General features: G+C 27.6%; 50 protein-coding genes and 2 pseudogenes (2 of these 52 cut by a window edge). 41 read left to right on the top strand and 11 right to left on the bottom strand.

Annotated features, from left to right (window positions below; all coding sequences use genetic code 4):
• From MHO_RS02585 to MHO_RS05805, 9 genes are all read left to right on the top strand, one after another.
• On the top strand, window positions 1-1,317 hold the final stretch of the coding sequence (locus MHO_RS02585; protein WP_012855737.1) for a PolC-type DNA polymerase III. It extends 2,997 nt beyond the left edge of the window; only the last 1,317 of its 4,314 coding nucleotides appear in the window; its start codon lies off the left edge, out of view; its stop codon occupies window positions 1,315-1,317.
• Window positions 1,318-1,932: 615 nt separating this feature from the next.
• On the top strand, window positions 1,933-2,457 hold the full coding sequence (locus MHO_RS05800) for a hypothetical protein (protein WP_026365124.1): 525 nt from the start codon (window positions 1,933-1,935) through the stop codon (window positions 2,455-2,457).
• Window positions 2,458-2,497: 40 nt separating this feature from the next.
• Window positions 2,498-3,754 (top strand): serine hydroxymethyltransferase, encoded by a 1,257-nt coding sequence (glyA, locus tag MHO_RS02600; protein WP_012855739.1) that lies wholly within the window; start codon window positions 2,498-2,500, stop codon window positions 3,752-3,754.
• 10 nt (window positions 3,755-3,764) lie between these two features.
• A complete protein-coding gene (locus MHO_RS02605) occupies window positions 3,765-4,061 on the top strand; it encodes a hypothetical protein (protein ID WP_012855740.1) in 297 nt (98 codons plus the stop codon).
• Window positions 4,061-5,689 (top strand): DAK2 domain-containing protein, encoded by a 1,629-nt coding sequence (locus tag MHO_RS02610; protein WP_012855741.1) that lies wholly within the window; start codon window positions 4,061-4,063, stop codon window positions 5,687-5,689. Before MHO_RS02605 ends, MHO_RS02610 begins: the two co-directional genes overlap by 1 nt.
• A 9-nt stretch (window positions 5,690-5,698) precedes the next feature.
• Window positions 5,699-6,706 (top strand): phosphate acyltransferase PlsX, encoded by a 1,008-nt coding sequence (gene plsX, locus MHO_RS02615; protein WP_012855742.1) that lies wholly within the window; start codon window positions 5,699-5,701, stop codon window positions 6,704-6,706.
• The gene (rnc, locus tag MHO_RS02620) at window positions 6,696-7,391 is read left to right on the top strand and encodes a ribonuclease III (RefSeq protein ID WP_012855743.1); all 696 of its coding nucleotides are present in this window, start codon (window positions 6,696-6,698) and stop codon (window positions 7,389-7,391) included. Before plsX ends, rnc begins: the two co-directional genes overlap by 11 nt.
• Before the next feature lie 21 nt (window positions 7,392-7,412).
• Window positions 7,413-10,349, top strand: a complete 2,937-nt coding sequence (locus MHO_RS02625; protein ID WP_012855744.1) for an AAA family ATPase — start codon at window positions 7,413-7,415, stop codon at window positions 10,347-10,349.
• A 258-nt stretch (window positions 10,350-10,607) separates the two neighbouring features.
• The gene (locus MHO_RS05805) at window positions 10,608-10,913 is read left to right on the top strand and encodes a Virulence-associated protein D (protein WP_012855745.1); all 306 of its coding nucleotides are present in this window, start codon (window positions 10,608-10,610) and stop codon (window positions 10,911-10,913) included.
• Window positions 10,914-11,098: 185 nt separating this feature from the next.
• Here the strand turns inward: MHO_RS05805 and MHO_RS02635 are convergent, their stop codons facing one another.
• Window positions 11,099-11,962 carry a leucine-rich repeat domain-containing protein gene (locus tag MHO_RS02635; RefSeq protein ID WP_012855746.1) on the bottom strand — a complete coding sequence of 288 codons (864 nt, stop codon included), beginning with the start codon at window positions 11,960-11,962 and terminating at the stop codon, window positions 11,099-11,101.
• 93 nt (window positions 11,963-12,055) lie between these two features.
• On the opposite strand from MHO_RS02635, the gene uvrB reads away from it, so the two are divergent.
• The 12 genes from uvrB to MHO_RS05830 all read left to right on the top strand — a co-directional run bounded on the left by uvrB (window position 12,056) and on the right by MHO_RS05830 (window position 24,948).
• On the top strand, window positions 12,056-14,026 hold the full coding sequence (gene uvrB, locus MHO_RS02640; protein WP_012855747.1) for an excinuclease ABC subunit UvrB: 1,971 nt from the start codon (window positions 12,056-12,058) through the stop codon (window positions 14,024-14,026).
• 87 nt (window positions 14,027-14,113) lie between these two features.
• On the top strand, window positions 14,114-14,284 hold the full coding sequence (locus tag MHO_RS05810) for a hypothetical protein (protein ID WP_158307334.1): 171 nt from the start codon (window positions 14,114-14,116) through the stop codon (window positions 14,282-14,284).
• Between the two features lie 272 nt (window positions 14,285-14,556).
• The gene (locus MHO_RS05815) at window positions 14,557-14,739 is read left to right on the top strand and encodes a hypothetical protein (RefSeq protein WP_041359654.1); all 183 of its coding nucleotides are present in this window, start codon (window positions 14,557-14,559) and stop codon (window positions 14,737-14,739) included.
• A 192-nt stretch (window positions 14,740-14,931) separates the two neighbouring features.
• Window positions 14,932-16,407, top strand: a complete 1,476-nt coding sequence (locus tag MHO_RS02650; RefSeq protein ID WP_143763824.1) for a hypothetical protein — start codon at window positions 14,932-14,934, stop codon at window positions 16,405-16,407.
• A gap of 111 nt (window positions 16,408-16,518) precedes the next feature.
• The gene (locus MHO_RS02655; protein ID WP_041359657.1) at window positions 16,519-16,746 is read left to right on the top strand and encodes a hypothetical protein; all 228 of its coding nucleotides are present in this window, start codon (window positions 16,519-16,521) and stop codon (window positions 16,744-16,746) included.
• A 12-nt stretch (window positions 16,747-16,758) separates the two neighbouring features.
• Complete coding sequence (locus MHO_RS02660; protein WP_012855749.1) at window positions 16,759-18,714, top strand: hypothetical protein; 1,956 nt, start codon at window positions 16,759-16,761, stop codon at window positions 18,712-18,714.
• Window positions 18,705-19,619, top strand: coding sequence for a hypothetical protein (locus tag MHO_RS02665; RefSeq protein ID WP_012855750.1), 915 nt, complete (start codon window positions 18,705-18,707; stop codon window positions 19,617-19,619). Before MHO_RS02660 ends, MHO_RS02665 begins: the two co-directional genes overlap by 10 nt.
• Entirely contained in the window at window positions 19,612-20,376 is a 765-nt protein-coding gene (locus MHO_RS02670) for a DUF6339 family protein (protein WP_143763825.1), read from the top strand. The genes MHO_RS02665 and MHO_RS02670 overlap by 8 nt, the downstream gene beginning before the upstream one ends.
• Window positions 20,377-21,705, top strand: a complete 1,329-nt coding sequence (locus MHO_RS02960; protein WP_012855752.1) for a DNA adenine methylase — start codon at window positions 20,377-20,379, stop codon at window positions 21,703-21,705. It abuts the gene before it with no gap.
• Window positions 21,706-22,335: 630 nt separating this feature from the next.
• Window positions 22,336-24,144, top strand: coding sequence for an ATP-binding protein (locus MHO_RS05820; protein ID WP_049780790.1), 1,809 nt, complete (start codon window positions 22,336-22,338; stop codon window positions 24,142-24,144).
• A gap of 36 nt (window positions 24,145-24,180) precedes the next feature.
• Complete coding sequence (locus MHO_RS05825; RefSeq protein ID WP_012855754.1) at window positions 24,181-24,621, top strand: hypothetical protein; 441 nt, start codon at window positions 24,181-24,183, stop codon at window positions 24,619-24,621.
• A complete protein-coding gene (locus tag MHO_RS05830) occupies window positions 24,622-24,948 on the top strand; it encodes a hypothetical protein (protein WP_012855755.1) in 327 nt (108 codons plus the stop codon). It abuts the gene before it with no gap.
• Window positions 24,949-24,988: 40 nt separating this feature from the next.
• Here MHO_RS05830 and MHO_RS05950 read toward each other — a convergent pair.
• The 3 genes and pseudogenes from MHO_RS05950 to MHO_RS05835 all read right to left on the bottom strand — a co-directional run bounded on the left by MHO_RS05950 (window position 24,989) and on the right by MHO_RS05835 (window position 28,057).
• Window positions 24,989-25,743, bottom strand: a pseudogene (locus tag MHO_RS05950) (DNA adenine methylase).
• On the bottom strand, window positions 25,706-25,834 hold the full coding sequence (locus MHO_RS05955) for a DNA adenine methylase (protein ID WP_198407581.1): 129 nt from the start codon (window positions 25,832-25,834) through the stop codon (window positions 25,706-25,708). The pseudogene MHO_RS05950 and the gene MHO_RS05955 overlap by 38 nt, the downstream one beginning before the upstream one ends.
• Before the next feature lie 18 nt (window positions 25,835-25,852).
• Window positions 25,853-28,057, bottom strand: a complete 2,205-nt coding sequence (locus tag MHO_RS05835; RefSeq protein ID WP_012855756.1) for an MYPU_1760 family metalloprotease — start codon at window positions 28,055-28,057, stop codon at window positions 25,853-25,855.
• 69 nt (window positions 28,058-28,126) lie between these two features.
• Between MHO_RS05835 and rsmD the strand changes: the two genes are divergently transcribed.
• The 17 genes from rsmD to tsf all read left to right on the top strand — a co-directional run bounded on the left by rsmD (window position 28,127) and on the right by tsf (window position 46,128).
• Window positions 28,127-28,681, top strand: coding sequence for a 16S rRNA (guanine(966)-N(2))-methyltransferase RsmD (gene rsmD / locus MHO_RS02705; protein WP_012855757.1), 555 nt, complete (start codon window positions 28,127-28,129; stop codon window positions 28,679-28,681).
• A 51-nt stretch (window positions 28,682-28,732) separates the two neighbouring features.
• Window positions 28,733-29,356 (top strand): guanylate kinase, encoded by a 624-nt coding sequence (gene gmk / locus MHO_RS02710; RefSeq protein ID WP_012855758.1) that lies wholly within the window; start codon window positions 28,733-28,735, stop codon window positions 29,354-29,356.
• A 3-nt stretch (window positions 29,357-29,359) separates the two neighbouring features.
• On the top strand, window positions 29,360-30,115 hold the full coding sequence (locus tag MHO_RS05840) for a PP2C family protein-serine/threonine phosphatase (protein WP_012855759.1): 756 nt from the start codon (window positions 29,360-29,362) through the stop codon (window positions 30,113-30,115).
• On the top strand, window positions 30,108-31,124 hold the full coding sequence (locus tag MHO_RS02720) for a serine/threonine-protein kinase (protein ID WP_012855760.1): 1,017 nt from the start codon (window positions 30,108-30,110) through the stop codon (window positions 31,122-31,124). The genes MHO_RS05840 and MHO_RS02720 overlap by 8 nt, the downstream gene beginning before the upstream one ends.
• Complete coding sequence (gene rsgA, locus MHO_RS02725) at window positions 31,125-31,976, top strand: ribosome small subunit-dependent GTPase A (RefSeq protein ID WP_012855761.1); 852 nt, start codon at window positions 31,125-31,127, stop codon at window positions 31,974-31,976.
• Window positions 31,977-31,984: 8 nt separating this feature from the next.
• Window positions 31,985-32,632, top strand: coding sequence for a ribulose-phosphate 3-epimerase (locus MHO_RS02730; protein WP_012855762.1), 648 nt, complete (start codon window positions 31,985-31,987; stop codon window positions 32,630-32,632).
• Window positions 32,633-32,637: 5 nt separating this feature from the next.
• Complete coding sequence (locus MHO_RS02735; protein WP_012855763.1) at window positions 32,638-33,759, top strand: hypothetical protein; 1,122 nt, start codon at window positions 32,638-32,640, stop codon at window positions 33,757-33,759.
• Window positions 33,760-34,168: 409 nt separating this feature from the next.
• Entirely contained in the window at window positions 34,169-35,146 is a 978-nt protein-coding gene (locus tag MHO_RS05845; RefSeq protein WP_041359663.1) for a coiled-coil domain-containing protein, read from the top strand.
• Between the two features lie 45 nt (window positions 35,147-35,191).
• Window positions 35,192-36,094, top strand: coding sequence for a hypothetical protein (locus tag MHO_RS05850; protein ID WP_012855765.1), 903 nt, complete (start codon window positions 35,192-35,194; stop codon window positions 36,092-36,094).
• A 272-nt stretch (window positions 36,095-36,366) separates the two neighbouring features.
• Window positions 36,367-38,154, top strand: coding sequence for a molecular chaperone DnaK (dnaK, locus tag MHO_RS02750; protein WP_012855766.1), 1,788 nt, complete (start codon window positions 36,367-36,369; stop codon window positions 38,152-38,154).
• Between the two features lie 220 nt (window positions 38,155-38,374).
• Complete coding sequence (locus MHO_RS05855; RefSeq protein WP_041359666.1) at window positions 38,375-40,207, top strand: ABC transporter permease; 1,833 nt, start codon at window positions 38,375-38,377, stop codon at window positions 40,205-40,207.
• Window positions 40,207-40,911, top strand: a complete 705-nt coding sequence (locus MHO_RS02760; protein WP_012855768.1) for an ABC transporter ATP-binding protein — start codon at window positions 40,207-40,209, stop codon at window positions 40,909-40,911. The genes MHO_RS05855 and MHO_RS02760 overlap by 1 nt, the downstream gene beginning before the upstream one ends.
• Window positions 40,889-42,169 carry an aromatic motif membrane protein gene (locus MHO_RS05860; protein ID WP_012855769.1) on the top strand — a complete coding sequence of 427 codons (1,281 nt, stop codon included), beginning with the start codon at window positions 40,889-40,891 and terminating at the stop codon, window positions 42,167-42,169. Before MHO_RS02760 ends, MHO_RS05860 begins: the two co-directional genes overlap by 23 nt.
• Complete coding sequence (locus MHO_RS02770; RefSeq protein ID WP_012855770.1) at window positions 42,162-43,055, top strand: aromatic motif membrane protein; 894 nt, start codon at window positions 42,162-42,164, stop codon at window positions 43,053-43,055. Before MHO_RS05860 ends, MHO_RS02770 begins: the two co-directional genes overlap by 8 nt.
• The gene (locus tag MHO_RS02775) at window positions 43,048-43,968 is read left to right on the top strand and encodes an aromatic motif membrane protein (RefSeq protein ID WP_121120427.1); all 921 of its coding nucleotides are present in this window, start codon (window positions 43,048-43,050) and stop codon (window positions 43,966-43,968) included. The genes MHO_RS02770 and MHO_RS02775 overlap by 8 nt, the downstream gene beginning before the upstream one ends.
• A gap of 358 nt (window positions 43,969-44,326) precedes the next feature.
• Window positions 44,327-45,226 (top strand): 30S ribosomal protein S2, encoded by a 900-nt coding sequence (rpsB, locus tag MHO_RS02780; RefSeq protein WP_012855772.1) that lies wholly within the window; start codon window positions 44,327-44,329, stop codon window positions 45,224-45,226.
• Window positions 45,227-45,246: 20 nt separating this feature from the next.
• Window positions 45,247-46,128 (top strand): translation elongation factor Ts, encoded by an 882-nt coding sequence (tsf, locus tag MHO_RS02785; RefSeq protein ID WP_012855773.1) that lies wholly within the window; start codon window positions 45,247-45,249, stop codon window positions 46,126-46,128.
• A 30-nt stretch (window positions 46,129-46,158) separates the two neighbouring features.
• Here the strand turns inward: tsf and whiA are convergent, their stop codons facing one another.
• Window positions 46,159-46,986, bottom strand: a complete 828-nt coding sequence (whiA, locus tag MHO_RS02790; RefSeq protein ID WP_012855774.1) for a DNA-binding protein WhiA — start codon at window positions 46,984-46,986, stop codon at window positions 46,159-46,161.
• 48 nt (window positions 46,987-47,034) lie between these two features.
• Entirely contained in the window at window positions 47,035-47,562 is a 528-nt protein-coding gene (locus MHO_RS02795; protein WP_012855775.1) for a cysteine hydrolase family protein, read from the bottom strand.
• Window positions 47,563-47,733: 171 nt separating this feature from the next.
• Here MHO_RS02795 and MHO_RS02800 point away from each other — a divergent pair, with 171 nt between their 5' ends.
• The 3 genes from MHO_RS02800 to MHO_RS03145 all read left to right on the top strand — a co-directional run bounded on the left by MHO_RS02800 (window position 47,734) and on the right by MHO_RS03145 (window position 52,485).
• On the top strand, window positions 47,734-49,470 hold the full coding sequence (locus MHO_RS02800) for an amino acid permease (protein WP_012855776.1): 1,737 nt from the start codon (window positions 47,734-47,736) through the stop codon (window positions 49,468-49,470).
• 119 nt (window positions 49,471-49,589) lie between these two features.
• Window positions 49,590-51,050: an HAD-IC family P-type ATPase gene (locus tag MHO_RS03140; RefSeq protein WP_232500345.1), complete on the top strand. Its 1,461-nt coding sequence runs from the start codon at window positions 49,590-49,592 to the stop codon at window positions 51,048-51,050.
• On the top strand, window positions 51,037-52,485 hold the full coding sequence (locus tag MHO_RS03145; RefSeq protein WP_232500346.1) for an HAD-IC family P-type ATPase: 1,449 nt from the start codon (window positions 51,037-51,039) through the stop codon (window positions 52,483-52,485). The genes MHO_RS03140 and MHO_RS03145 overlap by 14 nt, the downstream gene beginning before the upstream one ends.
• An 80-nt stretch (window positions 52,486-52,565) precedes the next feature.
• On the opposite strand, the gene MHO_RS02810 is transcribed toward MHO_RS03145, so the two are convergent.
• From MHO_RS02810 to MHO_RS05865, 5 genes and pseudogenes are all read right to left on the bottom strand, one after another.
• A complete protein-coding gene (locus MHO_RS02810; RefSeq protein ID WP_012855777.1) occupies window positions 52,566-52,931 on the bottom strand; it encodes a DUF4190 domain-containing protein in 366 nt (121 codons plus the stop codon).
• Window positions 52,932-53,051: 120 nt separating this feature from the next.
• Window positions 53,052-53,933 (bottom strand): diacylglycerol kinase family protein, encoded by an 882-nt coding sequence (locus tag MHO_RS02815; protein ID WP_012855778.1) that lies wholly within the window; start codon window positions 53,931-53,933, stop codon window positions 53,052-53,054.
• Window positions 53,934-53,936: 3 nt separating this feature from the next.
• A complete protein-coding gene (locus MHO_RS02820) occupies window positions 53,937-55,253 on the bottom strand; it encodes a M20/M25/M40 family metallo-hydrolase (protein WP_012855779.1) in 1,317 nt (438 codons plus the stop codon).
• 75 nt (window positions 55,254-55,328) lie between these two features.
• A pseudogene (locus tag MHO_RS02825) lies at window positions 55,329-56,414 on the bottom strand (endonuclease).
• Window positions 56,415-56,720: 306 nt separating this feature from the next.
• Window positions 56,721-57,671, bottom strand: the final stretch of a protein-coding gene (locus MHO_RS05865; protein ID WP_012855780.1) for a DNA topoisomerase (ATP-hydrolyzing). Its footprint extends 1,851 nt past the window's final position; the window shows 951 of its 2,802 coding nt (coding positions 1,852-2,802); its start codon lies off the right edge, out of view — the gene reads right to left on this strand; its stop codon occupies window positions 56,721-56,723.

A 57,671-nucleotide genomic window follows, 5' to 3' on the forward strand; every position in this document is an offset into this window, starting at 1 on the left:
TTTTGCAAAAAATATGAAGAAGAAAAGAGAGGAAATTATCAACCTTGAAGTCATTTGTTCTTGGACTTTTTAGCATCTAAAACACAAGGAGTAAAGAGAACAACTGGACAACATCCTGGGGGAATTATTATTATTCCTAAAGAATTCGATGTTGAGGATTTTACGCCTGTTAACTATCCTGCTAACGACACAGAAAGTTCTTGAAAAACAACACACTTCGACTTCACCTCTATTCATGATAATGTCTTAAAATTAGATTTGTTGGGCCATGATGATCCTACCGTTATTAGAATGCTTGAAACATTGACAAATACAAACGCAAAGGAAATACCAAAATTTGATGCAGAAGTTATGAAACTTTTTTATACAACTGAATCATTGAAAATTAGTCCTTCAGACATTGGGGGCGAAACAACCGGGGCATATGGGTTGCCTGAATTTGGAACAAACTTTGTAAGAAAAATGTTAAAAAAAGCTCAACCGAGATCATTTAATGATTTAATTCTTCTTTCGGGGTTGAGTCATGGTACGGATGTTTGAACAGACAATGCCGAAGAACTAGTGGCAAGAGGCAAAAAATTAATAGAATGTGTATGCTGTCGTGATGATATAATGCGTGGGTTGATTGAATGAAATATTGAACCCTTAACAGCTTTTCAAATTATGGAAAAAGTTAGAAAAGGAAAAGGCTTGACACCTGAGTGAGAAGAACTCTTAAAAAGTCATAACGTTCCTGAATGATATATAGAGTCGTTGCAAAAAATTAAATACATGTTCCCTAAGGCCCATGCTACTGCGTATGTAATTATGGCTTGAAGAATTGCTTGATATAAGTTGTATTATCCATTACCTTTTTATGCATCATTTTATACAAACAGGCCAGATGCTATTGATATTCAAATAATGAGTAGTGGCGCAGCAAGCGTTCACCAAAAACTTATTGAATTAAAAAATCGCCAAAATTCAACTGGCGAAAAATTATCTGTAAAGGAAGAAGCGCTAATTCCTGTTTTAGAAATTACTCAAGAATTATATGCAAGGGGATTTAAAATTAAAAATGTTGATTTAAAACTTTCTTTGGCTGATAAATGAATAATAGATGAAAAAGATAAGGCGCTAATTCCTCCATTTAATGTTGTGGATGGTTTAGGAATTACTGTTGCTCAAACAATAGTATCTGCAAGAAAAGAAGGCTTTTTCCTTTCAATTGAAGACCTTGCTTCGAGAACAAAAGTCAATTCAAGAATTATTTCGGAATTAAAAAAAATAGGCGTTTTAGATTGCTTAGATGATACCAATCAAGTAAGTTTGTTTTAAAAATATCTTAAAATAAAAAGAAAATGAAAATTTTAATAAATTAAAAGTGATATAATAAAAGAGCTCCAATTGGAGCATAAAGATCATTGTTTATTTAAATATATAGTTCGTTTATGTCAAATTAACTAAGATTTATTTGTTAATCTTTATATAAAAGTATAAGTTCAATAATTAAAAGTTTTATATGTTTTTCAACCTCCTTCATATTTTTTATTTATATACTTAAAACATAAAAAATGTGCGTATTTTAATTCAAAGAAATCTTATACAAAAAAATTTTTGTGTAGTTGCTTTAATTTGTTTTTGTTGTCTTATTGAATATATTTTAGGTTTTTGTAAATCCTTTCTTAAAAATGTTATTTCGTATTTGTGTGTTTGCAAAACCAAAGGGGTAAATTTATATTTAATAATATTTTTCTTCAAAAGCATCTATACAAAAATAAAGCTGTTTAAAAGTTTATATTTTTTATTAAAAAAATGTGTAGTTATTTCTTAAACAACGCCAGATGATAAGGCGTTGTTTTCATTTGCCTATTTTTTGTTTTTTAAAAAATGCTATATTTGGTAAAATTTTAATTAAATTAAATAATAATTTATATAAGAATGGAGCGTATTATGTCAAATAATGACAAGTGAAAAAATAAGAAAGTTAATTTAAAGAATTATGTTGTAGAATCAGGAAAGCCAAAAAGAGAATTGTCACGTTCATGAAAAATAGCTCTAACGGGTTTATTTTTAATTGTCATTCCTTCTTTTATAATGTTTTTAATTTTAGGCATAGATGGTTGAATTATAAAATCAACAAAAAATTTATCAAGATGAGGTGTTGAGTTTCCAATAGCATTGGCAATTGCTGCAATACAAATTATTATTGTTTTATTGTTAGTTTTTAAATTTAAGGTATTTAACACTGAAGCATTAACCTTTCTAATTCCAATTTCTTTAGCCATTAATTCATTTTTGGTATCTAGTGGTCAAAGACCAGAAGATTGATATATTAGGGTTTTACCCGCTGTAGGTTTGGTATTTCTTGCAATTCCGATAATATTAATAAACAAGGCAGTTGCTAAAAGCCAAGAAAAACAAAGAAAAATTAAATTACTTGAAGAAGAACAAAAAAATAAATCATTGCTTGACTAAACTAAACTTCGAGTTTAGTTTTTATATTTAAGGAGTTTAGATGTATAAAAAAATAAGTTTAGATGATAAAGAAATCGAAGAATTAATTAACCTAGAAAATCAACGTTTAGAAGACCATGTAGAACTAATAGCATCTGAAAATTATGTTTCAGAAGATGTTATGAAGGCAAATGGTTCTTGTTTAACTAATAAATATGCAGAAGGCTATCCTAATAAAAGATATTATGGTGGTTGCGAATATGTTGATAAAATAGAAGAAATTGCACAAGAAAGAGCAAAAAAATTATTCAATGTAAAATATGCTAATGTTCAACCATATTCAGGAAGTGTTGCAAATGCCGCTGTATACATGGCAATGGTTGATCCTGGAGATAAAGTCTTAGGATTAGATTTAAATTCAGGAGGACACTTATCACACGGATATAAAATTTCATTTAGTGGTAAATTTTACGAAGCTCATACTTATTCTGTTAATGATGAAGGTGTATTGGATTACGACAAGATATTGGAAATTGCAAAAGAAGTAAAACCAAAAATGATAATTTGTGGATATTCTGCATATTCTCAAATTGTTGACTTTGCTAAATTTAGAAAAATTTGTGATGAAGTAGGTGCAAAATTATTTGCTGATATTTCTCATATATCAGGATTAATAATAGCAGGATTACACCCATCACCTTCGGGTTATGCTGATGTTATAATGACTACAACACATAAGACATTGCGCGGCACTCGTGGAGCAATAATTTTAACTAATGACGAAGAAATTTTTAAAAGAGTTAACAGTGCGGTTTTTCCTGGCGTTCAAGGAGGACCTTTGTTCCATCAAATAGCAGCAAAGGCAGTAAGCTTTAGAGAAGCATTACAACCAGAGTTTATTGATTATCAAAAGCAACTATTGTTGAACTCAAAAATTATGTGTCAAACATTTTTGAACAAGGGAGTAAAAATTATCTCTGGCCTTACTCAAAATCATTTATTTATGATTGATGTAAAAACTAGTTATGGAATAACAGGAAAATATGCAACAGAAGTTTTGGGTAGAGTTAATATAACCGTGAATAAAAACACTATTCCAAACGATAGTGAAAAACCAACTGTTGCTAGTGGAATAAGAATAGGATCTGCGGCAATGACATCAAGAGGATTAAAGGAAGATGAGTTCATCATTTTAGCCAATTTAATTGATAAAGTTCTAAGAGATCCAGAAAACGAAAACTTATTATATGTAGTAAAGAAAGAAATTGCAAAATTAACCAATTCATTTCCAATTAAACGTTCTCATTTAGTTCGTTAGAAGTAGGCATATGATATTAGCGGAAATAAAAAATTTAATTAAATCTTCAATAAGTATTATTCCAGGAATAGTTGATTTTGTTGAATTAACTTCAACAAATAATATAAATATTGAAAATGATGGTTTAATCATTGAGGAAGATCCACAAAATAAAAACATTATAAATATAACAATTGGTTTGAGAATAATGAGCAATTTAAGTGCTAAAAATATCGTTGAAGGAATATATGAAATCATTCCATATAACTTAACTTCTTACGATATAAAATTAGGAACATTAACAATATATATTAAAGGAACTAAATAATGAAAATTATTACAGGAAAAGAGTGAAATAAAGCCGTATATAATGGTTCGATAAACATAAATAACAAGAAAAACGAAATTAACGCTTTAAATGTTTTCCCTGTACCTGATGGTGATACAGGAAGCAATATGTCATCCACAATTTCTTCTGCATGTAATTCTGAATGCTTAGAAGACGATTGCAGTATTGAATCAGCTTCGAGAATTGTTGCTCAAAATATGTTAATGTCCGCCAGAGGAAATTCTGGCGTAATTTTAAGTCAAATTTTTAAAGGTTTTTCTAACGGGTTTGCATCTAAAAAGTCTGCGAATGCTTTTGATTTAGTTAATGCTTTCGAAATGGCTGCTAAATCAGCTTATGGTGCAGTTTTAAAACCTGTTGAAGGAACTATTTTAACTGTTATTAGAGAAGTTTCTGAAGGTTTAAAAAACCAAGTTGTGGTTGATACTACTATTGAAGAAGTTTTTGAAATTGCTGTTAAATTAGCAAGAAAAAGTTGTGATGGTACTCCTAAATTATTAAAAATATTAAAAGAAGTAGGAGTTACTGATTCGGGTGGTGAAGGTTTATATGCAATATTGCAAGGAATGAGCGCATACTTTAGTGGTAATAAAGTAGAACCTATTGTTGCAGAAGAGTCGGTTGAAAAATTTATTTCTGATGAAGAAGTATATGAAGGCGAATTTGGATATTGCACCGAATTTATTTTGGAATTATATAAACCAAAAAAATTCGACAAAGATTATTTAGTTCGTAAACTAGAAAAAATTGGTAATTCAATGGTTGTGGTAAATGATGACAAAATTTTAAAAGTTCATATTCATACCCCTAAGCCCGGTGATGTTTTAAATAGCGTAAATTCTTTGGGACAATTTGTAAAAATTAAAATAGATAACATGACTTTACAAGCAAACAATAGCAAGAAAACTGCAAAGAAAAAACAAGCCGAAGCGCCAAACAATGTTGAATTAAAAAATAGCGCCATTGTTTCGTGCAATACAGGCCAAGGAATCGTAACCTTAATGAAAGAAAACGGTGTTTCATATGTTGTTGATGGCGGTCAAACAAATAATCCTTCAATTCAAGATATTGTTAATGCAATAAATGCGGTCAATGCAAAAACGGTATTTGTATTGCCAAATAACTCAAATATAATTTTATCTGCTCAACAAGCCGGCACAATTATTAGAGATAAGAATGTAATTATCATTCCAACTAGAAGTCAAGTCCAAGGATTAAATGTTGCATTGAATTATAGTTCTGAAAATAGTGATGAAGAAAATCACGAATTAATGAGCAATAGTTTAAAACATATAAGATATGGAGAAATTGCTGCCGCTATAAAAGATGCTAAATTAAACGGAATAAAGGTTAAAGCATCCGATTATATGGTTATTGTAGAAGGAAAATTACAAAAAACATCAAAGAGTCTATTCAACGCAGCACAATTATTAGTATCAGAATTAGTTTCGGATGATAGTCAAGTAGTAACAATAATATATGGCCAAGATGTTTCGGAAAATGATGCGCTAGAATTACAAAATTATATTGAAACAACATACGACCTTGTTGTAGAAATTTATCAAGGTGACCAAGGAATTTATCCATATTTAATCTCAGTCGAATAGGAAAAAACAATGAAAAAAATAGTATTTGATTTATTGAATAATGATAATGGCGAAGAACAAGCGATTTTGGGTGCAAAAAGATTTTTGCAAGAAAATTCAGATTATTTTTTAATTTTGGTTGGTCATGAACAACTTATCAAGAAACATTTATCAGATTACATTGATAGGATTGCCATAATTAATAATGAAACAATTGTACACATTGAATCTAGTCCAAGAGACGTATTAAGAACTCAAAATTCAATGCTGGAAGCTTTTAAACAACTCAACGAATCAAATGCAGATGGAATATTGAGTAGTGGAGATAGTGGCTCGTTAATAACATTATCATCATTGAAAGTTAAAAGGCTTCTTGGGATTGAAAGACCGGCATTCATGCCAATTCTACCAACAACAACGGATAAAAAAATGTTATTAATAGATGCGGGAGCAAACATTGAAATCAAACCAGAATATTTAAGCCAATGGGCTATGATAGCAAGTGAATGATATTCGATATTGTTTGGAAGCAAAAAGCCAATAGTAGGACAATTAAACGTAGGCGTCGAAGAATACAAAGGTTCTGAAATAACAAAGAATGCTAAAAATATATTAAAAGAAGTTTCTAAATCTGCTAATTTTGTTTTTAATGGTTATGTTGAAGCAACGAATGCCATTAATGGAGATATAGATATATTAGTGGTTGATGGATATGGTGGAAATGTGTTTCTAAAAACATTAGAAGGAACCTTTATTGCTTTTTCAAAATTATTGAAAAATATTTTATTAAAAAATTGAAAAACAAAATTAGCGGCATTAATTTTAAAAAGGCATCTAAGGGAATTTAAACAAAAATTTGATTATAGAAATACAGGTGGAGCATTTATTATTGGGCTTGAAAAAATTGTTGTAAAGGCTCATGGGGGAAGCGACGAATTAGCATTTTATAATGCCCTTAACCAAATAAAAATAGGTATAGAAAACAATATTTCAACAATTTTAAATAAGAAATTCAAAGAGGCTGATAATGAAGATTAATTTTGAAGAAAATTTACAAAATGCATTGCTAAAATTTGGTATAAATTTTCAAAAATTAGATGAACAAAAAAGACGTTATTTTTGTAATGCCTTTACTCATAGTTCATACAGCAACGAACATAAAAATTTAGAAAGTTATCAATATTTAGAATTTTTAGGTGACTCAGTTTTAGGTTTTGTGGTTTCTGATTTCATTTTTGATAATTATAAAAATTTCGGTGAAGGAAAGGCAACAAAATTAAAAAGTGAAATTGTTGACAAAAATGCGCTTGGATTCTTATCGAAATATTATGGTTTTCCAAATTGTTTGAGAACAGGTAAAAGTGCATTTGCAAACGGAAAAGGAATTAAATCAGATTCTGATCTAATTGAATCATTCATTGGCGCTTGTTATAAAGCCTGCGGTTTGAAATTTACTAAAGAAATTATTTATCATTTTATTGACAAAATATTAAAAAAATTTCACAATTCAATCAATGAACACCCTAAAACAAAATTGCAAGAACTTGTACAAAGCAATTGAGGTTGTAGGCCTAGATATGAAGATCAAGCCTTAAATAACGGCAAATTTGAAAGTAAGGTCTTTATTAACAATAACTTATATGGTGAAGGTATAGGTCAAAGTAAAAAAGAATCCCAAACAAAAGCAGCAAGTGATGCTTTAAAAAAAATGGCAAAAATTTAATTTGGAAGGAAAGAAGTATTTATGAAGTTAATTCAAGTTGAAGCACACGGTTTTAAATCATTTGCAGATAAAGTAACCCTAAAATTTGACGGTGGAATAGTTGCAATAATAGGACCAAATGGGTCAGGAAAATCAAACATAAATGATGCAATCAGATGGGTGTTAGGTGAAACTAGTTCCAAAGTGTTGCGTGGAGATACAATGGAAGACGTTATCTTTTCAGGTTCTAAAACTGAAAAAGAAATGGATCGAGCAGAAGTAATTTTAACATTTGACAATAAGGATAGATCTTGTGATATTCCATATGATGTTTTTACTATCTCTAGAGTATTAACTAGGGGAAATGGTTCAAATGAATATTACATTAATGGTGAATTAGCAAGGCAAAGAGACATTAAAGAAATTGCAATGCAAAGTGGTATTTCAAAATCAAGTTTAGCAATCATAGGTCAAGGAACTATTTCTAACATTGCCGAATCTACTCCTGAAAAACGTAGAGAAATATTTGAAGATGCTGCTGGAACTTCAATGTACAAAAGCAAGAAGATTGAAGCACAAAGAAAATTAGAAAAAACCCAAGAAGCATTGGAACAAATTTCAATATTAATTCAAGAACAAGAAAGACAATTAAAGCCATTGCAACGTCAAGCTGAAAAAGCAAAAATTTATAAAACGAAAGCAGAACAATTAAAAGAAGTCGAAGTAGCATTATTGGTTCATGATTTCATGGATTATTCAGATAAATTAGAAAAATTAAATGTTGAGGGGCAAGATTACAATCTAATTAAAGAAGAATTAGAAACTAAAATAAGGGTATACAACGAAGCAAGTGAACAAAAAAGCAAGTTTGTTTTGGAATTAGAAAATAACATAAAAAAGATAAGCGAAAGATTAAGCGAAATTAGCGAAGAAATTACGACCCTAGAAATAAGAAACGCAAAAGAAGCAAAACACCGCGAAATGCTTTTAAGTGGCGAACTAACTATATCCCCAAAAGAAAAATTAGCAGCAATGAAAGAAGAATTGAATGCATTAAATACTAATATTTTAGGGTATAAGACATTCTTAGAAACTAAAAAGAAGGAATCTGAACAATTATCTCAATCAGCTTCAATTAGATCAACAAAAATAAATGATATAAAACGAGAATTATCCTTTAAAAAAGAAGAACTTAATAAGATAAAATCAAAATTAGATGTTATTGAAGAAATAAAATCTAAAAAGACAAATTTGGCTAAAGGAACACATAATATTGTTGAAAACTCTCATTTATTTAGGGGATATAAAGCATTGGTTAGTGAATTAATTGAAGTTAATGAAAAATACGCCTTAGCTATTGAAACAATTCTAAGCTCCGCTATGCAACATATAGTTGTTGACAAACCAGAAACAGCAGTTGAAGCAATCAATTTCTTAAAATCAAATAATGGAGGTAGAGCAACTTTTATTCCTTTATCATCAATTAAACCAAAATTCGTTCCTGAACAACATATTGTTGTTGCTCAAACCCAAAAAGGTTTTCTAGGAATTGCTTCGGAACTTGTTTCTACAGAGGAACAATATAATGTTTTAAAGAAATTCTTACTAGGCAATGTTTTAGTTGCAGATAACATTGAAAATGCAAATAAATTATCTAAATTGCTAGAAACTCGTTACATGGTCGTAACGCTAGATGGCGACATCATAAGAGTTGGTGGAGTTCTTTCAGGAGGACAAGCAAGTCAAAACGTTTCCACATTAGCAGCTGATGAACAAGTTAAAAAATTACAAGACCTTATTCCAGTAATTAATGCAAAAATTTCACAATTATCAAACGAGTTGTTTGAATTAGAAAAAGATCAAAATAAAGAAACATCATTATTGACAAATATTTCTCTTGAAAGAGCAAAGATTGACAACTTATATAGAACAACATTGGATAAGTTTGATTCATTGCGTGAACAATATCGTAGTGCTTCGCAAGAAGAATATGAAGCAGAAAACAATAAAAAAATTGATATAGTAGCAGCAATTCAACAGTTGATGCTTGAAAGAAGTGATTTATCAGCTAAAAAATCATCTCAAGAAGATATTTATCATAATCTAAAACAAGAATTACAAAATCTTACCAATCAACGCTTTCAAGTTAGTGAAGAATTAAATAATTTGATTAAAGATAACGCTAACAAAATAGCAGAAAAAGCAAAAGCAGAAACAATTATTCAAAATGCAAAACAAAGATTGTCAGAACAATATGGAATGCTATTTGAAGTGGCAAAACAATTTTATAATCCAGATATAGATTTTGAAGTAGCAAGAAAAACAGTTGCTGATTTGAAATTAGATATAAGAGAGTTAGGGCACGTAAACCTTGATTCAATTAACCAATTAGAAGAACTTGAAACAAGATATAAAGAAGTAAAATCTCAAGAACAAGAAATAATTTCAGCAAAAACCACCATTGAAGATGCAATATCAGAAATGGATAAAATTATTATTGAAAGAATGACGCAAACAGTTACATTAGTCAATGCCGAATTCAAGCATGTGTTTGCAAAAATGTTTGGCGGAGGTATGGCTGAAATAAGATATACTGACCCTGAAAACATTCTTGAAACAGGAATTGACGTCATTGCTCAACCTCCAGGAAAATCTATTAAGAATTTAAAATTATTTAGTGGGGGTGAAAAGGCACTTATAGCTATTTCATTACTATTTTCAATATTAAAAGCTAAGCCATTGCCATTGTGTATCTTAGATGAAGTTGAAGCAGCACTAGATGAAGCAAACGTAATAAGATTTGCTGAATATTTGCATACTCTAAAAAAAGATACCCAATTTATAGTGATTACTCACCGCCAAGGAACAATGGAAAGAGTAAACAAACTTTATGGTGCAACGATGCAAAAAAGAGGGGTTACAACATTTTTTGCAGTAAATCTTTCAGACGCAAAAAAGGCAATTGAAAACAACAATTAATTTTTTAAAAAAACGTTAGCTTAAAAAAGAGCTAGCGTTTTTTTAAAATTTATTGCCAACTAACGTTTTTTATTAATTAATTTTTAGTAAGTTTAAATATAAAAAGAATTTTATTAATATTTTTGATATTAAAACCTAAAAACGCAATATTTTCAATATTTTTTAGTTAAAAGTTAGATAATTTTTATAGTGTATTGTTAAACAAATACCATTTATGTCAATGACTAATGTTATATTACAATAAACAAGGAGAGCCTTATGTACGGGTTAGTTTTTTATTTAGATAAAGAAATATTAAAAAAAGAATACTCAGATAGTAATCATAAAGAAGCTTATGAAAAAGTAAGAGATATATTGAGGCACTACGGATTTCATTGATTATCAAATAGCTTTTATTTCTCGAGGTCAATTAATAATTTATTACAAGTCTATAAAGCAATAGAAGAATTAAAGACAATTTCGTGATTTATTAAATCATTAGTTAGCCTACACATTTTTAAAATGGAAGATTTATCAGATTTTACTGAATATTTAACAGGCGAAAGTGAAAAAATAGAAGAATAATTAAAAAAACTTGTAATGTATTAAATTGCAAGTTTTTTAATTAATTGTAGTGAATCTTTTGGATTAAAATTAAATAAAAGGCAGCAAAAGATCTCGAATGAACAATATTTTTTATAATTAGTTTATTGGAATATTTTAATATTTAAAAAGTAGCAATTGTGCTACTTTTTAAAATTGATAAATTATTAGTTTAATTTATATAGATGATTTGGGTTTTCCTTCAAAGCTTTTTCTAAAAACGATTGAATATCATTGTTTTCAATTTTAGAAATAAGAGTTTTAGCAGCTGATTCCCCCGCACCAATAAAGTCAAATGATTCAGGACTAAATGATTTCATTGTTGAAGGAATTTCTATTGTTTTTATTTGATTATTTGCCAAGGCTCCGCTTTCAACTAATTCAATGTTTTTTAAGTTTATGCTTGTAAGCTTATTTGAAGCAAAAACACCTTGTGTAAGAGTTTTTAAATAAGGTAAATCTTCTAAATTTACAGATGTAATGCCACTGTTTGCAAAGGCTTTTTGTCCTAACTTATTTAAAGATGCAGGCAATTGTAATTTTTTAATATTTGTATTTGAAAAAGCTTCAGCATCTATTTGAGATAAGTCGTTGCATTGAGAAAAATCTACTTCTTCTAGGTTACTTAATCCATAAAAAGCACCTGCGCCAATTGATTTTAAGGTTTTTGGCAAAATAATTTTTCTAATATTTATTTTTTTGTTGTTATTTGAAGAATTAGTTGTAACTAATGTTGATAATTCAGTTGGTAAGCCAGCACCATGGTCTGCCAAATTTTGCATAACTAGATAAGAAAATGATCCTGCGGGTATTGAAGTTATATTGGTTTTTGATAAATCTAGCAACCCTGATTCAGCAAATCAAGTTTGATTGTGATTGGATGAGTTCTTAGGGTCTTTTAGTGGGCCTTGCACATGATTTAGAGCAAAAGCATTGAACTTTTCTCCTCCACAAGATATTGCTGTTAATCCAGCAATAAATGGAGCAACTAAACCAAAGCCTAAAAATAAAAATTTTTTGTTCTTTTTCATAGTCAAAATTTTACCATAATTTTGTTATTTTAGTTTTTTATATTAAATGTCAAAAATAAATTACTTAATTTATATAATTAAATTAACAAAATCATGGAAAAGTTTAAATTAGTTTCAAATTATAAGCCAGCCGGCGACCAACCTCAGGCAATAAATGAATTGGTTCATGGTGTTTTAGAAGGAAAAGAGCATCAAGTTTTATTAGGCGTAACTGGTTCAGGAAAAACATTTACTATGGCAAATGTCATTAATCAGTTAAATAGGCCTACATTGGTTATAAGCCATAACAAAACATTAGCAAGTCAACTTTATAGTGAATTAAGGGAATTATTTCCCGAAAATAGAGTTGAATATTTTGTTTCGTATTTTGATTTTTATAAGCCAGAAGCATACATTCCTAAGTCTGATTTATATATTGAAAAAACAAGTAGAAACAATAAAGATTTAGAAGCAATGAGGATGTCTGCTCTTAATGCGCTAAGTATTCGAAGAGATACTATTGTTGTTGCATCTGTTGCTGCAATATATGCTGAATTTAATCCTAAAGAATATATTCAAAGTTTTATGCCTATTGAAAGCCATATGAAAATTAAGTTACGCGATCTTTTAACCAAGTTGGTTAATTTAGGTTACGAAAAACACAATGGCGATTTATCTTCTGGACAATTTTTTAATAAAGGGGAAGTTATTGAAATTTGCCCGGGATATACTTCGGAAAACAATATTCGTATTGAGATGTTTGATGATTATATTGAAAGAATTTCATTAATTAATCCTTTAACAAAGTCAATAGTTGAAGTGTGTAAGTCATTGACTATTTTTCCCGCAACTACCTATAACGTAGAAAAAGGTTATATTGAAAATATTTGTAATAGCATTGAAAGTGAATTAAAAGAAAGGGTTGCCTATTTTAAATCACAAAATCAACTTTTGGAAGCCCAAAGGATTCACGATAAAACTTTAAATGATATTGATTCATTAAAGGAATTTGGTTATGTTAAGGGTATTGAAAATTACGCTCGATATGTTGATAAACGCGAACCCGGACAAAAACCATACACAATATTCGATTATTTACCAAAGGATGCAGTAATTTTTGTTGATGAAAGTCACCTTATGATTCCTCAAATAATAGGAATGTACGAAGGAGATCGTTCTAGAAAAGAAACATTGATTAAATATGGTTTTAGATTACCTTCAGCCTTGGATAATAGACCCTTAAAATTTAATGAATATGAAGAATATAAATTTCCAAGAATTTATATGTCAGCAACCCCAGGTGACTATGAAATAAATAAAGCCAATGGTGAACTAGTTACACAATATATTAGACCAACAGGTCTTTTAGATCCCATTATTGAAATACATTCAAAAGAAAATCAAATTCAGGACATTCATGATTTATTAAAATTACAAATAGAAAAAAAAGAAAGAACTTTAATTTTGACTACAACTAAAAAGAATGCTGAAGAGCTTTCTTTGTATCTTTCTGAATTTAAAATCAAAAGCGCATATATTCATGATGGGTTTAAAACCTTTGAGAGAAATGAAATCTTAAAAGGTTTAAGAATGGGAAAATATGATGTTGTAATTGGAATTAATTTATTGCGTGAAGGTATTGATTTGCCAGAAGTCAGTTTAATTTGCGTATTGAATGCAGATTCTATGGGGCTAATGCGTGATGCTAGAAGTTTGATTCAAATAGTTGGCAGGGCATCTAGAAACGACCATGGAAAAGTAATATTTTATGCCGATAATATTACAACCAGTATGCAAAAAGCAATTGTTGACAATGAACATAAAAGAACATTACAAATTAAATATAATAAAGAACACAACATTACTCCTAAAAGTATTATTAAACCAATACCAGCGCCTATTCAAGGCAGTATTTTATTAGAAGATAATAAAGCAATAAAAGAAGCCAATAGAACTATTCATAATAAAAAATATATTGATAATATGATTAAACATATGAAAGAATTAGCGAGAGCAAAAAAATACGAAGAAGCTATTGAAATAAGAGATTATTTGATTGAATTAGGTGTCGAATTTGATGATTAACAAAAGGACTTTGTCGTCCTTTTTTAACCATTTTTTCGTTGCTTAAAAACATAAAAAAATAAAAAAAGAGTTATTTTTTCTTCAATATTGAAAACTGTTTCTAATAAAAGAAAGATTTGGAATAATGGATATATTGCTAATAAAGTATTGCCAAATTTCAAATATACTGGTGACACTCTTAAAGTTTTTGAATCTAGATATAAAGCAGTTAGAAAATCTTTTGCCGAATTGGAAGAGGAACTAAAGAATAATCAATAAAAGTCAGAGGTTTTCTTAGAAAACATTTTAAATTATCTACCAGAATCTGAGTTTGATTTAGTTATGTTTTCTCCGCCGTATCCATTTGCTGCTTATTTTGTTAAATACAATAGGTTGACTTATTATTAGTTTGGCTGGGTGTTGATACTAAGGCTGTAGAAGAGCAGAATCGCGTACTAAAAGAAGCAGAGAAATGCTAGTGAGCAATTTTTGAAGAAATGGAGATTATATAAGCATATTTTCTCGCTGATTAAGAAAAAGGATATTTTTGTATGGCTGTTGTGGATACATACAGACAAAAGGAAAAAGTCTCTTTTGTTGAATGGCTATATGATATATTTCAAAGCAATGGTTCGGTTTTGTTTTCTGATGAAATCAGAGACATTCAAACTCAAACAATGACCCAAAAAAGAATTCAAAAAGAGCATAAATTGGTTTTTAAGAAGGCGGTTTAAATGGATAAAAAATTCATTTTTCAAAATATGATAATTTAAATGCTTTAGACATTGAAGATAAAACTTGTGGCTGTAGATGATATAATTTCAATATATGCAAGTATTATGAGATAAGTCTTGTGCATTTGGTAACAATGAAAAAATATGTTTAACTCTACCAAGAGGATGGGAAAAACTTTTTAAAGTTGAAGAGTGAGAGCAAAGAAAACAAGTAATTTTGTAAAATATTGAGGTAATTTTATGGATGAAAGAGTGATTGATAAATACAAGATACATTTTATTAATGATAAAAGATACTATGAGTTTGATATGACTAATTTATTACCATCTCTTGATGAAACTATCCCTTATTATTTTAAGTATGATGATATTGAGATATATTCTAATTCTTGGAATAGAATGACGCTTAGTATATTATCTGCTTTGGATAATAAAAATCATAAATCGAATGATGAATTATTGATGATACATTATTTTTGGACCAAGACAGATATATTCTCTTCTGAGAAAAGAACTAATTATACACCATTTAGAGATTTGTACTTGAATACAAATCATACATCTGCACATGCAATGATGAATATTCAAGGATTACTTAAAGCCTATAATATTCCATTAGAAAAATGTTACTTTTTAATAAGACGACATATTTCTGCTGAGCCAGAAGAAGTAAAAAAAAGCATAAGAGCTGATACTATTTTTGCATTTTCACGTTCTTTACAATTAAAAGGATATTCGAGTGATAGGATAGGAATAATAGTTTCTAATTTTCGAACAATTAATGAGATATTATCTAAGGTAAGTCCAGGTTATAATGATTTTTTCTTATTTGATGATTACTATTATTTTACGAATTATAAAGCTAAACTAGTTGAGTGGTTAGAAAAAAGACATTATTCCGAACAAGATAAAACTTATAGGGCAGTTAAAAGATGTTTAGATTTATTAGATGATTTTTATAAAAACAAAAATTTTTATAATGATCTTTCGAATACAATTATTACCAATGAGACAATCAAGTTTTTGGGTGATGAAATTGAAAACTTATTTTTATCATTAAACACCGATGTAATTGTATCTAATAAGTTATATGCAAGAATGAGAATGGTGCATTATGAACTACTTAAAAGCATTAACCAATTGAATAATCCCAAAAGCATTTATAAGTTAGCAAGTATCTATTTTGGGAAAAAATATTATTTTAAAGAACCTTTTATTAGCAGAGATAAAAGTGCAAACTTATCAAATGATGAAATAATTTATTCATACGCTTATACAATGGATGAGATTTCAATCTTAAAACTAAATCAATATGCTGATAAAATGCAGCTAAAAAAACTTGATAATTATCTTTTGCTTTTTGAAGATGCTTCAGATGAGTATATTCAAATTGATGAATCAAAACTAATAAAAAAAGATAAAATCGACATAGCTCCAGCTGTTTTAGATAAAATTGAAAAAGAATTATTATATTATCTTGATAGCTTTGGCAGTATAGATAGCGAAACATATGCTGGCTACAATTCAATGCCTTCATTAAATGTAAGTTGGAATAAATACTTATTATTAGGATTGTGTAGAACATATTTTAATGAATTAATTTCTATAAAATATAATCGAAAACAATATAAAAAAATTACCTTTAAATTAGAATTAAAACAAAAATAAAACGTCAAATTTACACAATAGTTGAAAAATATTACGAAAATATTGCAAAATTATTGTGTTTTTTCTTTTTATTGACTATAATATAAGAGAAATCAATGAGAGGTATAGGATATGAAAAATAAAAATGATAATTTTAAACGTATATCTGAAAACAGAGTATCAAAGATTTTGGCTTTACTCTCTCAGTTAACGAATCTTAGTAATTCATCTTTTTATGAATATACTGATGAGGATATAGAGAAAATGTTTAATGCCATTTATGAAGAAGCAAAAAAATCAAAGGAAATATTGCTAAAGTCAAATGATAAAAAAAGAAAGAACAAAAGGTTTGAGTTATAGGAGGTAACAAATATGTCAGACAATAAGTGGAGATTCCCTGCAAGTAATCATGGTGAAAAAAAAGGTATTAGTAGTGGCGATACAGAAACATTTAAAAAGGCGCCTTTCCAAGCGTTCGCGAGAGAAATCTTGCAAAACTCTATTGATGCTAGGTCGAGTGATGAAGAACCAACTAGAGTTGAATTTTATCTTTTCAAAATAAAAACAGATGATATTCCGGGCAAACAAGAATTATATGATGCTATAAGACGTTGTAAAGAATTTTGATCTTATAAAAAGAATTATGTTGATGAGTATGATTCTATGATGAAGTTACTTGAATCAGAAAACATATGGTGTCTTCGAGTAAGCGATTTCAATACTACTGGCTTAATAGGTGTAGAAACCACTAAGCAAGAGAATAATAAGTTTTTAGCATTAGCAAAAGGAACTGGTGTTTCAGAAAAAAGTGGTGTAATGGCTGGCGGTTCAAAAGGTGTAGGTAAAAATGCAGCGTTTTTAATGTCTTCTTTGAGAACAGTTGTTTATTCTACTAGAAGTAATCAAGATATTGATGGTAATCCTGGAGTCTTTAAAGGCTCTATAGGTGTTGCTGAGCTTGTGTCTGGATATATTGATGATATTGCTATTGAGAATAGAGATTATACGCAAGGTACAGGATATTTTAGCTGCGATGATTTAAACGGCGCGATAGATAAAGTATATAATTTGGATTGTGATTTTACTTCAAGAAATAGTGAATATGGAACTGATATTTATATTATAGGGTTTAATAACGAAGATAATTGGCAAAAAGAAGTTGTTAATAGTTTGTTGGATTCATTTATGGCAACCATAGTCAGAGGTAAATTAGAAGTTAACATTGATGGAAAAGAAATAAATAGGGATACTATAAAGGAAATCGTATATGACAATTCTATTATCAAAAAAAGTAATCGTAGTAATGTGATTTCCCAATATCGATTATTAACTAATGAAGATGACAAAGTATTGCCATATGATATCGATACTGAATATGGAAATTGTGAATTATATATTTTACCATATGATAAATCTGAGGAAGATTTGGCTACTAATATGTGTGCGATGATTAGGTCCCCATTAATGAAGATTAAAGATGAAAAATTGGGACCCTGTTTTAGAGTTTCAGCTATGTGTATTATCAACGAAGGTACATTGGGTATTAAACTTAGAGATATAGAAAATGCACAACATACAAATTGGGAAGTAAACAGAATAAAAGATGTTTATGAAAGAAAAGAAATACAAAGTGTTATTGATAGTATAAAACAACAAATAAATGATAGTGTTATAGGTTGCTTAAAATTAGGTGATAATGAACCCTTAGATCCTAATGGTGCAGGAGATTATTTACCTGATGTTGATAATGGTGGTGATTCAAGTTCTGGTGCTAATGGAAAGCAAAAACCAATTGAAAATGTATCTATCTCAAAACCAAAAACCAATAAGGTAGTAGAAAAAAATACTAACCAAGAAAATGACAACGGTGATGGTTTAGAACCTGATATTGGAGAAGTTAATGATAATATTGATGGTGATGTTCAACATCCTATTGGTACAAATGATAAATCAAATGAAGGAAGACACCCAGGAAGTGAATCTAGTGGTGAGCAAGAAGGCGAAAATATTGTATTTAAACGTGCTAAATTATCTGGTGTTAAATATAAAGTAATCTCTACTAATAAAAACGAAGGCAGATTAAGAATTATTTTTACGGCTCCAATTGATTTTGAAACTTGTTATTTGAATATTGCTTTATTAGATGATGCTAATAATTCTGTTGCAGTAGATATTGAAGAATTGAATTGTAATGGAGTTAATGTTTATAGTGAAGATAAAAAAGAATATGGCCCATTCAAAATAAGCCGTAATGATAAGATTATTTTAAATGTAAAGACTAATTTAAACGGCTATTTCGCTAGTGAGGTGAAAGTAATATGCAAGTAAAGAATAAAATATTTCCTTATCCTGTTTTAAATAATAATAAACTATATTCAAATTTTGGAGATTATTCATTTGAAATCATGTATGAATCTTCTGAGGATGAATATGCATATATTTTAAAAGATATTAAATTTTCAACTGAAAGTAAATTTATAAATGATTTGTACGATAAAAAATTGATTAAAGTTTTTTTAGTTGTAGAATGCTCTGATACTGTTTTTAGAAAAAAAATAGAAGTGGATAAGATATCTTCAACGATACGTCTTTATAAAAATGATTTTACAGAAAAGGTAGATATCTCGATGTTTGCAGTTGCAACAAAGAATTTTACAGTTTTTTCTAGTGAAGTTGACGAAGAGTATCAAGATATTGAATTTGAAATTGAAAAGTACGATATCTTATGTGCAAATGATGGATTTAATGTTAGATTTAAGCATGATGAATCAGAGAATAATTTAGTTAAATCGATTTTTTCAATTATTCCAAGCGATAGTATTAACGATGGTACATTTGAAGTTAATTGTGAGTTAGGAAAAAAGATTACTATTTCTATGTCTGACACTGATTTTAAAAATATGAATATAGTTAATACTGTTCCAACATATAAAGAAGTAGTATTTAATATGCTATTAGTTCCCGCATTAATTGAAGGTTTGACTTTGTGTTTGAAAACTGTTCAAGAAGGAACAGATGATTTAGATGATATTGGAAATAAATATATCTGGTTTAGAAGTATATTAAAGTCATATAAACGTTTACATGGAAATGATATTACAATTGATGAATTTAAAAGTTTATCGCCTGTTCTTTTAGCCCAACAATTACTAGGGAAACCACTGGGCGCAGCTTTACATAAGCTTGTTGTTGAAACAAATAAAATAGATGAAGGAGGAAATGATAATGAGTAAAATCAACATTAAAATGCTTTCAGAAGATGCTTTAGTATATTTAAAAGAAAACGCTGAAAGTATTGCAAAGAGAATTGCAGAAAATGAAGATAATTCTTGGATTAAAGATACCATTCCTCAATCTACATCACTATTTGTTGAAAAGAAATTACAAATTGAAGATTTTGATTTATTAGACAATCCTGAATCTGCAGATAAAAATATTGATTTTCAAAATTCTGTTAAAATATACGAATCGTTAAATGAACTTCCTAGATATATTTTATGCGACCAAAGATTCTGGCTTTGGCTTCACTTGGATAAGTTCTACAAAACAGTTAGAAATATGATGAAGATCAGAGGAAAGTCTACATTTACAGACCATTGGCTTCAATCTGGAGGAACTAGAAGAGGATTGATGTTTGGTGTACTATCAAGATGTTATTTCAGAGTTGCTTTAACAGTTGATGAAGGTAAAGCTAATAAATATGAATTAACAAAATGGGTAATTGAAAATCCAGAGAGATATAGAAACCTTACATGGCGTTCTTTTTCATCAGAAGAACATTTAGTTAGAGGCGTTTTGAAAGGTGAAAAGAAGGCGATTGATGAAAATCCAAAAAAGGAAGCAAATAATCTTTATCCAGAAATTGCTAAATATGTATCTATTATTGGAAGCGTTAGGTTGTTAGATTGCATATCTGAAGAAGATATAGAAAAGATGATTTATGATAAGATGATAGAATATATTAATAGCAGTGACGGAGATGAAAAGTAGATGAAACCTTTTGTAAAATGGGCAGGCGGAAAACGTCAAATTTTGAAAAGAATAAATGAGTTCATTAATGATTCTGTTGAACCTGGTTCAAGTTTTACATATTTAGAACCCTTTATTGGTGGAGGAGCAGTATTCTTTGATAAAAGACCAAAGAAAGCTATTATTAATGATCTAAATGAAGATTTAATTAATGCCTATAGAATTATTCAGTCTAATCAATATGAGGAGTTGATTAGACTTTTGGATGTGCACGCAGAAAACTATAGAAAAGAACCGGACGACTATTACTACGAGGTCAGAGCATGGGATAGAAATCCAACTAGATGGCCAAACGGTTATACAAATGTTCAAAGAGCTGCTCGTATGATTTTTTTGAATCGAACATGCTATAATGGATTATATAGGGTAAATAATAGGGGCGAATTTAATACACCTATTGGTAGATATCATAATCCTTTAATATGTGACAGAGAAAATTTAAAAGAAATTCATGATTATTTATCTTCAAAAGAAAATGAAATAACAATAATGAATGGCTCTTATGAAGAGTGTGTAAGATTAGCTAAAGATGGTGATGTTATTTATTTAGATCCTCCATATGATTATGAAGATGATGATGGCTTCACTAAATATCAAATGGCCGGTTTTTCATTTGAAAATTTCCGTGAATTAAAGAAGGAATGTGATAAAGCACTGAGTAAAGGTGCGTTTGTAATTATCAGTAATAATGCAACTCAAAAAGTTACAGAACTATTTGAGCAAGACCCTAAATATAAGATTTTTTATGATGTAAATAAGTTTTCAACATTAAGAACTATTAATTGTAATGGCACTGAAAGAAGAACTGGAAGAGAAGCTATATTCTGGGGAATGGATAATAATATTCCTTTTCCACAGGCAAATGATATGACTAAAATTATAAAACTTGTTATGGCTGATGAATCTGTGATTAATGATAAGGCAAAAGCCATGGAATTAATCCATGTTAGTACGACTAGACAAGTAGCATATTATTTCTCTGCACTTCAATTTTTAAAGTATTTAAAGCATGATAAGACATTTACTGATAGAGCAAATAGTTTGATGAAAAATAAAAGCAAAATCATTATCGACATTTATGATCAATTATTAAATAATGATATGTTCGGTAATGCTTATAAACAATTTAAAGATTCAAAAAAGGTAAATGTTGAAGTTATTAAAAATGAAATAAGAAAAAATAAGACTAATTTGGCGGACTCAACTGTAAATAGAAGAGCATCAACTATTAAGGCATGGGTTGAATGGATGTATACAATTGATGGTCGTATGCGGACGATTAAATCTTAATTGTTTTCTAAATCTAAAGACTAATTTCTTTATAATATATGATTTTTTCACGAAGATTTTAGCAGGTGATAAATATATGCGTTTAATAATAAAACAGAAGAGTTTATACATAAATTATTTAGCAAATATGAGCATGTAATTAAAAAATCTCATTTTGTTAAACAAAAATATATAAAAAATTGGTCCCATGATAAAAATAGGATTCTAGCATGTACGGATGGTGTGCCTTATTTTTTTACTACAACAGAAAATATATGCCGTAAACGTTATATGTATAAACTTGAACTTTTAGCAGACAATGAAAACAAATTAGGAAATTTTATTTTAAACCGTCTAAAGTAGTTAGAGATATTAATAATAACTTTCTTATTGAATGGCAACTTTAATTCGTGTTAATGAAAAATATTGAAGAAGCTATTGAAATAAGGGATTATTTGATTGAATTAGGTGTAGAATTTGACGATTAAAAAAAGGACTTTGTCGTCCTTTTTTTAACCATTTTTTTGTTGCTTAAAAACAGAAAAAAATAAAAAAGAGTTATTTTTTTTATCAAATTTTTAGTTTTTTTAACCAAAGCGTTTTTTTTTTTTTTTTAAGAGCAAAATTCTTTTTAAGGCAAGTAAGGGAAAAATGAAAAAAACCAATATAAAATGGAGTTTTTTTATACTGTTAGCAATTATTTTTATAATTGCTTTTTCCTTAATATTAACTAGCTGTGCCTCAACTGATCCTAGAGATGCCCATTTATATATTAGGGATGATAACTTTTATTACAATAGTAGTGCAAACATAACAAAAGTTAATTTTCAAGTAAGTTTTGAGAATAATTCAATATATAAAATTGTTAAGAATTCAATAACATTTGATTTGTATGATAATGGAAAATTTGTATTTCAAAACTCTTTTAATTGAGATATAAACATAAAGCCCTATAGTACATTAACAAAAGAATTATCGTTTTCTGTTAATGGAAAAGTAGATAGGCTTGAAGTATTAAATTGAGAGATAGTTAACGCTAGCATATGGCAAAGTTATAAAGCTTATTTCATAACCATTATTGTTATAATTTCAATATTACTAGTTGTTTATGCAATAGCACAATTGGGTTATAACATTAACGAAGGATGTGACCCTGAAGATTCATTTGCGGTAATTATTTGAATTCTTACTAGTGGTTGATGAAGTTTTTTAATTGCAATAGGTGTTGCAATATTACCTTATTTAATTTATTCAGGTGTTTGAAAAACTTGAAGTTGAGTACCTCCAATAATCATAGTAGGAGGAGTAGTTGTATTAATAGCGGCTTGTTTTTTAGTAAGTTTTATATATTTTATTATATTTGCAATTCATAACAGAAGAGTCGAAAATCAAGCGATTAGTTATAATTGCGATGAAGTAATGAACAAATACACTAAAAATCAATTAAATCAAGTTTATAAACATGTGCTCTTAGATATATGCAAAGCTTCTGAATTTAAAGTTGATGAAAAGATAAAAAAAGAAGAATTAATAAATTTAATTTTGTCAAGAAGACCAGATTTTAAAGAAAGCGACAACACAAAAAATCTTTCTAAACCAAACAACAATGAAATTAAACCATTATTAAAAAGCCCTCCTTCTAAAAAGCCGATGTTTGAAGACATTGTGGGTTTAAACAAAGCAAAAGAAGCGTTTATTGAAAAGATTATTCTTCCTTTCAAACACAAAGAAATATTTGAAAAGTTTAATAAAAAAATAGGTGGTGGCATATTATTATACGGTTTGCCCGGCACTGGGAAAACAATGTTTGCAGAGGCTACTTCTAATGAATTAAATGCTTTATTTATTCCAATAAAGTGTTCAGATATTAAAACTAAGTGATATGGTGAATCAGAACAAAAAATACATAAAATTTTTGAACGAGCAAGAAAGCAAGAAAAAGCAATAATTTTCTTTGATGAATTTGAAGCGATTGGAACTAAGAGAATGGACAATGCAATTAGTGAAGGCAACGACATAGTCCCACAATTGCTATCCGAAATGCAAGGAATTGATAATTTAAAAAATGAATCAAATATTATTGTTATAGCAGCAACAAATAAACCATGAATGATAGATTCGGCATTTTTAAGGCCAGGAAGATTTGATGAAAAAATTTATATTCCACTTCCTGACTACGAATCAAGAAAAAAGATGTTTGAAATTCAATTATCTTCGTTGCCAATTGCTGATAATTTCGATTTTGATTATTTAGCAAGCATAACAGAAAATTTTAATGGTGCCGATATTAAAGAAGTTTGTGAAAAAATAAAAATGAGTGCTATTAAAAAGAATATAAACAATAATCAAGAACATAAAATAGAAATGGAAGATGTAAAACAAATAGAAAAAGACATTAAATCTTCTGTTAATGTTCAAGATATTCAAAAATTAAAAGAATTCGAAAAAAATTTTTATTAAAAAATAATCTATATAAATTTTAAAAAGGAGAATATTATGCAGGTAAAAAATGCAAAAAAATTTGCGTTAGCTACTATAATATTATATTTTATTTGTGTAGTACTTTTAATACCAATGATTATATTAAATTTGATGCAAGATACAATAAAGGAAAATCTTTCTTTGTATTCGGCGATAGCTTTACTTTCGTTTGCATTAGAATATTTAGGAGCTGCTATAACGTTCATAACATTTTATATAATTACAATTGTAAATGGTTTTTATTATAAAGAAACGCTTGGATCAATATTAATGTGCGTAGGAATTATTGTGCCTATAGTAGGTATTATTGGAACATTTTTTGTTTATTTTAATCTTAAAAAAATACCGGTTGTTAAATTAACCACACCAAACGTTCAACCAACAGTTGGTAATCCAAATCCATCATGAAATGTCTCGGATAATAATGAAGACGAAGATATAGAAGAGGATGAATAAATGAAAAGAAATAAAATAAAAGAATCTCTAGCGATTGTTATATTGCTCCCTATTATTACTGCCTTGAACTTACTTTTTGTATTTACTAGAGGATGAATAATTGATTATAATGCATATCATAATACCATTCCTCTTTGATTAACTTTATTTTTAGCTTTAAATGTAGCTGTTTTAGTTCAATACATAGTTGTTATTGTTTATGGATTTAAATTGCCCAACAAAACAGGTGCAATATTAATGTGTACAGGAATTTTTTCATTTGTAATAGCATATGTTGGATGCATAATGGTTTATATTGAACTTAGGAACAATGAAGAATTAATTTAAAAATAAAAAATAGACTCGTAATTAAAAAGGAATTACGAGTCTATTTTAGAACCTCTTTATTAAAATTAGTAATGATTACCTCTTCGACATCACCTCGATTTTTACCATTTCTGTTAATGTTTCTTCTTGCTTTAATTATGTTAATATTAAAATCACTATATAAATTGCAAACAAAATCAGTTTTGTGATTACTTAATATTACATAAACGCCCTTTTTTGACAACTTTTTAAAAACATTAGCAAGTTTAATTTGTTCATTTTTTCCAAAGGTTTCATTTGAATAAGAAGTAAATGAATGTTTATTTTCTAAGGTATCATAAGGAGGATCAAAATAAACCAAGTCGCCAGCTTTTGCATCTTTTATTGCATCTTCAAAATTTAAATTTGTTATTTTGTAATCTACATTAGAAAAATATTCAAAAATAGAATCATAGTTTTCTTTATTATAGCAATTGACTTTTTCTTTCTTTCCTGATGGAACATTAAAAAACCATTTTTATTTACACGATATAAACCATTAAAACATGCTTTATTCAAATAAATAATTCTGGCAGCCTTTTCTTCATCAGATAAATTTTTATATTCGGGTTGTCTATCTAAATTTCTTATTTGATAATAGTATTCATTGGAATGCTTACTGGTATGAAGGTCTAAAAGTGATTTTAATCTATAAAATGATTCCTTCTTTGTAAAACACTTGTATGCTAGAACTAGTTCGTTGTTAATATCATTGATGCAAAAATTTCTAGGCAAGAGACTAAAAAGTAATGAACCCCCCGCCAATAAACGGTTCATAGTAGTTATTAAATTTTTTAGGTATAAAATTTAATAATTTTTCTAAAATTTGTGTCCTGCCACCTGCTCATTTTACAAAAGGTTTTATCACTTTTTTCCTTCCTTAAAATTAATTATATCTTTTAAATTCAAAATTAACTTCATCATTGTTATTTACTAAATTTAATGAATAGATTAGATTTTTTGTAGTTTGTTTTTCTGTGTCGTATCATTCCATTGTTTTTCTAAAATTTGTTACATTACGTTTGTTGTTTTGTTGGTGGGTTCAATATCCGTTGTTTCCAAAGGTTAAAAAATAAGAATTGTATAAATCAATAATTTCGTTAATTAATAATTTTGCTTTGGGCGAATTAGTATTTTTTATTCCTTCTATCAATTGCACAACTTGTTCATACAATGATTTATCTTTGTCATATTCAACGTTTGCAAATAATGATAATTCCTTCATTTTTTTATCTAAAATATTTTTGCTTGAAACAATGCTTGATATTTCATCTGATTCAATTTTATTATTATTATTTTTATCAACTCAAAGTTTTAGATTTAAATAGTTATTTTGATTTGTATAATCTTTTATTTCATTAATTCCAATTGAATCAGAAAAATATGAAACATATTCATAATTTTTAACATTATTTGAATATATGCTTTCTTCATTTAGTAGATTTTTTGAATAAATTTCATTTCATTTGCTTTTGGCAATAAAGTTGTATTTTGAAGTATGAATTCTAAGTTTTAAAGGATTTTTATTTTCTTTTTGAAATAGTAAATAGGTTGGATATTTTGCTTCCTTGCTATTTGAATCTATTAATGAATTTTCTAAGTTTAGAAATCCTCCAATATTTATGTTTGAATATTGAGAGTTAATATTGCCATTATGATCAATATATCAACTACTAATATCAGAACCCATATAACTAATAGGTTGACCAAAACCCATTAAATCAATATATGCCTTTAACAATGCCTTTACTTGTTGATTTGGTTTATAAATGTATTTTCCTTGCTTATTTCTAAACAAGAATCTATTATTAATATTTTTATAATTTTTTAATTCATCATCAAATACTCAATTGGCTGAATATATTACATATTTATTATAATAGTTGGCAATCATTTTCAGTGTGTCATCACCAATTGACGATAGAAAAATATCATCATTTTTTAATTTATAATATAAGAAATTTAAAGAATCATCCAAAGTTAAATGACCGTCAAACATTTGAAAATTTTCATGTGCTGAATACGAAAGTTTTACTAGTTCTCTTGCAAAAAGTTCTTCAAATGAAAACAAGTATTTTATTTGATCAATATTAGTAGAATTTGCATAATAAACTGTGTTGTTTGTTGAATTATTAAAATAAAAGTTCTTATTGTTTAAAATGTTGTATTTTTCAACTTCTTTGTTTGTTAAGGCGAGGTTAGCTAACTTGAATAAGTCATATTGACTGAATTTTGAATAAACTGGTATTTCTTTGTTTTTGGGATTAAATAATTCTTTATTGACTAAATATTCATCGTTTTGCATTGAACCATCGTAGTTTAGCGTTTTTCTAAATTCGGTTAAAAATTTGTTGTTGTTTCCGTTAAATTTATTGATTATTTTGTTTAGTTCAGGAGTTGCTAATTTATAGCTTAAATCATTATTGGCAAACTCATCATTTTCTCTTATACTTCGGTTGTATGTATTATCAATGTGGTGTGCGTATTCATGAAATAAAGTATTAAAAACTAGCTCAACTCTCTTTTGCAAACTTCATGATAGGACTTGTTTTGTTCCCCCAGAGATAAAATGATTTATTTGAATAAAAATGTCAAAAGCTTGTGGCAAATAAACACCATTAACATCTTTAATATTCGAAACATTAGGTATTTTTTTATTTATATAAACATGATTTAAACCATTAATTTCAGGACCATAAAAGCCTCTTTTTAAAAACTCTAAATTCAATAATTTTCTTCCTTCTTCACCCAAAAAATAAATAGGTTCATTATTTTTTGTTAAAGCAAAAGGATATTCAAAAATACTTAAATTTCCATATTGATAATTCTTGTTCTTTAATTGAACATTGTTTTTGGCAATTGTTTTTGCATTGAAACTTTGTAGATATCTTTCTTCATTTGGCATTGAATAATTTTTATTTTTTTGGCCATCAAATAAACCTCCGCCATTGCCATTTGAATAATTAACATAATTAAAAATGTAATATATTACGACGCCAATAATACCTGCCGTTAATATAAAAGCCAAGATTATAATAAATATTGCCCATTTTGGTAGAAATGCTTTTCTACCTTGTTTTTGCTTGCTCATTACTAAACTACACTCCTAACTAATTTTAATAACTAATATTTTATAATTTTAATATTATAATTAAATAATATGTTGAGAATAATAGCGGGAAAATATAGATCCAGAATTCTAAAGCAACCTTCCAAGACAATAACAAGACCAACAATCGATAGAGCGAGGGAGGCAATATTTTCTTCAATTCAGTTTAACATTGAAAATAAGAAAGTTTTAGATTTATTTTCAGGATCGGGAGCATTTTGTTTAGAAGCTCTATCAAGGGGTGCAAAATTCGCGGTATGTGTTGATAAAAATGCTGAGGCTATTAAAATAATTAAAGAAAATCAAAATAGTTTAAAAGAACCAAATTTAAAAATTTTTAATATTGATGCATTGAATTTTTTAAATAATAATGTTGAAGTATTTGATTATATTTATTTAGATCCCCCATTTGTTGAAAAAAAATTACTAGTTGAATGTTTAAACAAAATTATTGATAAAAAATGTATTGATAAAAGTGGGACAATGATAATTGAAACAGATTGAGAAGACTTCAATTATAGCTATTGCGGTTTTGAAATAACTAAAAGCAAAAAATATGGTAAAATTTATTTCTACTATATTAGCAATATAGATGATATGGATTAATGAATATTAAACATTTTAAAATCTTATCAACTTAAGATTAGGAGTTTATATATGAGTAAAAAATTAATAATATTTACAGGACCAAGTGGCGTTGGAAAAGGAACAATTGAAAAGCCCTTATTTGAAGATAAAAGTCTAAAGCTAAAATTGTCAGTATCAATGACAACGAGATCACCACGAGAAGGAGAAATTGATGGTGTACACTATTACTTTGTGTCAAAAGATACTTTTAACTCTTGCTTAGCAGAAAATAAGCTAATAGAATATTCAATGCACTTTGATAATTATTATGGAACATTATATTCAGAAATTGAACGTATTAGTGAACAAGGAAAAATTCCATTTCTTGAAATTGAAACTAATGGTGCTAAACAAATTTTAGAATATTATAAAAAACGTAACAGATTGGATGAAATTTGTTCAATATTTTTAATGCCTCCTTCATATGGAGAATTAAGAAAAAGAATTGAAGGTCGCAATACCGAAACTGAAGATCTAATTATTAAAAGAATGAAGAAAGCAAAAGAAGAAATAGGCTATTCTACAATATTTCATCATGTGATAGTTAATGATGATCTAAATGTAGCACTTGAAGAAATCAAAGAAATAATCAGATCAGAATTTTCAGATATTATAAACAAAAAAGAAGTTGCAAGTGAAGGTAGAAAGGCATAATTAATGGTAGACTTTTGCATAGCGTCAGATCAAGGAAAGTTTAGAAAAGAAAACCAAGATAGAGCCATTGTTGTTAATGGAGAGTATTGAACATTGGCTGCTTTGTGTGATGGTATGGGTGGACATGTTGGCGGTAGCCAATGTTCAACATTATCAACTAATAGTATTAAACAATATTTCCTAGACACATTTCCTCAAAAGTTGGAATGTAGTGATAAAAAAAACGTTAGCAAATGATTTAACAATGCAATAAGCTTTATAAAAGAAGCTTTAGTTAATTATGCAAAAGAGTATACTGAATTTGAAGATATGGGGACTACAATGGTTGTTGCCCTCATTTTTAATGCAAATGGTTTAGCTTATGTCTTTAATATTGGTGATTCACGCTTGTATGCATACAATGGATTACTTTATCAAATCACAGAAGATCAAAATTATTTATATCAGTTAATGAGAGAATTTAATTTAACATACGAAGAAGCAGCATTAGATCCTAATTCATACAAACTTATAAGTTGTCTAGGACCAAATAAAAAAACCAATTGTCAATCATTTTTTATATCACAAAAATCAGCAGTTAAATATTATTTATTAACATCCGATGGATTACACGATTATGTTTCTAAACCAATAATAGAAACTGTTTTGCAAACAAATAAGAGTTTAAAAGATAAGTTAAACCTTCTAATAAAATATGCCAAAAAAAATCTTTCAAAAGACAATATAACCGGAATTCTTGTGGGGTTGAAAAATGAATAAGATAAAAGAATTACCCGGCATGTTTGTACTTAATAAGTATTTTACTGATTTTGAATTAATTGGGACTGGAGGATTTGGCGAAGTTTATTCTGCTACATATAAAAAAAATAATAAAAGAGTTGCAATTAAAATACTAAATTGTATCGATGATAGCCGTTGGACAGAGCAGAGAACGAGATTCATTAACGAAATAAATATATTAAAGGAAATTCATAGTTCTAACGTAGTAAAGATATTAGGCTGACATTATAAAGGAAACGAAGTTTTTTATGTAATGGAGTTAATTAAAGGCCAAGGTTTAAAAACAATAATTGCAAAAAACAAAAAAATCGATCCTGATACTGCAATTATGTATGCAAAGCAAATATGTCAAGGTTTGATTGAAATCCATGCTGCCAAAATAGTTCATAGAGATTTGAAACCAAGCAATATATTAATTGATGAAGAAACAAATAGCCTAAAATTAATTGATTTTGGCATCTCAATAGGCGAATCAACTCAACGTGTAACTAGAAATTATAAAGCTGTTGGTTCTGTTCAATATATGGCACCTGAATTATTGCGTGGAATAGCTGATCCTTCTCCGAGAAGTGATATATATGCATTTGGTATAATTTTGTTTGAAATGCTTGAAGGAAAGGTTCCTTTTAATAATCATGATGATATTAACCAAATTATGATGATGCACATCAATAATGAATTGCCCAGAATGAGTGATGTCAATGTTATTATTCCACAAGCATTAGAAAATATTGTAATTCGTTGCACCGCAAAATCTGCAGAGCAAAGATATGCTGATTGCGTTGAACTAATGCATGATTTAGAGACATGTTTAGATTCAAAAAGAGTAAATGAAAAAAGATTAGAATTAAATCCAAGTAAATCAAAAATGAAAGCCAAAAGAATCTTTAATAGTAAATTATTCAATATTATTTTTTTCACAACAGGAGGCTTTTTAGTAGCTTTTATTGTGATATTCGTGGTTTTATTTTTAAAGGGGATATTGTAGATGATAGAAGGTAAAATAGTTAAATCAGTTGCTGGTTTTTATGATATAAAAAGTTTTGAAGATAAGCAGATTTATCGTGTAAGAGGAGGAGGAAAACTTCGCTTGCTTGATATAGTGCCAATTGTGGGTGACAACGTTTTGTTTAAGAAAGACGAATTTATCTATCAAATTTTAGGTCGCAAGAATTTTTTTATTAGACCTAAAATTGCAAATGTTGATCAAGCAATTGTTGTGATGTCGTTAGTTGAACCTGAATTCAGTTCATTGCTCGTTGATAAATTTTTGATTATTATCGAAAGCAAGAATGTTAAACCTATTATCGTATTAACAAAAAAAGATCTAACTTCTGATTCAAAAATAGCTTTTTATAAGGATCAAGGTTATGAAGTTTTTGAAATTAATTACGAAACAGGGCAAGGATTTGAGGGCTTAGGAGAAATATTTAAACATAAGACAAGCTTCTTTGTTGGTCAAACAGGTGTAGGAAAAACTACCTTGATAAATTATTTGGCAAAAACAAATTTTGAAACACAAGCAATTTCTAAAGCCTTAAATCGAGGAAAGCATACAACAAGAGAAGTTAGTTTGATTGATTTTAATGGTGGTGAAATAATTGATACACCAGGTTTTTCTTCAATAGAATTTGATTTAACAATTGAAGAGCTACCGATTGCTTTTAAATCGTTTAGAGAGGCTGCAAGCAAATGCAAATTTAGAACAAGTTGTAAACATTATTTAGAATCCGTTGAGGATTGCGAAGTTAAAAAATTAGTTTTACAAGGCAAAATTAAACAAGAAAGATATGATAATTACATTAGTTTTTTAAAAAGACTAACAAATCCAATCAAATAGGAGAAACTATGAAAAAAATAAGTTCATCAGTTTTAGATGTTGAAAAGAATAAATTAACAAACTATATTGACCAATTAGTTGATTGAGGTGTTTGCAATGTTCATTATGATGTAATGGATGGAATTTTTGTAAACAATACTGCTTTAACATTTCAAGAAATCAAGCAAGTTAAAGAAAATTGCAAGAAACATACAATGGATATTCACTTGATGGTTAAAGATGTTTTCAAATATTATGAAATGTACAAGAATATTGGAGATATATTGACATTTCATTATGAAGCATTTGAAAATAGTGATCTTGAAAAGATGATTAAACAATGCCAAAAAGATAACGTTAGACTCGGCTTGGCAATAAAACCTAATACACAAGTTGAAGAAATAAGACAATATTTAAAACATTGTTCTTTGGTTTTAATAATGAGTGTTGAACCAGGCTTTGGTGGCCAAAAATTTATTGAAAATTCATTTAATAAAATAAAGGAATTAGCAGACATTCGTAAGGCTTTAGATTTAAACTTTATTATTGAAGTGGATGGTGGAGTTAAAGACCAAAATATTGCCAAATGTTTTGAATGTGGCGTTAATTTAGCAGTAGTTGGTTCTTATTTAGTAAAAAACTTTTCAAAAGAAACAATTGACCAACTTTTAAAATAATTATAATGAAAAAAGCAAATAAAATATTACTGTCTACATTTACAACTGCAATTTTAGCATTGCCTTTTGCCACAATTTCTTGTAAAGTCGATCAAATTAAAGAAAAAGAAAAATTAATAAACAATTCTAGTCAGCTAAATAAAGAAAACAAAAAAATATTATTAAATGAATTAAACATATTAAAAACCCGTTTAGTAAATTCAAAACTTAATGAGAAACAAAAAAACGAATTTCTTGAAATTCAACTATTTTTAAAATTAATAACACTTAAAGAACTAAAAATATCTAACGAATTATTAAAATATTATAAATTAATGGCCTTGCTTCAAGATAAGTCTGAAGTAAATAAATACGCAGATTTAATAAAAAAATATTCAAAAAAATTTTCTGATGTTTTGAAGGATGATAGTTCAATATTAAATGATATTTACAATCAAGTTGCAAATTTAATTCCTAGAATTAATTTACTTAAAAATTCTTATATTTTTTCATTAAATATAAATAATAAAAAATTCACTTTTTTGAATAATAATGGAATACTATTCAATTTGGATTTTATATTGAATAACATTGAAAACAAGGAAAACAAATATTCAATTTATTACAATACAAAGAAATATGAACTAAATTTAGAAATAAAAAACATTGAATTTAATTCAAATATTAAAACTGCATTAGATTTTAAAAATCAAGATTTTTTAACAACTAATTTTTTGGATTATGATAAAGATTTAGTGTGCAATGAAATGTTAAAAAATGCAATGGTTTATAAAAATTATGAACTAGTTGAAGATTTTAATGAAAATGATAAGAACATTAAATTTTCAAAAATGTTTACTAGTCAAGATTTTGCAAATAATTATTTGGTTAATTGATTAACAAACGAACCAAATATATGTCAAATCGGTGAAGATAAATTTTTAATTTATTACCATTTACCTTTTTCAATAGAAAATAAAAAAATTGTTCAAAAGCCTTCATTGTATATTTCAAATGTTGTTGCTGATTCAACAATTATTAAAGCAATAGCAAGCAGGAATGTATATTTATTAAAAAACTTATTTTTGTTGTTGCCAAAAGAAAATTATAATGAAAATTCAAAAGTCTTAAATAACTTAATGAAATAAGCATTTGAAAATTAGACTAACAATTAAAATACTGGTCTAATTTAGCTTTGTTAAAAGTTTATAAAAAGTTTGAATTTAAAATATCGAGATGTCCATTGCTAAAAAAATCAAATTAAACAAGATAATTATTAAGAAACGCTTATTTTGTTTAATTTAATTTTTTAATTTATGTGTATATTGAAACAAAAAACTTATAAGCAGGGGAATGCCAAAATATATTGCAAACAAAGCGACTATATAATTAAAATGTATAAAAAAAAGTGCTAAAATTTAAATAAATATTTTGAATAAATTAAAATAATATGATTAATAAAGAATAATTATTTTTTGCTTGCGCCTACAATTTTTAACTAGCTTTTTAAATTGATTGTTAAGGTTCATAATTCTGAGCAAATTAGAAAGGAAAAAAATGTATAAGAAAACAAATAGAAAAATATTGATTTCTCTTGCCATATTATGTGGAGGTTTAGCAGTGGCATCAATTGCTACAGTTGCTGCATACGCAGGTAAATCAAAACCAGAATCAAAAATAGAAAAAGAAAATCTTTTGAATGAACTTAAAGAGGCATTAAATCAATTAAAACAATTGATTGCATCACCGGAAGCTAAAAATATTGAAAAATCAATGAAAATCAATATCTTAAATAATGCTAATGTTTCGAAAGATTCCTCAATTAAAGAAATTCAATCTAAAATCAATCAAGTTAAATATGCTATTAATTCATTAAACAAAAAAATCGCAGATCGAAATAAAAAGGAATTTGAAAAATTTGAACAAATCAAAAACGATCTTCAAACTTATATTAATAGAGATTTAAATGTTGTTATATACAATGAAATAACTAAAAAATCTAAAAATGAAATATTGAAATTAAATAACATATCGCAAAGCTCAAAAGAACAAGAAATTATAGATGCAATAAGCAAATTGTATGATTTAAAGAAATGAATTTTAGCCCAAAAATTATTAATAGACAATTCAATAAATGAACAAAAAAGACAACTTAAGTCCTTAATTAAAATTGCTAATCAAATATTGTTATCAAACAAAATAGTTGAACGTGACTTAGAATTTAAACAAGAAATTTCTAAGGCTGAGGCATCATTAAGTCAAACAAATAAAACTACATCTGAACTTTTTAGAGAAAGAATATTGCTTCACAAATGTATTAATGAAACTCTATTATTTGAAGAAACAATGTTTAAAGAAAAGGAAACAAAAATTAACGAGCTTAAGAAACAATCAGAAACTATTTTTGAACACATTGGAAAAGACCCAAATAATAGCATATTCGATTATAATTCCCAATTTTATAGAAACATAATAACTAAAATTGATAGTTTGAACACTAATGAAAAAAGTTTAACCTTAAATAAAAAGATTTAAGATATAAGTAATGAAATAAATAATCTAGACAAATCATTTTCTAAGTTGGTTTCTGACACCCTTGAAGAATTTGAATATGAGGATGATCTTAAAGACCATATTGATGTTGCAAAAGATCCCAAAAATTGAATTAATATTCAAAAATATATCTGATACATTAGGACAATAAGCCAAGTTAAAAAACTAAACTTAAAATCGTTAGTAGATTTTTATAGCAATGATCAATTTGCTAAATTTATTTGCAATACAATTTCAGACTTTTTCGATTATACAAGAGCAAAGAAAGATTTTGATTTTACAAATTCTGTTATTGCAAATTATGTACTTAATAAAATTATTAAGATCAGGGATTTTGAAGAATTTAAAAACTTAAATAGTTATTTTGCAGATAAAAAAAATGATATTTGAGCAATGCAAGTAGACCAAATAACAGACGAAATGAAAACAAAAATCTTTGATTTGTTAATTAAAGATTTATCTAATATTTTAAAGAAAGATAGTTTTGAAAGCAAACTATTAAGTGCAATATTGTTGCCTACAATATTTAAAAAGCCATATGAAAATCTTTCTAAAATAGTAAAGCCAATTATAGATATGATACATAATAAAGACGAATATAGCATAGAGATTATTGGATGAGAAAATGCTTCACAAGAATTAAGTCTGGATATATCTAATATAAAAGAAGCAGAAAAAAAGGCTTTAGAAATAAAAGCAAAATTGACCCAAGAAAATTTAAAAAATAAATTAAAAGAATTCAAATTAGTAAAAGAAAACTTGGGAAATTTAATTAAAAAACTATCCGAAAAAGGCATCGAAGTCGAAGAAGATACAAAATTCATATATGAAAATTCTGAAGAAGACGAAAATTCTACATTATATGAAGTAATAAATTCTATTATTAGAATAAAAAAAGAAATAAGATACCTTGAATATAAACTAGATTAATAATCACTAAAATATAATAAAAAAATCCTTTTGATAGCATTAAACCTGGGCAAAAAAATTAGGCTCGCAATGAAAAGAAAACGGGTCTAATTTTTTGTCCTAGTTTATTTTTTGCTTTATTTTTTATGACTAAAAACATACTTTATTAAATAAAGAAATATAAAAATAAAAAAATAAAAAATTTTTAGCACTCTTATGCTTTTAGTGCTAAAATATTAAATGTAAATTGAAAAAATTCAAATTAAAAAATATATTTTAAAAGGAGATTAATTATGGCTAAAGAATTTATCTTAGGTATAGACTTAGGTACTACTAACTCGGTAGTATCTGTTATAGAAAATGGAACCCCAAAAATATTAGAAAATCCAAATGGTAAAAGAACTACACCATCTGTTGTTGCTTTTAAAAATGGAGAAACAATTATTGGTGAAAGTGCTAAAAGACAATTGGAATCAAATAAAGATAGTGTTGCATCTATAAAAAGATTAATGGGTACTTCTCAAACAGTACATCTAAATAATAAATATTACAAACCTGAAGAAATCAGCGCAATGATTTTAAGTTACATGAAAGATTATGCTGACAAAAAATTAGGTCAACCTGTTAAAAAAGCAGTTATCACAGTTCCAGCATATTTTGACAATGCACAACGTGAAGCAACAAAAAACGCAGGAATTATTGCTGGCCTTGATGTTGTAAGAATTATTAACGAACCTACTGCTGCCGCATTGGCATTTGGATTGAATAAAGATAAAAATGAAAATCAAAAGATCTTAGTATTTGACTTAGGTGGTGGTACATTTGACGTTTCGTTGCTTGAAATGGAAAGTGGAACATTTGAAGTTTTAGCAACAGCAGGCGATAACCATTTAGGTGGCGATGACTGAGACCATGAAATTGTTAAATGAATGGTTGAACAAATTAAATCTAAATACAATTTCGATCCAACAACTGACAAAATGGCAATGGCAAGATTAAAAGAAGAAGCAGAACGTGCAAAAATTACTTTATCAGAACAATTAATTGCAAACATTTCTCTTCCATTCTTAGCAATGAATGAAAATGGACCAGTTAATGTTGAATTAGAAATTACTCGTGCTACATTTGAATCAATGACTGAACATTTACTACAAAGAACAAGAAAACCATTATTAGATGTTTTAAGTGAAGCAAAATTAACATGAAATGATATTAATGAAGTATTACTAGTTGGTGGTTCAACAAGAATGCCAGCTGTTCAAAAACTAGTAGCAGAAGTAACTAATAAAAAACCAAATAATTCAATTAACCCAGATGAAGTAGTTAGCGTTGGAGCTGCTATTCAAGGTGCAATATTAGCAGGAGAAATTCAAGATGTTTTACTACTTGATGTTACTCCTTTAACATTAGGTATTGTAGTAGAAGGTGATGTTGTAGCGCCTTTAATTCCAAGAAATACAACAATTCCTGTTACAAAGAGTCAAATATTCTCAACAGCTGTTGATAATCAAACAGCAGTAACAATCGTTATCACACAAGGTGAAAGACAATTGGCTAGAGATAACAAGATTTTGGGTCAATTCAATCTTGAAGGAATTGAACCTGCGCCAAGAGGAATTCCTCAAATTGAAGTAAGTTTCTCAATTGACGTAAATGGTATTACTAAAGTAACAGCAAAAGATAAAAAGACAAACAAAGAACAAACAATCACCATTCAAAACACCTCTTCATTATCAAAAGAAGAAGTAGAAAAGATGGTTAAGGACGCAGAAGCAAATAGAGAAGCCGATCAAAAGAAACGCCATGAAATCGAAGTTATTGTAAAAGCAGAACAATTGAGCAACGACTTAGAAAAGACATTAAAATCAGAACAAGCTAAAAACCTAGGCGAACCTCAAAAACAAGAACTTCAAAAAGAAATAGATGAAATTAAAGAACTAATAAATAAAAAAGATATCGAACAACTAGAAAAGAAAATTACAGAATTTGAACAAAAAATGGCTCAAGCTGCTGAATTTTTAAAGAAACAACAAGGAAATAACAATCCAAACACCAACAACGATAACCCTCAAACTAACTAAAAATAATTAATTTAAAATAACGGTTTTAAGCCGTTATTTTTTTGTTTTTTGTCTTTTAAAAAAATTCTTCAAAATAAAAAGCAAAAATGGGACTAAATATTGCATTTTTCCCAAAATAACACTTTTTTTATAACTTGATTAATATTTTTTTTGTAAAATTTCTAACATAATTGAAAATTTTAATAGAAGTTAAAGTTTAAAATAAATGGAGGAAATAAAAATGAAGACAGCTTTAAACAATTATCACAATTTTTTATTTAAAGTTACTGCTAAGAAAAAAAGCACAATAATTATTCCTATAATTTTATTGTTATGCAGTTTAATTTTGTGTTTTGTTTTTGTTGGTACTAAACCAGCACCGCGTTATTTTAATGTAATAATTTTTGCATATACATTAGTTGCAATATTATTTACAGTATTATATGGCTCTCTCAAGTCCTTAAATATATTTAAAGATCTTGAACAAGATGGGATTGAATTAATTATATTTTCTAAGCCCATTTCAAGAAAAGCAATAATCTGAGGGAAAATTTTAAGTTTTAATTCTCTTGGACTTATTTGAACATTGTTTGCTTTTGTTAGTTCTATTATTGTATATAGTCAAGTTTCAAAAGGAAACATGTTTGGATATTTAGTTTTGTTGTCATTGGTTGCACATTTTCTTGCATATACAATTTTTGGATATATAGCAGCATTGATTGCATATAAAGTTAACCAAAAAATTGCTATAACTGTTCCAATTATAATTTTTGCACCTATGGCAATAGGTGGCGGATTTATATTTGCCAACTCAACATCAACAAATGAAAATTTTGCTCATTATATTAATAGCAAATATAAATACCACAGAGCAGGAAACGAAGTTAATAGTGAAGTATTTTATTTAAATAAAAATGATGATAAATATTATTTAGTTCCAAATGGAATTAATAATAACAAGTTTAGTGATGTACAAAATCAATATTTAAATTTAGCTTGAAAATATTCAAATAGTTCGGCTAATGAATGACAAAAATATTCATGACTTGCAATGCCATATCAATTTGTTGATATATTTAACATTGAAAATCAAAATATTTTTAGCAACCTTTCTTCAGACAGTATTAATAATAGTTTAAGTAATTATTTATATTATAAAAATCAAGAAAATACAATATATAAATATAAATTAAATAGAAATTCGGACTTATTAAAATTACCAACATTAGAAAATAAAACTAAGATTAATAAATACTATCTCCCAGGGATGTTAAATTTAAATTCAAATATTGATAATGAAGTAAATAATGGAGTTATTTACGCTAGAAAAAATGCTTCTAATTTTTCTGCCTCTTTTGAAGAAGACAACTTTGTTTATGCATCTCCAAATAATTTAGTAGGAAAATTAAAATGAAAAATAATGAGCCAAGTTTTAAAATATCATAAATTTACAGAAGCAGCCGAAGAATTTTATTCTAAGGTTAAAAATGAAATTAGTTTAAAGAAATTAGTTAAACCACATGATATTAAAAAGTTATTGTTAGAAACGATTTCAAATGAAGTTAATAATACAAATAGTAAGTTCTTTAATATAGATAATGTTAACTTAGCAGTATTCGACCCTCATGGTGTTAGAGATGGAAGATTGCAATCTGAAACAGAAAGAAAAATTTATATTGCCACAGCGTTGCTATATTTCATCTATTTTAAAGATAATCAAGGTCAAGTTATTAAATCATTATTGAAATCTGAAAGCGATAAAACAACATATGCACCAAGCCAAATAGAAATCAAGGTAGATGGTTATATCTATGAAATAGGTGGATATGAAAGCTACGAACCAAAACAACAAGTGCAAGAAAATAAAATAACTAAAAATAAACAAGTGGTAGTTAGATATGAATTAATTCCAAGTAATAAAAATTATTTATTCCAAACAGTAGATGATGTATATTCAATTGAAAGAGATAGAAAAATAGTTAATAAACAATTTTATATTTTAATTTGAGTAGTAGTGGCAATAATCTTAATGATGGCAAATAGATTTCTATATCTAAGAAAGGATTATAAATAATGGATAATCATATTTTAGAATTAAAAAATGTAGTAAAAATCTATAATAAATCAGATCGTGGAATTCATAATATTTCATTTGCTGTCGAATCTGGAAATTTTCATGCATTTATTGGCGAAAATGGTGCAGGGAAAACAACAACAATTAAAACAATAATTGGTTCTTATATAAATTTTAAAGGTGAAATACTTATTGGTGGAATTGCAAACTTAAACCCTAATTCTAAAAAAATTCTTGGTTATGTTCCAGAAAATGCAGTGTTTCCTAAGGAACTAACAACATATGAATATTTAAAGGCCCTTGCATTATTATCAGGAATAAATAAAACCGAAGTAAAGGCAAAAATCGAAAGTTATTTACAAAGATTTGGAATTATTGAATTAAAAAACGAAAAACCCGCTAATTTTTCATCAGGTCAAAAGAAAAAAGTTTTATTAATACAAGCTTTAATTAACGAGCCTAAATTATTGATTTTAGATGAACCAGCTGCTAATTTGGACCCTACTGCAAGATTTGAATTGTTTTCAATATTACATGAACTAAATGAAAAAGGAACAACAATTTTTATTAGTTCCCACGTTCTAAGTGAAATTGATAAATATGCAAATTCGTTGACATTAATTCATGGTGGAAAGATCTTATATTCTGGTCCTAAATATGATTCATTGGAAAAAATATTTTATGAAAAAGTTATTAAAAATTAGTTTGTCATTGCCATTAGTTATTGCAACAATTCCATTAGTTGCTTCAAGCTGCAAACAAACAAATATTGAAATTAAAAAACCAGATGATAAAAAAGAAACAGCAAATCAAATCCAAGCAAAAATTAATAAAGAATTTCAAAAAAATAAAGTGGTTCAAAAATTACTAAGTTCATTTATTGAAAATGAAAAAGAACAAGATATTTTTGTACAAAACCAAAATAATATATTGCCCAATGTATATTCAGAACTAAAGTTTTCTTTGTTGTATTTTCCTATTTATAATAGAGCCTCAGATAATCCAGGAAGCGAACTTTATGGATTTATAAGGCAATCAAGAGAAATTATTGAAAACACATTGCAAAGAAATTGATATTGATATTTAAAACAAATTGGTAATTTTGTATATTCAATAAACCCTTATAATGATAGATACATTGAAACATCTCAAACAAAAAAAACAATTCAATCTGCCCAAAAAGACATTGGTATTTTATATAAAATAAAAGATGCAATGCCTAAGGATATTATTGAATTGCCTTATAACCCAATAAGTTCAGATGAATTAAAAGAAATAGTTGCTAAAAAAATTAGTGAAAGTATTGATTCTAAAGTTCAAGACCAATTTAGCGATTATTTAGAAGATAGAATTGATGAATCATCGAAGTTAAAAATAGATACAACATCAGATATAACCAATTTTTTAAAAAGCAAAATTAACCTAAATGATGCAAAAAAGCTAATAGAAAATTATTTGAACAATAAGAATAAATTTGAAACAAGTAATCAATATCAAATTAATGATGAAATTTCTAAAAAAATATTTAATTTATTAAATACAAAAGGATCTTCATTTGATAACTATTCCTCAAAGAAAATCTTCTACGTAGCATACGACCACAAAACTTGAATAAGAGTAATGGTTTATACTGAAAATAACGTTAAAAAAATTTCTATAAATCCTGATGTTTATATTTTAAATCAAAGCAATAGCTATGAACAAAGCAAAGAAATTTTAAAAAAATTAAATAAACAAATTTTTATTGAACGGTTGAATTCAATTATTGATTCTTTAATTGAAAATATAAATGAAAAAGATTTCAATATTAAAAACTTTTTTGAAAAAAATAATGATAAAAAATTCTTTGAATTGTTTCAAAAGTTTTCATACAATAAATACTTGATTGAAGCAATGCAAAAAATCAATAAAGAAAAAGATCTAATTTATCGCTATAGTTGGGAGACAGTAGATTATGAATAAAAGAAATTTATTAAATTTTTTGTTTGTTCCCACTTTAATTCTTGCACCATTAACTGCTATATCGTGCGTTGATAAAAGTGAAAAAAGCGATTTGAATGCATTAGCAACTAAAATAGGGGACGTTGTAAATAAAAAAGAAAATCCTGCTATTGAAGTAACCAAAAAAATAATTAACGACTTATTAAAACAAGTATACAGGGATAATGATGTTGAAAAAATTAATTTTTTGGATCAACAACAAAATAAAGAATATCAAAAAAACATTTTTTTGAAAATTAAAGAACTTTCAAAAAAATGAAATTCTAAATTAAGCAATAAAGAAAAAGAAAATATTGCCAATCAATTAAATCAAATTTATGAAAAAAATTGATATATTGTGTTAACAAATATAAATAAATTTAATTTAAGATTCTATGAATGACTTTTGTTTGATAAGCCTGAATTTTTAAGCCAAATTAGGGCAGATGGAAAGCATAGCAAAGAATATTTAAATTCATTAAAAAGCGAAAAGAAACCAGATAATGTTCCGATTATTAATAATTATTTGAAGGAATTAAAAGAAGGCGATGAATCAGGAGAACTTTCAAATATGAACATGCTTTATTTAAAAAAAGATAGTATGATATTCAGATTTAGAGTTGTTGATACATTGACAAAACCAAAAATCAAACTAACGTGTTTTGTGTGATATTTTAGTAAATTTAAAAATATATCAATAAATTTGATTTCAGATATTGTTCATAGTGCTTATATTCACGGAGTTCAAGAAGGATTCAATAGATTTGAAAATGATATGGCAAACCGTTATGGCAAACCCGCCAAAATGATCATGGGAATTTTCGATGATAATGCTTCTAGTGCCAATGGAGGAAAAGAAAATGAATAAAAAAATTTTAATGACTCTATCATTGAGCACGTTAAGCATTATACCTAGCTGTTTTTCTTTAATTTCATGTACTAAAGAAAATAAACAAGATGAAAAAAAATCATTGAATCAAATAATTGAGGGCAACGAAAATGCAAACGAAAGAGAATGAAAAAATTTTTTAAATAGAGATTATGTTAAAGAAATTTTAAGACTTTCGTTTGATGCTGATGTTGATGCTAAAAACAAATATATAGCCGAACAAAAAAAATTAAATAATAATATAGAATATTCGAAAAAATTAAAAGAAGCATTGATATATGGAAATTCTTTGAAGGCTTCTTCAAGTTACAATAGCGATGATTTTTCATCACAACCTAAATTATTGTTTCAAAACGGAAAAAAGATTTTTAATGAACTTAAAAGTAAGAATTGACTTTGATTTCTTTACAACCTTCCAAAAATAATTTTTGGTTATTTTCCTCCAATGAATAAATTTGAATCATCAGATGAACAATCAGCGTTAACCGCGCAAGGTAATTCCTTGATTTTAGGCCATTTTTATAAACCAAAGAGTAATGAAATTATTCAATATACAACTCAAGTTACAAAAAATGACAAAAATGGTGAGAGAACTTATGATGTTTATTTATTAACAAAAGAAGGTTTTATTCTTCAATTAACTATTGATTGAGCAAAAGATGATGAAGATAATAAAATAAAGCCTAGTGTTAAACTTTTTGGTTATATTTACACCTACCCAAACATTGTAAAAGATAGAAATAATTTAAATATTTTCAATATTCAAAAATATGTTATTGCCAATACGGAATCATTTGATGATATTAACAATAGAACATTGCAAATATTATTTCAAGATCAATATGGGGGCAGTCCCTTACGTTATACAATAATTGATGTTAGTTTAAAATAAAATATATTGTCAAGATAAAAATTCAAGTGTACACTAATTTGAAGCAAAATTAAGCGTTGCCTTGATTTTTTTAAATTAAAATTTCAATAGATATAAGCAATAAATCAACATATATCTCATTTTCTTTTGTTTTAAAAATAAAGTTTTTTGCATATTGTAAATTGTAAATTTTAGAATTTAAACAATTAATTTTCATATTTTTGATACAATTTTATTGTATTTATTACAATCGGTAAATTATTCAATTATATTAATTTATCAAACACTATTACGGATTCATTTAACTAGTGTTAGTAAAGATTACTAATGTTAAATGTTAGAAATAATAGGAAGAACAACAAAAAAACAAAGGAAAATTATGTCAGAACAAAAACAACAATCACAACCAGCAGTAGCTCCAACACAAGTAGAACCTGCTATTGTATCACGCGAAAAATTATTAGAAGCAGGAACATACTTTGGACACAGAGTAAGCCAATGAAATCCAAAAATGAAACAATATATTTGAGGAAAAAGAATGGGAATTCATATTATTGATATTGCCAAAACTCAAAAAACATTGGAATATGCTTACAAACTATTAAATAAAATGGCTCAAAAACCAATTTCATTTATTTGAGTAGGAACAAAAAAACAAGCTAAAAAGGCTATAGAATCAGCCGCAGCAAGAACAAATTCAGTTTATGTTTCAGAACGTTGATTAGGTGGAACATTAACTAATTCACAAACAATTTTTAGAAGTGTTAGAGAATTAGAAAGATTAGAAGAACTTCAAAAATCAGAATATCAAGGATATACTAAAAAAGAAGGTCTTTTAATGGACAAGAAAATTGCTAAGTTGCAAAAGAACTTAGGCGGTATTAGAAAATTAGCTGGAAAAGCAGCAATGCCACAAGTAATGATTTGTGCATCACCTATTGATGATGAAATAGCAATTAGAGAAGCAAAAAAGAAAGGTTTGAAAATTTTTGCAATTCAAGATACAAACTCAAACCCAGATTTAGTTGACTTCGTAATACCAGCAAACGACGATTCTGTAAAGTCAATTACTTTAATTACAACTATTTTGGCTGATGCAATAGCATCAGCACATGGCGAAAAACCAGTATATGCATATAAGTCAAATGAAGAAATTATCTTGCCAGAAGAACAAAAACCAGAAAAGGTTGAAAAAATAGCAAACATTGAAGAAAGAAAACCAAGAACTTTTGTTAAAAAAGCTAACGTTGAATCAGAAAATACTAAGAAATCTGAATAAAATAATTGAAAGGGAATGTTATGTCAGTAGATTTAAAAAAAATTAAAGAATTAAGAGAAAGAACAAATTCAGGATTTTTAGATGTTAAAAATGCATTAGAAGCAACAAACAACGATATTGAAAAAGCAATTGAATGATTGCAAGAAAAAGGTATAGTTAAGGCTGCTAAAAAAGCCGGAAGAATTGCAGCAGAAGGAATAGTAAGAGCTGTTATTAAAGATAATATTGCTGTGATTTTTGAATTAAATTCAGAAACAGATTTTGTTGCTAAAAATCAATTATTTTTAGACTTTGCTAAATTATTAGAAGAAGAATTGCCAAAAGTTAATTTCTCAAATATCGAAGATTTATTAGAACAAAAAATTAACGGTAAAACAATTGAAGAATATACAACAGATTTAACAGCAAAAATTGGCGAAAAGATTCATTTAAGAAGAGCATTAAAGTACGAAGCAAAAGAAGATGAAGTTGTTGCTGGATATACACATGCTAACAATAGAATTGCTACTATTTTAATCGCTAAAGGACATAACCAAGAAGCATTAAGACATGTTGCAATGCATATTGCAGCCTTAAACCCTGCTCATTTATTCGAAACATGTTTGGATGAAGAAGAATTAAAAGAAATTTATGAACGTATTAACAACGATCCTAAATTAGCATCTAAACCAGAAAAAATTCAAGTTTCTATGAAATCAGGAATGTTAAGAAAAGAATTCAATGAACGTGGCGTTTTAATGTATCAACCATTTGTTATGGAAGAATCAAAAACAGTTCAACAATATTTAACAGAAAATAAATTGCAATTAATAGATGCAACAAGATTTGAAGTTGGCGAAGGAATAGAAAAGAAAACTGTTGATTTTGCTACAGAAGTTGCTGAACAAATGTCACTTAAATAATAATTAAGTGTTAAAAAAATAGGCTTTTGCCTATTTTTTTTGATACTTTTTAGTTATTTTTTTTAGCTTAATTAAGAAATGATTCAATGCAGAACGAGACTTTTTAATGTTTTTTGTTTCTAATAATAAACTAAGTTCATTCAAGGAACTGTCTAAACTATTTAATTTTAACTCAAATAGTGTAAGTTCTTCAACGCTAAACTCATCCAAGAGATTGTTTTCTTTTATAAATTGATAATTTTTAATAAATTCTAAATTTGCTTTTGCAATACGTTCTTGATTATATACGTCGAGATTTGTTATTCTATTTGCCGAATTATAAAAATCTCTTTGAATTTTTCCATCTTCGAATAAATAATAAGATTCAATGGTCTCAATAGCTTTTAAAAAATCACAAATATTTTCAATTTTTTTTAAATAAATTATTATTTTTTGTTTTCTAATTATTTTTTTAAATTCTAATCCGTGAGAATTTAAAATTGATAAAGCATTTTCTGCATTTATTAAATCATTAAATTTTAACTCTAAATGATTTGTTCTTCCATTTATTATTGAACCCGAAGAAAGGAATAAACCAGCAAAGAATTTTCCTTGATATTTAACACTTACGTTAGTTAAGAAATTTGTATTTATTGAAATTTCATTTTTTTTAGTATATGTATAAGAAATTTTAAGTTCATTGCAAAGATTTAATATATATGTCCTAATCTTAATATTATTTATTACTAATTTAGCTTCATTGTTTTTTACACTGCAACAATAAATTATGCCAGCCATCAAAAAAAACTTTTCTTGTTTTTTTAACTGAAAAGACATAATTTCTTCTTTTACTAGTTGACTAAAAGATTTATTCTCCATAGATGATTTCTTTCCTTTAATATATTAAATTATATTATATAGGAGTCTTTATTTAATTTTTATGCCTGCATTAGCCATTAAATTTAAAGCAAAATCGTGATATTCTTGAGAATTATGATTTGAAATATTAAATGTTGCAATTAAATTTTTAAAGACAATAATTTCTTTATTTTGCTTTAAATGATTGAAATAAGTTTTTAGAGTTATTGCAAATTGTAAAATGCAAATATCTGAACAACAACCAATAATTTCAAAAGAATCATACTTGCTTAAAATTTCCTTTTTTAATGTAAAAAAGGAGTTAGTAGAATTCTTTTCAATTATATTTTTTGCATATTTTTTTAATTCATCTACTACTTGGCTTTCTTTACTATTTTTTAAGCAATGTATTGGATATGATTGCATTTCAATATCATCGCTACTATGAGCATCATTTAAAAAATATATATCATTGTCTTTATATTGAGTTTCTAAAAAATTTTTTATAGGAACAATTATTGACTCAATATTGTCACTATATAGTGCCCCTTCTTTGCAAAAACCATTAACCATATCAACAACAAAAATTGCTTTCATATTGTTTACTCCTTCTTTTTCATTTTTCAATGTTTTTGTATTGTCATATAAATTGTTAATTATTGTATAATTATAACGGATACATCTTAGAGGGACATTTATTTTTAATTATATGTTGGTGTATCTAAAGTTCGAATTTTATTTATTTTAATATATAAGAAAGGATTTCTAATGGCCGAAGAACAATTAGTTGTTACTTCAAGTCTTAAGAAAAAGATTGGCTTCTTTTCAGCTATTCTTATCGTTATGGGTTCGGCTATCGGTGTTGGGGTTTTCCTACGTTCAAAGAACGTTTTACAAAACTCAGCTAACAACGTCGTATGAGCATTGATCGTTTGATTAATTGCTGGATTTGCCGTAATTACCATGGGTATTGCATTAGTTGAAGTTGCATCAGGACGTAATGACAACTTAGGTGTTATAGGTTGAACCAAGGCATTTAGTACATTAAGTCTATACAAAGGTACTAAGTTCTTTATGACCTATCTATATCTACCATTTACTTACTTCTTTATGCCTTACTACGTTATCGTTCAATTCCAAGACGGTATCGCAGGATTCGTAGGATACAGCAAAGTAGGATTTGGTGGTTCTACAAGTGCTCCATGAATCTACTTTGCAATAGGTCTAGCACTTACATTATGAATGATTTTTTCAGCCGGTATTAGTGGCCGTGCTACAAACATTCAAAACTGAATAGTTACAGTTGCAAAATTAATTCCTATTTTCGTAGTTATTATTTTGGGTATTATTTTTGCTGTATACAAAGGTACAGGAAAAGAAGGATTCGTTGCTGGAGTTGATGATGGTGTTACACCACTATGACACAAAATAACATCAGCTGACCTATTCAACAAGAGTTCATCATCATTCTTAGGATTAACACCATTCCTAACTGTATTTAGCTCACTAGGTGGTATCTTCTTTGCATTCGACGGTTTCTATGTAACCGCTGGTATTCAATCAGAAATGAAACACCCAGAAAAAACCCCTGCTGCTATTGTTATTGGTTTAGCATCAATGACTGTTCTATACATGTTAATTGCTGTTACAATGACATTAGGTGGAAACAACGGTTCATTCTACGGATTTGGAGATGAATTAAACGCTGTTAAAGCAGGTTGAGTATTTGGTGTAATTAACATTTTAATCTCAATCGGTATTATTGGTATTTTAAACGGTTTTACCGCTTGAGCTACAAGATGAGTAGAAGACTTAGTTAGAGAAGGTGAAATGTTCGTGCCTGTAAGAGCTTACAGATACATTAAACATTCACAAGTTCCATGAGTTGGAGCAACCTTCGTATTATTAATTTCTCTACCATTTATGGTTATCTTCACTGCTATTGGTGCTTACGCATACTTTGGTGGAGGATATTCAACAGACTACGGTTACCAAATTGATAACCTATTAACATTTGCTGACTTGATGGCAAACTGAATGGCTGTATTCGCATTCGCATTCATTGCAACATCAATTATCGGAATGTTACAAAACAGAAAGAAACACTTTATTGCTGTTGTTGAAGGAAAACACAGTAAATGAACAGGATACGTATCAGTTATCTTCATCTTATCAGTTATGTTCTTCTTAGCAATTGACCCATTCATATCAATAGGTCTATCAGCAGCTCAATACGTTGCAGATAAAACACAAGACAACAGAAACGGCTTAGTAGGAAACATTGCTACATCAGTTCTATTTATAATATATGCAGCAGTTTCATTCTTAGGCGCTCCAGTTGAAAGACAAATTGCTAAATCTAACAAGATTAAATTTGATAGAGTTCTTTCAGGAAACATTTGTGCACACGAAGTTCCAGAATGATGCCCATGCAAATTAGAAGAATTAAAAGAAAAAGCTGAACTAAATGACATGGTTCTAAAAACATTTGCTGAAGCAAGATAATAATTTGCTATTTCACCAGTGGGTTACTCCCACTGGTTTTTATTTATATTTTTAATATTCAATCAAAAACTTAATTTTAATGTTAAAATGTAAAGATAATTATTTTATAAAGGTAACCAATGAAAAATAGTAAAGAACAGATTAACAATATTCCTTATGTTTTAGATGAAACATTGATTAACACAAATTTAAAAACCGGCCTAAGCTCACAAGAGGCCACCTTAAGACTTAACAAGTTTGGAAAAAATGAGTTGCATAAAGCAAAAAAAATAAATCCATTTTTAATATATTTAGAGCAATTTAAAGATATATTGGTCATTATATTATTATTTGCGGCAATAATATCTTATGCTCTTGCGATTGTTTCAGGAACTCAAAATAATTGAAATTGATCTATCAATGGTAATCGCTTATTAATCGAATTTATTGAACCTACAATTATATTATTTGTAGTTCTTACTAATTCGCTAGTAGGTGCTATTCAAGAAATTAAGAGCATACAAGCAGTTGAGGCATTGAGCAAATTAAGTCCCTTGCAAGCTAAGGTTGTCCGTGATGGCAATTTAATAACGTTAGCATCAAGTGATATAACCGTTGGCGATATTGTTTTAATTGAATCAGGTGATGTTGTACCTTCTGATGGTTATTTGTTGTTTAGTTCAAATTTAACTGTTATTGAGAGTGCATTAACAGGCGAAAGTGAACCGGCGACAAAAGATTACCAAGCTAAGAGAAATTTAACATTAGCAATGGCAGATAGACAATTTATGGTTTATTCTTCAACTGTAGTTGCTACAGGAACTGCTTATTTTGTTGTTACATCGGTAGGTGAAAATAACGAAATCGGAAAAATTTCTAAATTAGTTAATCAACAAAAAGAATCAATGACTCCTCTACAAATTAAAATCAATAAATTAGGAAAAATATTTGGATATTCAGGTCTTGCATTATTTTTAGCAAGTTTAGTGACTCAAATAGTTTTCCATGCGGTATCAAGAAATTCTTTTGCTGATACAATGTTTTGAGGCAATGCAATAGTTGGAGCCATTTCACTAGCAGTTGCTGCCATTCCTGAGGGATTAATTGCTTTTACTTCAATTATTTTAGCAATTGGTGTTCAAAGAATGGCAAGAAAGAATGCGATTGTTAAGAACTTAATGGCTGTTGAGTCTCTTGGCAATTGTGCAGTAATATGTTCAGATAAAACAGGAACATTAACGCAAAACAAGATGACAATTGTAGATGCTTTTGATGGAAGTCAACTACTATCAAATAATAGTGAGATTAAAAACTTCTTAAATATTATTGAATTAGGTTCGTTATGTTGCGACGCAAATTTGACTCGCAATGAAAAAGATGAATATGTTGTAGTTGGAGATCCAACAGAAATAGCATTTTTATATGAACTTGAAAAATTTTCTAATTTTAAATACAAAAACAACCTAGAAATAGAATATAAGCGTTTGCATTTGTTCCCATTTGATTCAGATAGAAAAATGAAATCAGTAATAAATCAAAACGACAACAATTATTGAGCAACGGTTATGGGTGCTCCTGAAATAATAATTGAAAAAATGTAATTTTGGTTCGCCTTCAATAAAAGAAAAATATTTACAAATAAATAATCAATGGGCAAATAATGCTTATAGAGTTTTAGCAATAGCAAGAAAATCCTTAAAAAAGGAAACTATTGAGAAATTCAATGAATCATCAATTTCTAAATTACAAGAGCATGTAGAAAATGATTTAGAAATTGTTGGATTAGTTGCAATGATTGATCCTCCAAGAGAAAGTGCAAAGGATGCTATTACATTATGTAAACAAGCGGGAATAAAACCTGTTATGATTACTGGCGATAATTTGAATACAGCAAAGGCAATAGCAAAAAATCTTGGTATATATAGTGATCAAGACCGCGCTATAACAGGAACTGAACTTTCAAACATTTCTGACGAAGAATTAGTTCAAAATATTGAAAAATACAGTGTTTATGCCAGAGTTAAACCAGAAGATAAATTAAGAATTGTTAATGCTTGACAACAAAGAAAACAAGTTGTAGCAATGACCGGTGATGGTGTTAATGATGCTCCAGCATTAAAAGCTTCAGATATAGGCTGCGCTATGGGTATAACAGGAACTGAAGCTTCTAAGCAGGCTGCAAATGTTATATTGGCAGATGATAATTTTGCCACCATAGTTTCAGCAGTAGCAAACGGAAGATCAATTTATCAAAAAATTAAAAACGTAATTCAAAGTTTATTGATTACATCGATTGCGGAGATCATTTTATTATTTATAGGTTTATTTTTGTTTAAAGCGATTTTTTCAAGCGCTGAATGAAAAGTGGCATTAGGAAAAAGTGATTTATATATAATGTCAGCCACTCAATTATTGTGAATCAATTTATTTACTCATGGTTTTCCAGCAATTGCATTAGGACTGCAAGATTCTAAAGAAGACTACATGAATAGAAGGCCTATATCAAAATATGAGTCAATATTTGCAAATCAAATGGGATTCAACACTTTGTGAAAAGGAATTTTGATTGGAATACTATCATTAATAACTTATTATTTAGCAGCGTTATATGCTAGAAATAATGGATTTAATGCAGAAGATATATTAAAAGCAGCATCTACTTGTTCATTTTTGGTTTTAGGTATATCTGCTACATTCAATTCTATAAACTTAATGACAAAGAAATCAATCTTTATATCAAATCCGTTATATTATTGAAAAGTTTATGCCTCAGTAATTTTTTCATTAGCATTTCTATTGATAGTAGTATTTGTAAAAAATATAAATCTAGTGTTCGGAGGCTACACCGAAATTCATTCTAAGCCCGAACTTTTGGCACTAGGATTAGCATTACCATTAGTAATTATTCCAATATATTCAATTCATAAATTAATCATATATTTAATTGAAAAAAACAAAATTAAAGAAAATAAAATTACAGAATTTAAAATGATATTACCTCCAAAGCAAGTCAAAAGAAATCAAAAAAGACATTAAAAAAATGTAGATCTATAGAAATCTACATTTTTTATATTGCAATATAAATTATGCAATTTATTGTTACTTGAGTAACAAGACTAATGGCTTACGCTCATTACAGTAACAAATACAACAAAGGCAAAAAACATAGTTAAGCAAGAAATAATAATTCCTGCTATTGACAAAGTTCTTCCTGAATCATTCATTGATTTTGACTTGCTAAGCCCAATACAGCTAAAAATAAAACCTAACATTGCAAAGAAAAATGACAATATAAATCCGGCAATAGCAAATCCATTAGTTGGTGAATTTTGGATTTGTTGTTGACGTTGCAAATAAGGTTGAGATGGTTGCGTTGTATTCATTTGTGTTGTTACATATGCATCTTTTTCCACCTTTTTTCCGCAATTTGGGCAATAATTAGCGTTATTTAATTTAGTTCCACAATTTGGACAATAATTCATACTACCTCCTCTTACTAAAATGCATAAAAATTATTTTTTTTAATTAATTTTATATATAAATATAACACAATAAAGCAATAAAAAAACATTCCAATTCTTGTTGGGATGTTTTTTATTTAATTAATTATTCTTTTTGCTTATATATATTTTATTTTCTATATCAAATGTTTCGCCGTCAAGTTGCATAAAGTGCATTTCCTTACATTCCATGCTAAATTTATATCCTTGAATTTCATGTACATATTTTTTATAACGTAAATGTTTTCCACTATATACCGAAAAGAATAATCATGCTAATTTTCATTTAGAGACGTTATTAATAATGATTAAATTTAATTTGTCTGTATTGTTACAATTAGGAGCTAATTTCATTCCACCACCAAAATAACAATTATTCATAATTGAAGCTAATCAAACATTTTTAAATTCTAATTCTTTTCCATCTACATTAATTTTTATTAAAGGAATTGTCTTGAATGTCTTAAATGCATTTATTGTTACTTTAGCAAATGACGATTTATTTTTAAGCATTTTTTCATCATTAACTTTTTTTGCAATAACTGCATCAATACCAAAACCAATGCCATTTAAAAAAGATCTTTCATCTTGGTCGTTTTTAAATTTAATTGTTGGTAAGTTGGTAATGTAAGGAGATATCAAATAATATTTTTTATGTATTATTTGAACATCTTGTTTTATTTTTAAAGACCTTAGAAAATCGTTGCCCGTTCCTGCTTTATATGCATAAATTTTGGGTAAAGGTTTTATATTGTGAATTTTATTAGTGATATTGGTTAATGTTCCATCACCGCCGATTAATAAAACAATATCTTTTTCTATATCCATTTGAGAAACTAGATTTTGACTGTCTTTAATTTTTATAATGTCAAATATTTTTACCTCAGGTTGTAAAAATACTTTAATGGCGTCAGAAACTATGTCATACATCTTTCTTTGACATTTTCCACTCTTTGATAGAGAATTATAAAATATATATAGCATAAATTATTTTTCCAAATCTTGTAATCTATTTAATGCATTGATATAAATTTCAAGTGATGATTTTATTTCATCAAATGTAAAATATTCGTTTGGTCCATGCATTAAATGCATATATTTAGTTGATCCAAAAGCGACACAAGTTTTTATTAATCTTGCAAATGTACCGCCACCAATTGCTAAAGGTTTTTCATTTGAATTCATCGCTTCATTATATGTATCCATAAGAATTCTTACAATTGGAGAATCTTGTTCAATATACTTTGGTTCTTTGAATCCTTGCAATTTTGAAAATACATCATCGCCAAATTCATCTTTTAAATAATCATTTAAGCTTTTGGTTACATCATCAATTTTATGAGAAACTGGGACTCTAAAATCAAAAGTTAAAACATATTCATTTTTCAAGGTTCTAATAATGCCTAAATTTGCAGATAATTCGCCCGAAAAATCACTATAGTTTTTAAAAATATTACTTAAATTAAATGATTTGCTATTTAAATTTTCTTTAATAAATTTAAATAATTTAGATTTAGCAAATTCTTTATTTTCTTTGCTTGCTATATTAATGGCTTTAATTATCGCATTGTCACCTTTTTCAGGCGTTGAGCCGTGTCCACCAATTCCCTTAATAATATTAGGTTTTTCATTCAATACTAAAGATGTTGAATCAGGAATTTGGTTAACAACGTCGCCCCCATTTAATTCAACTCCTGGAACCTTTGGAAAATGAATTTCTGTTACATAGATCATTTTTTCAGCATATATTAAAGGTCATTCACCATCAGGAGTATAAGAAATATAAGGATCTTTGAAGTCAGCCAAATAAGACTTCATTGATTTCATTGTGGTTTCTTCTGAAATTCCAAATATTATTCTTATTTTTCATTCGTTAGATAATAAGCCATGATCATGAATGTATTTCATTGCATATAAATTAATAATAGCAGGTCCCTTATCATCTAAACTGCCACGACCAATAATTGATTCATTTGTTATAACTGGGACAAATGCACTTGTACGTCATTGGCTTTCATCTCCTGCAGGAACAACGTCAAGGTGGGCTAGTATTCCAATAATCTTATCTCCATTGCCAAATTCAGCAAACCCATAACGATTTTTAGGATCTTTATAAATATTAAATCCAAAACTTTTGGCAAGATTTAATGCATAATTTAAAGCATTGTCAGTTTCTTTTCCAAAAGGAAATTCACTACTAAAATCTTCTTCACTAATCGAAGGAATTGCACAAATGTTTGCAATATTTTTAATCATTTCATCAAAGTCTTCTTTACTTTGCTTATAAGTAATAAATTTTTTCATTCTTACCTCTTATTAATTTTTTTAATATATTATACATTTTAATCCAAATAAAAAAATAAATAAGGCGTAGCCTTATTATTTGTTTAATCCAACAGCAATACCTTTGTTTTTAAAAACGTAGTCATTATTATTGTTATATACAACATCAATTAATTCAGGATAATCAATAAAAGGATTTCTATTTCCTTGATGTTTATATACTCCATTGTTTCTATCAATGTCAAATTTTGAAACCTTATCTAAATTATTTCAAGCTAAAAACGTTTTTAAAAATATAGGAGTTATAGTATTTTTTTTATTAATTTCTTTAAATACACGAGTTGATTGATCACTTTATGTTATATTTAAATCGTTATAAGTTAGACAAAAGTATAAATATGCCCTAGCAACATCTCCTTTAAATTCATTAATAGGTTCAGTAACAGGTCCACCATCTTCAACTGACAAACCAGTTTTTGTACCATTTTTGGATATTTTATTACCTTGCAATTCCTTAACTGTTCCATAAGGGTAATTTGCATGCCATGCATTAACTAATTTATCAGTTGGTCAAACATGGTGAGCATCAGTTCTCATTGGGGCAGACTTTCCAAATCATGATTGTGGAACTAAGTGTTCTCTATTCATTCCATCGCCTTCATACTTGCCTTGATCTCTATATTTTCCATGTCAATTAGTAAAAACATCTTCTTTATTTGGAATTTCTTCATAGATATCTAAAACAGATCCATCTTTTTCGTAATATTTATCAACAAAAGCATCCTTATATGTATTAAATAAGTCTTTATATTTTGTTGAGTGATTTCTATGAGCTTTTTGCAATGCAAATAAGTTATCTCTTAGGTTTTGTCCACTTAAGCCATTTAAGGATTTATAAAAGTTATTTGAATTATCATAAATTATCTTATTATCTAAGGGTTTAGCTTCAGGTTTCTTAGGCTCTTCCGGTTTAGCTTCAGGGCTCTTTTCAGGGGCTGTTTTGGGTTTTTCACCTTCCGGTTTAACTTCAGGCTTCTTTTCAGGGGTTGTTCCGGGTTTTTCACCTTCTAGTTTAACTTCGGGGTTCTTTGGTTTTACACATCCAGCAGCAACTAATGGCGCTGAAATTAGCAAAGGTAAAATAGCACCCATAGTTAGGAATATTTTTTTGGATTTTTTCATTATTTTATATATTTCGCTTTCTTTTTTGTATTTAATAAAAATCTATCATATGAATTAAATAAGTCAATTCAAATTAATAATAATTTTCAAAAAAACAAATAAAAAAACACCTATAAGTGTTTTTTAATGTTTAACAAAGAGTTTGCAAAGAAAATCTTATTCAGCTTGTTGTTTAGCAAGTCTACGGCGAGCTCTGGCTTTTTCTAAAGCTAATTTATGTTCTCTTTTAGCTGCTTTTACCTTGTTAGCTAATCTAACGTCTTTTCTCATAATTTCTCCTTTGCTTTGTTCAAGCAATAATTATATCTATTTTTTCTTAATTTGTTTAATTTTTTGCATTATTGTTTCAAGATCTATTTTTTCAATTTCTTGTATTTTCTGACTAACGCTTTCTTTTGTTGCTATATTTTTTTTATCTTTTTGGTTGTCATTAACGTTATTTGAAACATTTGGTAATTCAATATCTTCAGTAGATATTTGAAATAGTTCTTCTTGTTCTTCATTATTTAAATGTTGAATATCTTGATTATAGGATTTTTTAATCAAAGCATGTTCAGCGGTCAATTCAATATTTTTATCAATATATCCTTGATATTCTTGTCTTATTTTTTCTTGCTCTATTTCATCAACTTCAATTAATTCATTAATTTTTATTGGCGTAATAAAATACCCAGGGTTAGTAAATGAATAATCTAATTTAAGAAGTTTACTTTCCTTAGTCTTATCTTTTAATATAAATTTTCAATCATATTCTGCCAAATTACCATTATTATCAGTGTATAACATTTTTAAATTGCTCAATGTAACAGCAAGTGATTGAAGACCTAAAATATTATTTTTTAGTGGCGTAAACAACATTTTTGGAGTATTGCGTGTGGTTGATTCTAATTTGCTAGTATCCCAACATTTTATATAGCCACCTTGCGTTAAATAAATTATATTGTTGTATTTTGAAACTGTTATAAAACCACTTACTTGAAGTTGAGGATGTTTATATAAGTTTAAAAGAAGTCTAATGCCTCTTGCTTTCAAAGAAATTCCAACCTTTAGTTCGTTTTCCGAAACTAAATGATACATACCATTATTTAGTAAAATAAATAGCATTTTTTCATCATTAGAAATTTGAGCATCTATTAATTCATCATTATCATCTTTAAACGACATGCACGTTTTTGTTTTAAGAGAAGATTTATTTTCAAAATCTCTTAAATTAACTTTTTTGGCATATCCTAATTTTGACATTAAAATAAAGTTTGC

It is taken from the genome of Metamycoplasma hominis ATCC 23114, assembly GCF_000085865.1.
GTDB lineage: Bacteria > Bacillota_I > Bacilli_A > Mycoplasmatales > Metamycoplasmataceae > Metamycoplasma > Metamycoplasma hominis.